Raw genomic sequence first — 55,253 nt, 5'->3', positions numbered from 1 at the left:
GACTTTAGTCATCAGTTAGCCACAAAGCACTTTGGTTTTGACCTTCTATTTTACCTGTATATCCCTTATAATAAGAATGTATGTTCGAGGAATGAGGGATGCATAAATGCCAAAGGTTGCGGATAAAAAGAAAGGCGCATCGTATAAAAAAGAGAGACCTGAAGGTGTTATCGTGCGCTATCAGGGATACCGTTTTCGTATCTACCCTACTGCCGAACAAGCAGCCCAGTTTGCCAAAACCTTTGGCTGTGCTCGCTGGGTGTACAATTTTTATTTATCCGAACGAAATGAAGTGTACAAAAATACGGGTAAAACCCTCACCTTTACCGATTTTAATAACGCCATCAACCAGCTTAAAAAACATCCGTACTTCAATTGGTTAAAAGAGGTGGACAAATTTTCACTAAGCAATGCCATCCTCAACGCGATACGGCTTTCAAAAACTTTTTTGAGGGTAACGCTCGATTTCCACGCTTCAAAAGCAAACGAAAAAGCAAACAAAACTATACAACCAACATGACGAACGCCAACATTAAAGTCGATTTTGACCGGAAAGTCATCCAACTGCCGAAGGTGGGTGAGGTTTCTTTCCGATGTGGTAAGAAAGTCAAAGCCATAAAGGGAACCATTAAAAGCGCGACCATTAGACGTCACAGCAGCGGGCTCTTTACCGTTTCGATAGTAACGGAAGAACAAATACAAAGAGAAGACGTTCAAATCTTCGATTTGTCCAAGGTAAAGACAGAAGACATCATGGCCCTGGATATGGGGTTAACCCACTTTGCGATTACGTCCACCGGACAAAAAATCGACAATCCGAGATATTATCAGGAAAACCTGGTGAAAGTCGCCTCCCTTCAACGCAAGCGAAAAGACTTCCTGCATAAGGTGTCTTTCGAACTCGTTGACAAAAACCACGTCATCGTCATCGAAGACCTGAATGTGAAGGGAATGATCCGGAATCGCAAGCTGGCAAAAAGCATTCAGGATGTGGGCTGGGGCATGTTTAAAACGTTGCTTTCTTACAAATGTGAGCGCAAAGGAAAAAGACTGGTTCTCATTGACCGTTTCTTCCCCAGCAGCACCAAGCAATGCCATGGCTGTAAAGAAAAGAATCCCCTGCTTTCCCTATCCGACCGTGTATGGGTATGCCCGTCATGCGGGTGTGAGCACGACCGGGATCTTAATGCAGCTATCAATATTTTAGAAGAGGGGATGGCCCTCTTGTACGCATAAAATCCTTCTTTACTTACCGTGGGAACCACGGGGTGTGCCTGCTCGTGTGTATGGATGCGGGATACCGGGAGAGTTTCTCTTCTGGTAGTGGAGAAAGTGCAAGCCTGAGGTCAAACTTCGCTGTTTTCGATGAAGCAGGAAACAAGCGACTCGCTTTCGTCCGTTCGAGTTTTCACGTCCGCAAGGACGCAGAATCTCGCGACTTTAGTCGTGAGTAGTTCAAATAAGATATATTTGCATCCAAGGGGGACACCGATTATGAAATATGATGTGATAATTGTAGGTGCCGGACCCGCCGGTATTTTTACGGCATATGAACTCGTCAGAAAAAGCCCTGACTTAGATGTTTTATTAATCGATAAAGGGCATGATATATTTAAACGCCACTGTCCCATTCTGGAAAAGAAAATAAAAAAATGCCCCCCTCCAGCGGGAAGAAAGGATTTCAGCGGTTGCCTGCCGGCCTGTTCAATAACAAACGGCTTCGGGGGAGCCGGGGCTTACTCGGATGGTAAATTTAATATTACAATCGAGTTTGGCGGATGGATGACCGATTACCTTGAACCGTCTAAAGTGCTGGAATTGATTCGTTATGTTGATGAGATCAATCTTGAACATGGAGCGACGCTAAGCATTACGGATCCGACAACCGAGGCGGTTCGTGAGATTGAAAGGAAGGGTGCCGGCGTTGGTTTAAAACTGCTGCGGGCCAACGTGCGCCATCTTGGCACAGAACAAAATCTCCAGATTTTACAGAGTATATATAAAGAACTGGAAACAAAAATCACGATGAAGTTTCGCACCGAAGTCGCCGACATTCTTACCGAGAAAAATGAAGAGGGGCTCGCGATCACTGGCATCGAATCAAAATCAGGTGAAATGTACCTGGCAGACAAGGTTGTCATTGTGCCCGGCCGTGACGGATCAGAATGGTTCGGAAACATATTGAAGAAACAAGGCCTGCGCCTTCTTAATAACCAGGTGGATGTCGGCGTGCGCGTCGAAACAACAAATGTTGTGATGCAAGAGATTAACAAGCATTTATATGAAGGCAAATTCATTTATAAATCTTCGACCGACCAAATTATTCGCAGCTTCTGTTCGAATCCAAGCGGACATGTTGTGGTAGAAAACCATAGTGGGGTTATGGCGGCTAACGGCCACGCTTATAAGGATGAGAAGCTTGGCAGCCCGAATACGAATTTTGCGCTGCTCGTTTCTCATGTTTTTACAGAACCTTTTGATAAGCCAAACGAGTACGCGAAAGAAGTATCGCGAAGAGCGAACGACCTGTCAAATGGTTCCGTTATTGTCCAGCGGTTCGGGGATATAAAAAAAGGACGCCGTTCAACGGAAAAACGTATAAAAGAAGGATTTATAGAACCGACCCTAAAAGAAGCGGTGCCAGGTGATTTAGGTTTGGTTTTGCCATATAACACGATGAAAAGTTTAATTGAAATGGTAGAGGCGCTTGATCACGTAACCCCCGGCATTGCAAGCGAACATACTCTGTTTTACGGGGTTGAAGCAAAGTTTTATTCCGCAAGGCCACACCTGACGGTGAACTTCGAAACGGAAATCAAAGGTTTGTACGCAGGAGGGGACGGAGCCGGCATTACGCGGGGGCTGGCTCAGGCAGGCGCCTGTGGCATTCATATTGCCAGAGACATTCTGGCAAAAGTCGCGAAACCATTAGAGCGGGTTTAAACAGTACCTTCACTTCTTCAAAATCTCTCTGTACCTGCCTATCCTGTGCTATAATGGTAAAAACAGGGGGAATGCATAATGGCGGATAAGCTGCGGGTTCTTATCGTTGATGACGATGTTGATATCTGCTTTTTGATGGCGACAGCTATTGATTCGCAGAACATAGAAGTCCTCACCGCTCATACCGGTCAGAGTGCCTTAACATTATATGAAGAACATCGGCCGGAGCTTGTGCTGCTGGATGTTCAACTGCCTGAAATGAATGGGATAGAGATCCTTGCAGCGCTCAAAGCCATTAATCCGGATTGCCAGGTTATTATGGTAACGGCCTATGCTACCATCGAAACAGCTGTTCAGGCGATGAAACTCGGCGCTCTCGATTATATATGCAAGCCGTTTAAACTCCCGCACCTTCGTGAAACGGTGCAAAACGCAATGGAGTATATAACGATGAACACTTTGGAAACGCTGCCCACTCTGGAAGAGGTAGAAAGAACGCATATTGAGAAGGTTCTCACAGAAGTAGAAGGAAACAGAAGGCTCGCGGCTGAAAAGCTGGATATTTCACTGCGCACTTTATACTATAAAATCAAACAATACGACATTCAAAACAATTAAAATCCAACGGCAAAAACGCCCTGGATTTTTTTTCTGCAATTTTTGCACTTCTGACCTATGGTAAAATAAGTTTACAATGATTCTATAGCCATATAGAGAAGGAGTACCGTAATATGAGGGTCATAATCATTGTTATTCTTGTTCTTATCGCAACTGCCTGTTCTCCTCTGTTTCAGGTTGAAAATGCAGTCAGGGTAAAAGAAGGAACATCTTTTCATGCAGCTCTTCTCGTAGAAGGCGAAATATATGACCAGGGATGGGACAGCCAGGCTTATAAAGGGTTAAAAGAAATAGAACGCACGATGAATGCTAAAGTGAAGGTTGTTCAATATGTTGATAATGACGATAAAAGAAGAAGTGAAACGGAAGCGCTGGCCAAAGAGGGATACCAGTTGATTTTCGGGAATGGAAGAAGCTTTGAGCGTGCATTTAATAGCCTGGCTAAGAAATACCCGAACACGCACTTCGTTTTTTTTAATGGACAGTCGAAGGAAACGAATGTATCGGCCATGAATTTTACGCCTGAGTCTATGGGGTATTTCTCCGGTATGGTTGCGGGGCTAATGACAAAGACGCATAAGGTTGGCCTCATTCCAGCTTATCAATCCATGAAGGAAATCGATTCTTTTGTAAAAGCAGTTAAGGAACAGAACTCTGCTAATCAAGTTTTAATAGAAGAAGTGCAAGATTGGAATGATGGGGAGAAGGCAGAGAAAATCGCCCGTGAAATGATAAAAAGCGGGGTGGACATTCTCGTGCCGATGGGTGATGGCTTTAATCTTAAAGTAATCATGGAAGCGCACCATGCAAACAGGCTCGCCATTGGGTATATCTCCAACCAATCTTTTGTATCCAAAGAAACGGTAATTACAAGCACGGTTCAGCATGTGACGAATCTATATGTGGAAATCGCCAAGAAATATCAAGAGGGCACATTGCAGGGAGGAAGTCTTTATTTTGATTTTCAGGATGGGGTTCAGGAATTAGCCCCTTTTGGCCCAATGGTCCCCCCGGAAGTTCAAAAAAAGGTGATGCTTCGCCTGGCACAGTATAAAGAAGGGAAGTTTACCCTGCCGGTTGTGGTACATAAATAGGAATGGTCTGGAGTTAAAACGATGAACATGTTTCAGAAATGGAATCATTTGTCCATCCGGATGAAGCTATTCAGTGGCTTTCTTGCCATTGTGCTTACCGGAGGAATCGGCATGCTGATTTTAAACGTTCAGCTCCTGAATGTTGTGCGTAATAGCGAAGAAGTGACGAACCAGTCCGTTCCCAAGCTGGTTACCCAGCTTCAGGTAAAAAGCATGATTATGGAACGGATTAATTTTGTCATGCTTTACGTTACGACAGGAAATGAAGACTTTGTTAGAAAGTTTGATGAGGCAAGCGGCCGGGCAGCCCAAATTGAGAAAAAGCTGCTTGACGGAGCCTCCCCCCAGGAAAAGTCTGCTGTTGAGCAATTTATCTACCATAGCGAGGACTGGGAGTTTTTGCTGCGGGATCGGGTAATACCGGTGTATCAATTGGGCAACAAGAAGGATGCCATTTCGACATTAAATACGGAAGCGCAGCCAATCGCCGTGAAGTTAATGAACGAAGTGGAAAAGCTCTCACAGCGTAAGTCGGCAGAGCTTTATGACATTTACCAGGATGCGATTGCGAATGCATGGTCCGCCGTTAAGCTTAGCTATGTTGTCATTGGCGTAATCCTTCTGCTTGCTATTTATTTCGCCCTATATCTGTCCCGAATGATGACCCATCCGGTTCTATTTTTACTGCATGGTGTAAGAAAAATGACAAAAGGGGATTTTACAGCCCGGGTTGATGTGAAAACCGGGATGAACTTGGGGAACTCGGAAATGCTTTTAATCAAATGAGCATTAGCATTTCACAGCTTGTTGCTGAGCTCCAGATGGCTAACATCCGATTAAAGGAAGAGTCAGCGCGCGCGCAGGAAGCAACCCGTCTTAAATCAGAGTTTCTTGCTAACATGTCGCATGAATTGAGAACGCCTCTAACCGGCATCATTGGATTTGCTGAATTAATTTATGAGGGGAAAGCAGTTGGAATGCCGATCCCTTCACAAAAGCAGTATGCTACAAACATCATTAATGCAGCCGAGCATCTCCTTTCTATGATAAATGATATTTTGGATTTAACAAAAATTGAGGCGGGAAAATACGAGCTTGAATTGTCACGCTTCAATTTAGCTGCACTAATAGACAGCGCGCTAACGATGCTGGCACCTCGCGCGGAAAAGAAGGGAGTCCGGCTTATAAAGAATATTCCGGATCCAATAAAACCTATTATTACTGCGGATGAAATACGCATAAAGCAAATCCTTATTAATCTATTATCCAACGCGATAAAGTTTAGTTCGGGCGGCAGTGAGGTGTCGGTATCGGTAGAGCAGGCAAATGAGTCGTTACGCATTCGGGTTATTGATCAAGGGATTGGGATCGAGGCGGACAAGCTGGATAAAATATTTGAGCAATTTTATCAGAACGATGGCAGGCTTGAGCGGAAATATGAAGGAACGGGCCTGGGGCTCGCGCTTACTAAACAGCTTGTAGAACTGCATGGCGGAACAATTACAGTCGATAGCACGATTCATGAAGGAAGTATTTTTACAGTTTGCCTGCCTGCCCTGTATCAGGCAGATAACAAAGTGGAGAAACTCTCCCAAAATGAACGGGCAGGCAACATCCTGCTGCTTTACACGGCTGAATTTGCTTCAAATCTTGCCGCGATGTCTGAACGGCTTCAAAAAAATACCATCCACCTCGATGCGTTTATGGTAAAATCGGAAGAAGAAGTAAATCTTCCGCACATTCCAGACTATGACCTGGTTATTGTCGCTGATGTCAATTATAAGACGGAGTACTTGAATATACTTGAATCGATCCGGTCCCGTTACGCAGGTATGCTTCTTGCTTATTTTACAAATACACCGCGGTTTGTCGAGCGCGGGCAAGTCATGCGCCTTGCTGATAGAGTCATTCATTCTGCTGATGAAATACTATAGGAAGCATAAGTACATGAGCCTTCCTAATATAATGGATAAGGTAAAGGGGAAACAGTGTATGAAAAAACAAATTTTACTCGTCGAAGACAATCCTTCGAACAGAGAATTATTTGTCGAGATTCTTCATTTGAATGAGGAGTACGAATTGCATTTGGCGGAGAGTGGAATGCGGGCGCTTGAGATGCTTGAAAGCTTTCGGCCGGATTTGATTCTAATGGACATTCATATGCCGGAGATGGATGGATTGGCCGTAACACGTACGATTAAGTCGATACCGGAGCTCGCTTCGATTCCGATTGTTGCGCTTTCTGCATTAGCGATGAAATCAGATATTAAATCTGCGCTGGACGCCGGGTGCAATGGTTATATTACAAAACCAATCCGTATTAGAACATTTTTGGAACAGGTTGAGACTTATATTAAGCAAGAGGTACAAACTGAGTTTTCTGTTTCACTTCTTGGCAAAGAGGAGTAGGGCTGCCGCGTGAAGAAGGAAAAAGACATATATTCACTTCAAATCTCTATTTTTCTCCTGTTAATTACCATTCTACCGCTGGTAGGATGGTTTGTTTATATGGGAATCACGATACCAAAACCATACGGAAAAGAACTATGGATTAGCGTCACGATTAACATCATTCTGCTTGGGCTCATCTGGATGGTGAGCAACAAGATGGCTGCCCAATACCGGATGCTCGAGGAGACAAACAGACAGCTGTCGGAACTTGACAGGCTGAAAACGGAGTTCCTGGCCAATGTTTCCCATGAACTCCGGACCCCCCTCACCGTTATTATGGGATACTCAGAATTGCTGACAGAACGGCTTTCCCAGAAGGAAGGAGAGGAGGCCGATTTGAAGTTTGTCCAGACAATTCACCGTAAATCGGAGGACCTGTTGAATTTAATTAATGATTTAATTGAATTGTCGCGTATTGAATCGGGAAAGGTCGAGATGAGGATGGCTTACATATCCCTTGATGAGATTATAAGGGAGACCGTAGATGAATTGAGAACAAACGCCGATAAAAAAAATCATACGCTTGAGGTCCTGACGCAGGAGTCTCCGCTGAAGCTGTATGCGGACAGTGGTAAAATCAAACAGATTGTAAGCAACCTGGTGCAGAATGCTATCAAGTATACACCTGCGGGCGGAAGGATCGTCGTACGGGCCTATATTAAGAATGGAACATGCTTTGTTGAAGTTGAGGATAACGGAATTGGAATTTCCGAAGAGAACCTCCACCGGATTTATCAGCCGTTTAAGCAAGTAGATTCATCGTATAACAAGAAATATGAAGGATTCGGCCTTGGCTTAGCCATTACAAAGAGCCTGGTCCAGTATCATAGAGGTACAATTGATACGAGAAGCGTCGTTGGAGAAGGATCGACCTTCATTGTTTCATTCCCTATAGAAGGAGGTAAATAGTTTCAAGCAAAGCAAAAGCGGGTAATAGGAGGGTAATAATACATATTTATCGTAAACGCATATCATGAAAATACGCGAATACAATAATGGAAAAGAGAAGGGATGATGTTAATGGCGAAATTATTGCAAGAACAAATTGCATTGAACCTGTCTAAAATTCCAGGCTGGTCATCGGAAGGCAGCCGTTACATCGAGCGAACGATTACTTTCGCCGATTTTCGCCAGGCGCTTGCATTTGTCAACCAGGTAGGCGAATTCGCTGAAGCGGCAAACCATCACCCTGATATTGACATACGATACAACAAGGTAACCATAAGGTTGAGTACCCACGAGGAAAACGGACTTACAGGAAAGGACTTTGCCCTTGCCCAAAAGCTGAACAGCATAACGCTTCCCCAGTCAAAGGCGATATAGAAAAAAAGCAGATCCGCGCAGGGTCTGCTTTTTTTCTTACGGTTTGTATGTCCGTTTTGGTGAATCCGCCCCGTATTCTCCTTCATACTTCTTTTTAACTTCCTGCTTGATTTCATCTGCAGATTTTCCCGCGTCCTTCATCGTAATGACATCGGTTGCCACAGCGATTGCTTTACCGCTCGTCATCCCATGAGAATTCCACGCAAGACTTCCATCGGCGTTGACCTTATAAAAAAAAGCTTCCAGAACACTATTGTATGGACTTCCGTCATAGACAGGAACTTGCTTCATTATATCCTGGTGCTCCAGGGCAAGGGCATACACGCTTTTCACGCCGCCGTCCGCAGTCGTTAGAATTTCGGGGAGATCGTGAATACTGGCAGTCGTTTCTATCGTATCGCCGTTCGGCAATGTTTCCTGTTTATTACCGGAAGAACAGGATGTGAGGACGAATAATAATAAAATAAACAGAACGAGTATCGTATTCCTGTTTTGCATTTGTGCCGCTCCTTTCACCGATAGCACATCCATTATAATTCAATTGGCTATTATGCGAACCGTGAAATTGTTACAATTTTTGGATGAATATAAAATTACATACCTGATAAGGGCATATTTTATTGTACAAGGCATACATAAAAATTATAAAAGATGTGGGCGAGCTTAAAGGAGATGAGCAATCGATGTGGCTGCGGAATATTATCTGGTTCATTCTGCTCGTAGGCATCATCATGTTCAGCATACTGCTCTTTTTGCTTGTTATGGACCCGGTACCGGATTACAATCCGCCGGCAACAAGTGAACAGACTGCGGGAACAGGTCAAGGAGTGACAGCCGAAACGAAGCAGCCGCCCTCCTCTCTAAGTCCGGGAGACACGAGCCATGCGGAAACAAAGCAGCAGGATACGACAGATAAGCAGAAGGTGGAAACTCAAACCGGGGATACAAAAAAGGAGCAGATAGAGCCTGCTCCAAAGGAACCGGCGAAGGCGGAAAATCCCGCCGGGCCGGGCCAGACACCTGTTCCCTTTTTATATCAAATGGGGCGGGTTACAGGCTATCTTACCGTCATTTTTTTTCTTTTTCCTATCGGTCTGCTTTCAATGACAGGAAAGCGTCAAACGTTTGCTATGCGGCGTTTCTCCACGGGAGCGCTCCCTTTCTTTCCTCTTTCTTCATTGCTAGCCCTATCGGCAGCCATGATCCATGGAGGAATGATGCTGCGCATGGTGGCTGATTGGAATCGTCACCTTGTATTCGGGGTTGCTTTGCTCTGTTTTGCTGTTCTTTTCCTTATTAGAGCGAGCCTGATCTTTATCAGCTCCAATACAAAGGGAGGACGGGCGTTTCCTGTATTTATCGCTCTTATCCTCTTGCTGTATGTGATCCACGTAATCGGTTAATCCGGTGTCCGTTTCAACTCTTTTTTCAGAATTTTTCCTGCCGCGTTTTTAGGCAGATGGTCAACAACTTCCACGTGGCGCGGCAGCTTATAGGAGGCGAGCTTTGGCTTCAAGAAATCAAGAATGCTTCTCCGGTCGAGGCTCTCCCCTTCCTTGGCCACTACAAACGCTTTAATGACCTCTCCTTTTACCTCATCGGGCACGCCAATAACGGCGGCTTCGAGAACGCCCGGGTGCTGGTACAGCACTTCTTCAATTTCCCGCGGGTATACGTTTAAGCCTCTTGTAATGATCATATCTTTTTTGCGATCTACAATATATACATAACCCTCATGGTCTATATATCCCATATCGCCGGTATGAAGCCATCCGTCTACAATGGTTTCCGCTGTCGCTTCAGGTAGATGTAAATATCCCAGCATGACGTTCGGGCCTTTTACAATAATTTCGCCGACTTCATTCGGTTCCAGCATTTTCCCCTTATCATCAATGATGCGCACCTCTACGCCAGCCAGGGGCAAACCGACGGAGCCGGGTTTTTTCTCCCCGTGCAGAGGATTAAAACAGACGACAGGGGAGGCTTCCGTTAGACCATACCCTTCCATAAGCGGAATGTTATAATGGTGGACGAACAAATTAAGAATCTCAACAGGCAGGGGAGAGCCGCCGGATACGGCAAGGCGCAAATCAGGAAATGCAGCTTTTCCTTCCCGCAGCGCCTGGGCAAGCACAACAAACATGGCGGGTACGCCGCAGAAAACAGTGATTTTATTCTGAACGAGAGATTGCATAATTTCTTTCGGATGAAACGCTTCATGAATGACGATTGAAGAACCTGCAAACAGCGGAAGCAGAACGGAGGTAGTGAAGCCGAACGTATGAAACATCGGCAGCACACAAACAAACACGTCCTCTGCTTTATGGTGCAAGGCTTCCATACAGGATGCGGTGTTGGCCATTAGGTTGCGATGGCTCAGCATGGCACCCTTCGGCTTTCCCGTTGTTCCGGAAGTATAGAGAAGGGTGGACACGCTCTCAGGGTCGGGGTCGGGAAAATCAGACGGTTCCAGCGAGTAAATGACTGACGTTAATTCGCTTCCAAGCGTAAAGACGTGCTCAAGCCCAAGCCCTGCTTTTAATGCTGCTGGTTCGCTCTTTAGCTTTGTGAGGATATTTTCGTGAATAAACATCGCTTTCGCGTTGGAGTCCCGGATGATGAATACGATTTCTTCCAGCGTTAGCATGAGGTTTAAGGGCACGACGACGGCTCCGAGTTGTGTGATGGCAAAATAGCTGTAAATAAACTCCGGTGTATTGTAGCAGCTGAGCGCGATAACGTCCCCTGCCTTGAGGCCCTCCTGTTGAAGGTAGGTTACATACTGTCTTATGGTGCGGTGCATTTCCTCGTATGTAATCTTCTGATCATGGTAAATGAGTGCGGGATCTTCCAGTTTGGAACGTTCCGTGTAGAAGTTTCCGAAATGAAGCTCTTCCAGCTTTTTAAATGGCAAAGTACGATTCCTCCTTTTTTACATTAGTATACAGGGGACAGGAACACGTGTAAAATTTCCCTATCATTATGGTGGAAATAAGAACGGGAAAATAGTTCTTTTTTGTTGCGGGAAAAAAAGGTAAAATAGGAGAATATGAATGAGAGTGGAAGGGGTATACAAGATGGAAGTTGCTTCGTCGCGCTGGCTGGCCGAAACGGTTGTTCTGTCTCTTGCCGAGAAAGATCCGAAGCTAAAGGAAAAGCTGGGGCAGCAGATGTTATCCGCACAATCGGAAACATTCTCAGATCTGCTCGCGGCAGCCGTAAAGGATGAGAGCGCTGCGCTTATTAATAATCCAGATCAAAACGGAAGTGGTTCTTCCTTTCTGAACGCCATGCTTACAGCATCGTATCAAATGAACCCGGCGTTTCAGATGACCGGAGACGGTACTGGCGAACAGGACGGGGAGCCGATTGTACCTGCCATTTCCACACCTGTATTGAACACAGCGCCGATTTCATATCCGGCAGCGGACAATGCACCAGCAGTTCCCGTATCCGGAACGAAGAATGAGATTGAGCGTGCCATTGCTGCGGCAGCCGCGAAGTATAGCGTTCCGCAAAATTTGCTGCGGGCAGTCATTCACCAGGAGAGCGGATTTGACCCGAATGCTCAGTCAGGTGTTGGGGCGATGGGTCTCATGCAGTTAATGCCAAACACGGCGTCGTACCTCGGTGTGAAAAATCCGTTTAGCATAGAGGAAAATATAGATGGGGGCACCCGGTATTTAAAGTCGATGCTGGATAAGTATGACGGTGATATCTCTTTATCGCTGGCCGCTTACAATGCGGGGCCGGGAAATGTAAAAAAGTACGGGGGAATCCCGCCGTTTAAAGAAACACAGAATTATGTACGCAAAATAACCGCCATGATGTCGCATATGGCATAGGTTTTATACTGAAAAGGCTCCTTCCGGCTCAAAGTTTGAGTGGAAGGAGCCTTTTTGCATTATTTTAGGCAAGAAAATACGATTATCGTAGGAGCCGTCCTCCGTCTGGAGGCGGAGGAAACGGAAAAAAATGGTTGGTAAAATAAGAGTGGAAACATATGGAATGCCATCTTATCCGTTCTACCCGGGCAAGTCGTGCTGAAAAGAAAAAAGAGAGTAGGGAGACCGTTGTGAAAAAAAGATTGATTTTACCGATTATCGCTATCCTGGCCGTCAGTTCCGGCTGCAGCCAGCCTGCAGCCTCCAAGGCGCCGGAAGAAGCAAAAAAAGCAAAGGTTGTAGAAATCATTAAGATAGCGCAGCAGCAGCAGCCCATCATGCTGACCAAATCAGGTGTCGTCCAGGCGAAACAAGAGGTGAAGCTGGCTTTCGGAACGTCAGGAAAAATTATTAGCTTACCGGTGAAGAAAGGGATGCAGGTGAAGGCAGGGCAGGTTCTGGGAGCCCTTGATACATCAGCATACCAGAGCTCCCTTGCCCTGTCTTCTGCGCAGATTCAGGAGGCGCAGATAAAACGGGCTAAAATTCTCAAGGGGGACAGTAAGGTTACTGATACATACGATAACAGCATGAAACAGACAGACGACTCACTGGCCAACACAGAGGACGCTATAAAAAAGCAGAAAATCAAAATTGAAAATGATAACCAAACGTTGAATCAGGATAAGACTGACCTTCAGAGAAACGAAGCACTATTTGCGAGTGGTGCCGTGTCCAGGGTAGAGGTAGATAACCTAAAAATAAAGGTGGATCAGGCTGAATTATCATTGCAAAGTGAGCAGGTACAGCTTACCGCGCTCGAAGGGCAGAAAAAAAGATTGCTGGAGCAAAAGCAATTAACGGCTCAACAAAGGCAGAAAGCAGTCCAGGCGGAAAAGGACAATACGGATCGTCTGGCTTCCACAGCGACCGAAGTGGCCAGTGCGAAAAATGGCATCACACAGGCAAATAAGAACATTCAGGACGCAAAAATAACCGCTCCTTTCTCCGGCACGATTGCCGAGGTAACTCCTTATGTCGGGGATATGGTTTCACCGGGGACTGCGGTCGCCACTCTCGTTGATTTATCACAGATAAAAGTAAGCGTCCAAATTGAGCCGTCTCTCATTAGCCAGTTTGCTGCAGGCAAAAAAATAACAATGAACCGGGAAGACGGAAGCAAAACGACGGGCACCGTTACGTTTATTTCCCCGCTGGCCGATTCGGCAACAGGCAAATACAACGTAGAAATAACAGCACCAAACCCTGATGGGGTATGGCGTGGGGGAATGGTTGCCAATGTAGAATTGCCCCGCACACTCTCAACAGGTTTCATTCTTCCGCTCCAGTGTTTAGGCGTAGGAGACAAAGGGCGATATGTGCTTGTTGCAGAGAATGGAACAGTCAAGAAGCGAATGATTGAAGCCGGACAAATTATCGGCGACAAGATTGAAATTCTCTCAGGCATTAACCCAGGGGACCAGGTCATCGCTTCCGGCATCTCTTTCCTCCTGGAAGGTGAAAAAGTGGAGCCGAAGGGGGAATAAAGGATGGGAAAATTTATTGAGTTCTGTCTAAAGCATAAACTTATTATTTACTTGCTGACTTTTTTTATTTTATTTGCGGGGACCGCTTCTGTTTTTACGTTTAAACGGGAATTGATGCCAGAAAGAAATTATCCATGGATTAGCGTTACGGTTTCCGGCACGCCAATACCTGCGGAAGAAATAGAAAATAAAGTGACGGACCCGGTAGAAAAAGAAATCAAATCAATAGCGGACGTTAAAAATTACCGTTCGACAACAACGGCAGGGGCGGCTTCTTTCAATATTGAAGCAGAGGATGGGAAAGGTGCCAAGGTAAAGCAGGATGTAGAAGCAGCTGTAAACCGGCTGCGGGGTTCTTTCCCAAAGAGCATTAAGGATGTCATCGTTACACAGGAAGGGAATCAGGCGACTGAAATTCTGATGGGCGTCGCTCTGTCCGGTAAGGATGTCCCCGTCCTTTATAACCTGGCCAAAACAAAGTTTAAAAGTGAGTTTGAAGCTGTGGACGGCGTCAAAAAAGTTGAAGTTTCGGACACAAACATCGCAAACAAGATTCAAATTACATTTAGGCCTGACCAACTGCAGGCACACAACATCGCGCCGGGGGATGTGGCCGGACAGCTCCAGGCGATGAATCTTAAACAGGCAATCGGCACGCTAAAAAACCCAAGCTTCAATACCGTCGTCGAAATTGACAACTCACTAAAAACGGTGGAGCAGATGAATGGGCTTCTCATTAAAACGTCGCTGGGCGATGTCCCTCTTTCCAACCTGGCTGCTGTTGAAGATTTACGCGGCAAAAAGAAAGATGCGATTAACAGATACAATGGACAGGAATATGTCGACCTGTTTTTGACGAAAACAACGGGCAGCGACATCATTGGTACGTCGGATAAAGTAAAACAAGTAATTGATAGAATCAATAAGGAAGCCAATGGACAGTACAGGATGACTGTTTACGTCGATTTCGCTTCTTTTATCAAGCCGGCAATTAGTAACTTAAGCCGGGATTTAGTCATTGGCGGCGCGCTGGCCATTATCATTCTCTTTGTCTTTCTAAGAAACTGGCGGGTAACGCTCATTATTTCTACTACGCTTCCGCTGTCTATCATGATGACATTCATCGGGATGAAATTCGGCGGTTACAACATTGACCTCGTTACCTTAATTTCACTAAGTCTGTCAACAGGATTAATCGTAGATGCCGCTATCGTCGTCCTCGAAAGCATTTACCATTTCAGGGAGAAAGGAAAAGAACTGCAGGAGTCCATTAAACTGGGCGTGAAGGAGGTATTAACCCCGGTTCTCACCTCCCAGCTTACGCTCATTGTTGTATTCATTCCGCTTGTCGTTTCGGGCATCGGGGGAGCCGGGTTTAAACCGATTATGATAACCCTGGCGTTTACCATCACGGCAGCGATTGTCGCGTCCACGATTTCGGCGCTGCTCTTTGTCCCGGTTTTTTCTAACGGCTTTCTTAAGAATGACAGGAAAGCACAAAGTGAAGGTGAACAAACGAGGTCTCGCCTGACCCGCTTCTTCACCGGCCTTGCGGCACTCGCCCTGCGCCGTCGGCTTGTAACGGTTGCTCTTGCTGCTCTTTTGCTTGTTGGGGCGCTTTTGCTCACTCCTTTTGTAAAAAATGAATCGGTGGGAGATGTGGATGAGAACCATGTAAGTGCCGGCGTCGTGCTGCAGAAGGGAGAAACAGTAGAAAGTGCGCTCCCGAAGGCGCTGCAAATCGAAAAGAGCTTCAAATCCATTCCGGAAATAAAGGATTTATACGTGCGCACGAATGAGAGCGCCATTGATTTGGACATTAACCTTGTCAGTATGGAGGAACGAAAACGCCCGAAGGAGCAAATTCTTCTCGACGTTAGCAATAAGCTGAATGCGATTAAAGGAATCGACAGAGCCCACGTTAACTTTGGAAACAGCGGCCAGACTCAGCCCGGGGTCGAGCTTGAAGTAAAAGGAAAGGATACAGAAAAAATCCGCCAGCTCTCAGATAAAGCAGTGGAGATGCTCGCTGCGATACCGGGTGTAAAAAACGCCCATAGTGACTTCAGCGCAGGAGAGGAGAAGCTCACCCTCACGCCGAAACAGGACGTTATGAATCAATTCGGCATCACACAGCAAAGCCTGATGAGCCAGATTGGCGGCCTTATTAACGAGCAGGCTGTAACGAAATTTACGGTGGAGGATTTAGATTTGGACGTTGTGGCCAGGTATCCCGAGAATTTAATGAAGCATCCTGAGCAGCTGCGCCAGGTGACCATTGCGACACCGAACGGCCTGAATATTCCGCTGGCTGACCTGGTGGATTGGAAATACAGCAAAGCCTTAAAAAGCATTGCCCATAAAGACGGAGATCGGATTTCGAACGTGAGCGCTGAAATTATCGGCTCCGATGCGGGAACCGTCAGCCGGGAAGTGGCAAAGAAGCTCGCTTCGATGTCTCTGCCGGAAGGATACAGTATTCAGATGGCCGGAACGTTAAAACAGCAGGGGGAAAATGCCCAGAGTGCCCTGCTTGCTTTCCTGGCGGTCATCGGCATGATTTACCTTATCATGGTCGCGCAGTTTAACCGGCTCAGCCATCCGTTTATTATTTTGCTGTCGCTTCCGATGGCGGTTGTCGGCGTTGTTGTCGGCCTAGTCGTGACGCAGCGCCCGCTCACGGAACTCGGCTATGTCGGGATTATTATGCTGGTCGGCATCGTCGTATCCAACGCGATTTTGTTAATTGATCGGATTAACCTGCTCCGTACGCGCGACAAGATGGAGCTTGAGCCTGCCATTCTGGAGGCGGTGCGAAACCGGGTGCGCCCAATTTTAATGACAAAGCTAACCGCCATCCTTGGCATGCTGCCGCTTGCGCTCGCTATGGCGGAAGGCAGTTCGCTTGAAGCTCCTATCGCTACGATTGTTATCTTCGGCTTGATTTTCCATACGCTAATCACGCTTGTTCTGGTGCCGGTGTTGTATTCGTTGTTTGAGGGCCTGCGGATGCGGATAGATAAACTGAGAAGCGGGAGAAAGCGGGGAAGAAACAAGGTGGATGAAATTCCAGAAATAACCCACGCTTCGTAACGCAAAAAGCCATCCCCTCTGCCTGTTTGGCAGGGGGGATGGCTTTTTTCTTGCTATTCATCAGGCGTATTAACCATGTGGTGGGCGACCTGAATCAGCCGGTTATACATGTATTCACGGGGCGGGCCTTCCATTCCAATGTCATCCATCGCTTCTTTCATGAGCTGCAGCCAGCGTTCCGCCCGTTTAGGGGTGACAGGGAAAGGCATATGCCGGGCGCGCATCATCGGGTGTTCATACTCGTCACTGTACAGTGTCGGCCCTCCAAGAAACTGGGACAAAAACATAAACTGTTTTTCTTCTGTTAATGTTAAATCTTTAGGAAATATAGGGCTAAGCAAGGGATCCCTGGCTACTTTCGGATAGAAGGCGGCCACTAATTTTTTTATCGTTTCAGCACCGCCGATTGCATCGTACGGGCTTTCTTGTGGTGAATAAAAAGTCATGAAAAAGTTACCTCCAGTTTTATACTTCTCGCATCTTTCTCTATAGTAAGTATACCTCATAATAGCATACATAGAGCGCGTAACAAGGTGACAAGGATCACACGGCAAATAAAAAAAGCCCTCGGAAAGCTGAGGGCTCTGGTGAAATCCAGGCAAAAGACGTACGAACAGTTAGCCGACCGCAACCAGTTTCTTTTGTTCCTGTCCGCACAGTATGCTTGCGTCGGCTTCTTCACCGGCTAGCCGGTAGGCAGGAAATGAAGGATACCCAAAATCAATAATATCTCCACAATGAAGGCAAATGCCTGGTATGGCTCCCTCTTTACTGATGTTTCCGCGGTATGACATAATGGACATTCTACTCTCATGATAACCTCCGTATAAATAAAAATTTAACAACAGAACAACAATCATTATTATGCCACGACAGTGAAGTGAATTTTGTCAAACGATAGTAGTCTATTCCTTCTATGCTTCTTCTATTTTTGTCGAATTTGTCGAAAATGTGAACAAAACAGACCGATTGTTTTTTGATATGATACAGTAAAGAGAGCAGCATTGTATATTCCGGCCAAGGGAGATGAGCATAATGGAAAAGCAAGCCTTTGTGAACAGCATGGCCTCATTGCCTGATCCGGCACTGCGCCTGGTGGTGGCAATGATGGGAAAAGCGAATGTCATTGAACTCCTCTCAGGAAAACTGGCAGCAACCTTTGAAAGAGAAGCGGCTGCACTCACCAGCCGCTCCAGAAATGATTTAATTCTTGCGCTGCTCCTGAAGTTCAATCGAATGATACATAATGAGAAAGTAATGTATACCACGAAAGAAGATTTGGTTCACAATACGCTCACCATTGTTAATAAAGCCATTCAGGAGCTTGAGAAGGCCGAGAAGGAGTTCCAAGGTGATACTCTCTTTGATTTGTTTGTTTATGAGGGTGAAAAGGTAGAACAAGTCCGCCATGAAGAAAAAGAAATCGAGCTGCAGGCAAATCCGGAATTGCTGGCCATCTATTTACAGAGGCTTTATGAACCTGATTTAGGCATGCTTCCTGTGATTTCAAATCAGCGGTTGCGGGAGCGCATTCTTCCTTTTGCTCTATATTGTATTTTTCTATGGGGAAAAACAGGCGATGTGGACAAAACGGAAGAAGCCGTTCAGGAATTCTTAAACTTCTGGCAGGAGAAAAAAGGGATTTACGATCATATGAAGCAGAAGATGGATGAGCATACATACTCTATAGAATTGGAAGAGAGATTGCTTGAGCAAAAACAGGGAAATATCAAAGTATTGCAAAAGCAGCTGGATCAAATCGCGGATGAGCGTGAGCAGGCAAAGCTGGCTTTAGGACGGAGACTGCCACAGGATATAAATAAATTCCAGGGTGTTTTTGAAGGGAAGGCAAAGCTGCTGCTTACGAGGCTGGGAAAGCTGGAGGAGAAGAAACAAACAGGAGAGGGCGAGGCGGAAGAAGGGCTGCTGCGAATGCTCTGGCACAGAATTGATAGTACGATAACAGACGCACAGGCTGAAAAGGAGAGCAAGCGTCTTGCTCTCAAGCTTGTTGACGAAATGATCGCAATGAAAAGAGAGATTACAACGCTCCCTCTATATTATATGGACCGAATCAAGACGATCCATGATTTCGACAGTAAAATTCAAGAGATTAGAAGATGGCGTTACCAGCTGGACCAGGAAGTACAGGCCCATAAAGATACGATTGCCCATCACAAAACACATCGGGGCACACTGGAACAGCAGTTAAAAAATTGGGAAAAAGAATATTTTCTATCCTAGAGCTGTCCGCATGCGGGCGGCTTTTTCTATTCTGTGCTTGCGGGAAGGGAAAGTTGACAGGCAATAGGCATAATCAGGGGAGGGACAAGAATAAAATGTAGAAACGTAAAAGATGGAAGGGTGGGGACCCGTTTGAAGGGAAAAATAGGAAAGTACATCTTAGTATATGGGTTTATATTAATGAGCCTGTATCTTGGATTTACTAAATACCAGGCTTATCAGTCTGAGCAATACGTATCCGCATTCAGAACCTTAAAAGGGGAGGAGACAGTCGACCAGCTTGCCGGCCTGTATAAAGAAATTATTGAATACCAGGCGACGTACAAATTAACACCACAGGCAGGAGCACAGCTTGTACAGAAGCTGCTGCTTACAGGCAAGCGTCTGAAAGATGTCGACCAGAAGCTGAAAGAGAAATATTCGGCCCAGCATGTCGACTTCTCCTATGTATACCAGGATTTATTTCTTGTAACGAAGCAAATTCAGGACAAGGCAAATGACGCTAAGCTCAGTGTTATGGTCGTTCATGCGGTGGAGGGGCTCGGCAATGTGAAAATACAAATCTATAGATGCGACAGATGAAAAAGAGGAGTACAGCAAGGGACGTCCCCTGTGTACTCCTCTGTTGCTATCGGATGAAGAGAGCGATTAGTTTGTAAATGAGACCGGCCAGGAGGGCGGATATCGGCAGCGTAATAATCCACGTAATCACAATCCGGCGGGCAACGCCCCATTTTACTCCTTTTACCCGCTTTGCAGCTCCGACGCCCATAATAGCGGAAGAAATAACATGGGTTGTACTGACCGGCAATCTAAGTGCTGTAAAACTGAAAATAATAAGAGCTGATGATAAGTCTGCCGCTGCCCCATTAACAGGCTGCAGCTTCATGATTTTTCCGCCGACGGTTTTAATAATTTTCCAGCCGCCGATGGAAGTCCCAATCCCCATGGAGACAGCTGCGCCTGCACGGACCCACATTGGAATATCTGTGGATGTTTGATAATGTCCCGCAATAAGGGCCAGGGTGATAATTCCCATGGCTTTTTGGGCGTCATTCGTCCCGTGAGTGTAGGACTGAAGGGCAGCTGTGAAAATTTGAAACAAACGAAACCCACGGTTTGTTTTTCCTAGGCTGAAGTTTTTAAAGATGGCATGGAAAAGGCTCATCATAAGAAAGCCGACAGCCAGTGCAATAAAGGGAGAAATCACGAGTGCTTCCAGTATTTTAATAAAGCCTGTATAGTTAATCGCGCCCGTACCGGCCGAAGCGATGGCAGCTCCGGCAATTGAACCGATGAGTGCGTGCGATGAACTGCTTGGAATACCGTAATACCACGTAATAAGGTTCCAGGCGATGGCGGAAAGCAGCGCGGCAAGGACAACAATCGAACCGTTCTGCAGTGTAAAAGGATCGACAATATCTTTACTTACGGTTTTCGCGACACCCGTAAACGTCAGCGCACCAATAAAGTTCATGGAGGCGGCAAGCAGGATGGCCGCCCGCGGGCTTAGTGCGCGCGTGGACACAGAGGTCGCGATGGCGTTGGCTGTATCGTGAAATCCGTTAATAAAGTCGAATGCCAGCGCCAGAATAACAATACAAATAATGAGCAGCAGTGTAGTATCCATAAAAAAAGAGCCTCTCCTTACGCGTTTCGCATGATGATGGTCTCAAGGGTATCGGCCACATCTTCACAGCTGTCTGAAATACTCTCAAGAAGTTCATATAACTCTTTGTACTGGATAATTTTGATCGGATCTTTTTCTTTACTGAATAACTCTTTAATACTAATACGGAGCAATTCGTCGCACTCTGATTCAAGAGCATTGATTTTAATCGCATGCGGACGGATGTCCATTAATTTTTTCTTCGTCAGAAGCTTTGCCGACTTCGCTACTTCTTCTGTGCTGAGAAGAATTTTATCAACAAATTGCACCATGTAGTTATCTGCCCGGGTAATGTTGTACATTTCAAAGCGGGAAGCACACTGCTCCATTCCATCGAGGATATCATCCATCGTATTCGCCAGCTCCAGGATATCTTCCCGTTCCAGCGGTGTAATGAATGTTTTGTTGAGGGCTACGATAATTTCATGAATGTATGTATCCCCCTTTGTTTCAAACTCTTTCATTCGCTTTGCGAATTCTTTCAAATCCGCTTCATTCTTAATTTTAAAATCGACAAAGTATTGAGCTGACTCTCTAACGTTTTCAGCTATGTTTGAGAGCATGTCCAGAAAAACATCTCTTTTCGCCGAAAAAATCATGCGACAAAACCTCCGGAATTTTTTTTCATACAATCTTATTTTATCAAATCGTGTCGAATATTGAAATCTTAATTAAAAATTAACCCAATTACAATGCGAACATCACAAATTTTACACAAACCTAATAATTAATCCGCGGTTTAGCAGGCGGAAATCGGAGAATCTGCTTTATAAAAAATTTCCCTACTTTCTCTTCCTTATTCATGTGAGCTGTTTAAGTGGTATACTGTTTGGAAAAAGACGGAGAGAGGGGAATGCAGAAGTGGCAACGATCGGATTTATTGGCTCAGGGCGCCTGGGAACAGCGTTTGGGCTCTACCTGGCGGAAAATGGGCAGCAAGTTTCAGGTTACTATAATCGAACGCCCGCCAAAGCGCGGCAAGCGGCTGGCCTGTTTCCTTACCACTGCGAGGCTTTCAGTTCAATGGAACAGCTCGCGGTGCAAAGCGACTGGATTGGCATCACAACGGCGGATGATGCCATTCCTGCGGTCGTTTCCCGGCTCGGGGAAGCGGGAGCAGTGCTGGAAGGGAAGCTTATTTTCCACATGAGCGGAGCGCTCTCATCCGGCGTTCTTCATCCTTTACAGCTTCAGGGAGCGAGGATCGCTTCCCTTCACCCGCTGCAATCCTTTGCGGACGCCAGATCGGGAGCTGCCGCTCTCAAACATACAGTGTTCAGCGTTGAGGGTTCTCAGGCGGCGGCGGAACAGCTTTCCGCTATGCTGACGAACTTACGTAACGAGTACTTTGTCATTACGGCAGAACAGAAGCCGCTCTATCACGCAGCGGCGGCGATCGCATCGAACGGGATGACGGCCGTGATTGATTATGCCCTTTCTTTAATGGGTGCAGCAGGAATACAAGAGGAACAAGCGCTTTCATCGCTGCTTCCTCTCATCGAGGGGAGTTTGCGGAATGTAAAGGAGAAGGGAACGGCCAGAGGGCTTACAGGGCCTGTTGTCCGCGGGGATGCCGGAACGGTTCAGGAGCATATAAAAGCGATGGCTAAGCTTGCTCCCGAACTCATCCCTTCCTATATGGAGCTTGGCCGCCTGACGCTGCGGACAGCCCTCCGCGAACAGCTGACTGATTCAGGCCGTATTCAGCAAATGCGAGAGCTATTTGAAGGAAAAGGAAGTTTGGAATAAAAGGATGCGCGGTATGTAGCTATATGACTGTTTATTATATAGCTGTCTGGAAGAGGGTGAACCAGCATGTATCCGCGCTTTTTTCTCGTACTACTGATAGCAGCCGTTATATCGATAGAAATCGGTTTTAATAGCTTGTTTATCATTCTTCTCCTGCTCCCTCTAACTGTTGATAGACGGGCTAAAGAGAGAATTCTTTATACGGGTAGGGAAGACTGGTATACGAATGCAGGGCTGCTGCTTATCATAGGTTTTATGGGAGTGCTCTCGACTTCTATTTTTAAAACAAATGATGCGCTGCACAGGTGGGCAGAGAAGCAGCCGTTTTATACTGATTTGAACCACTGGATGGCTTCCATCCCCTATAATGATGGTTCTTTTCTCTGGTTTCGGGGACTTACCGTAACGGACCCGTTTTACAACATTTATACAATTGGATTTATCGGCATCTATTTAATTTATGCTGTATACGCATTCGCGACGGCGAACCGGCAGATGCTCGTCCGGCTGCTATTTGTTAACTGGTTTGTTCACGGGGTAATCGCGCTTCCTTTTTACCTGTTCTTGAATGTCCATGAAGTTTGGTCGACTATGGGTTACAACTGGGGGCATGTCCCTTATTCCGTAAAAAACTGTTTTCCAAGCCTTCATACATCCGTCGCTTTTTCCTGCATGCTTCTTGCGAGGCGGGAAAGCCGGAGCTTCGCAGCCATATGGGGAATATATGGTGCGCTTATTATATTTACTACATTATATTTGCGCATTCACTGGGTTATCGATGTCCTGGGTGGACTCGTTCTTGGATGGGCATTGTATACGCTTGCCAATAAACTGGCTCCGTATATGCTTGTGCGCCTGGAACGGAGGAGAAAGAGGGCGCCCCGGACCACGGCGCCCGTATTGCGGACTTCAATATCAATCTTGCAAAACCGGAAGTAGAAGGGGGGCTTTGCCCCTCTTTTATTATGCGCTGGCAGGCGGATCGTCATATCATTCAACAGCTTCGTAAGATACATCTGCTCATATTCCTCAAAACAGAATTTCACCCCATATTCATACAGCTCTTTTTCCTGCTTGTTTCTTCTCACAAGATAGCCAGGCAGCGTGATTGTCTCATCCATAATCCTGGTTTCAAATTCCAGCACGATATACGGGTTAACGGGAAGCTTAAGGAGTATGAACGTTCTCATAAAGTATTACTTAACATAAATAGCGTAAAAAACGGCTCAATAAGAGCCGTTTTTGTCTATTCCTTCTTGTCCAGTTGGGTTATAGATTCCAACTTTTGATTACTTTTGTTGGACCGTAATTTTCATCAAAACCATATGCGTCAATATGGACTTTACCGCTTTGATATACTTTGACAGTAACCCATGAGTACATGCGGTCGGATGCTTTGCCTGTTGCATGATCGGATTCAAATGGTGATCCTCCGGAACCTACCAACACTTGATATGCTTTACCGCCGAACGGTTGGCTCACATTGAAAATATGTTCATGACCACTGAAATAAGTAGCTTTGTATTTTTCGATAACATTCCAGAACGCTTTAGCTTCTTCCGGGTACGCATCTAAACCGCCGGCTGCTGATGCTGTGTTATCATATAAATATGTAGAGGCCATTTTATGTCCGAATACGAAAACGTGTTTCACTCCGCGTTTTTGAGCAGCCGCCAAATCTTGTTCTAACCAGGCTGTTGGTGCATGGGAATCATTTCCTGAAGGATCCGTATTAATAACCGCAAAATGAGTACCTTTGTAATCAAACGAATAGTCTAGCTGTTTTTGATCGCTAGTGACTTTGTCTGAAGTTCCCAACTGTGGGACATTATTTGGATCGAAAGCACTAACATCTTGACCGTTGATCTGTTTAAACCGTTCTTGATCGATGATAATGTCGCCCATGTTGTCTCTCCAAGTATTTTCGTTGGCAACAGTCGCCTTTTTCACAGTTTTACCTTTCTCATCCGTATATTTATCCTGTACTTCATGATTGCCTGGAACAGGAAACACATAAGTGCCGTTTTCAAACATGTACGACATCATGCCACGCCAGAAAGCATATTGCCTATTCAATACATCAGTATTGGAATTAGGTGTGTATCCCATGATCATATCACCGTTAAAGAAAAGCATATTGGTTTTTTGTTGGTGCATTTCCCTCATCATTCGCTGAGTCGCCTTACTGTTAACCAACCATTTGTAATCCTGTTTAGACAAACCAGGCAATTTGGAAGGATCATCTGCTCTATCATCCCCTACAGATGAAAATGTAAACAATAGCTCGTCCTGCTTTTCAGACTTTTTATCTTGATTTTGAGACTCTTTAGAATGTTGTGGCGTTGTTGCGGAAACATATCCAATGGCAGAAACCATCAAACTGCAAGTGACGACCACAGCAATAGCGATCTTACTCTTTTTCACACTAATTCCCCCTAATAAAAAATAAATTAATTTACTTATTATTCTATAGCTGAATTGTTAAGTTTATTGGCGTCTTAAATAAATAATATGTTAAAATTCGGGAATTTTCAGTGCCGCCGTAACATTTCTCCCTCCATCTACGAGTTGTCATTAGTGCAGGTTCTTTTATTATCTTCAAAGTATTGGTGTGGTGAAAAGAGCCAATATGGATTTGAAATAATCGTTCATTTTATTTATCGATTGATAAGGTGTAACATAGGGGAGGATTTCAAAACAAGGAGTGGAGCAGCATGTCAAATCTTTCACTTTTCGATAATGTTAGGTTAGTGAAACATGGTATTGAGCTAACGAGAATCGATAGTTAAATTAACCGCTCTTATCACGGGTGGTTTTTCTTTTGGTCAAAAATCAACTTTTAAACAATTAATTGTATAAGGCTTCTTTTAAATTCGTTAAAGTTACTTTTATCCTAAATATTTCCGAAAAAAATAAAATTATTGAAAAAGAACAAGGTTGTCCCGCCGCTGGAAACTTACACGGAATAATAGAGTAGAACGGCTCAATGAAGCCGTTTAAACAGGAAGGGAGGGGAGAAGATGGCAGTAGTTAGCGTAGCGAAGTCAAACCAGATGGCGCTTGTGTTACAGGATGGAACAGACGAGAAAGGAAAACCGAAGCTGAAGCGAAAAACGTACGGAAATGTTAAAAAAAGATGCGGTACAGCAAGATATTTACGACATTGCAGCTGCATTATCCGGGCTTCAGTCCTTGCCGTTCGCCGGGGTCGAACAGACGGTCCAAACAGAAATTGGTCTTGCGTAATGATGCATACCAGAGAGGGAAAGGGGGAGCATAGATGAAAACGTTAGAGCTTGTCTTTACAACAGCAGGAGGTGGTTCAGCTCGGCTGAGCGTTCCGGAGCCTGTACTGCCGGTGAACCAGACGGAGATTAACAGCGTAATGGATTTGATTATCGCCCGGAATGTATTTGAGACAAACACAGGGGCATTCACTGCTAAAAAAGCGGTGCGTGTAGTTGACCATGCAGTGACGGACATTCCTCTGAGCTAAAGGCGAAAGGAGGAAGGCAGATGAACGAGTGGATTACGCTGATTTCCAATGTTGGATTTCCCGTAGCTGTCACTCTGTATCTATTAATCCGCATTGAGTCCCGCCTTGAACAATTGACCGGCTCCATTGCCCAATTGTCACAAAGCATTCATTTAATGAAGGAATAGAGTGAGAAAGGGGGCTTCCCGGTGGGAAGCCCCCTTTCTGCGTTCCATGTAAGGGAAAAGGTTACGAATTAGACACCAATTTAACATTGAAAACGTGCTATAATAAAATAAAAGCGTTTTCAATAAAGGAGGACCTTCTTTGATGAATGAAATGGTGGATGCGGCGGAGCATCCAAAACTGTATGAGATCCGCCTTCTTATATGCGTTGCGCAGGCCGACGGATATCTGGATGAATCAGAGAAGGAGAGAATTTTTCACCAGGTAAACCTTGATATCTTCACTGTGCGCGAACGCCAAATTTTCCACGATGATATAGAAAATCCGAAGAAACCGGCAGATCTGGCAGAAGAGGTAAGCCCTTATTTGTCGCGGGAAGATAAGCTTATGCTCATTAGAAAGATGTTTAAGCTTGCAGCACTCGACAAAGACATCACGGAAGAAGAAACCGGGACGGTTTATTTAATCGCACAATCGCTCGGAATTGAAGCCGAGAAAGTAAAAGCGGTGGAACACTGGGTTAAGGAAGGTGTTTCCTGGGCCGCGAAATGGAAAGTCATCATCTCTTAGATATAGAGCTTTTTAACCATATATAGAAGGATCGCAGAACAGAAGAGGAGGGAACTTATGGATACGACGCAAACAAATGTAGAAAATAAAATTTCGCTTACAAGAGAAGGACATCTGGCTCTCGTGACGTTAAACCGCCCTGATGATTTAAACTGCTTCGATATGGATATGCTCGCACAGCTTGAACGAGCGCTTGAACAGATTCGGTTTGATAAAGAGGTGCGGGTCGTTATTTTTACAGGGGCCGGTGACCGATCATTCAGCACCGGTGCGGACCTGAAAGAAAGACGAACAATGACTGAGGCGCAGGTGCGCAGCTTCATCCATAAAATCCGCTCGGTATTCGATCAGGTAGAAGAGCTTCCACAGCCGACAATCGCCGCAATCAATGGTTTTTGTTTTGGCGGCGGATTTGAACTGGCGCTTGCCTGTGATTTCCGCTATGCGGCTGATACAGCGAAGCTTGGCATGACCGAGGTAAGCTGGGCCATCATTCCGGGAGCGGGAGGAACGCAGCGCTTGCCGCGCCTCATTGGAAAGGGAAAAGCGAAAGAGCTTATTTTAACCGCCCGAAAAATCGATGCGGCCACAGCGGAAACACTGGAAATTTTAAACGGCGTAGCGACAAAAGAAAACCTGCTTGCCAAATGCACCGAACTGGCCGAGGAGATTATGCAAAACGGACCGCTCGCAGTTATTCAGGCCAAGTATGCGATTAATTACGGTTGTGAGGTCGATTTGAAAACAGGCCTGAAAATCGAGTCCAAAGCATATGAAGTCATTATTCCGACAACCGATCGCATCGAGGCGCTGAACGCGTTTAGTGAGAAGAGAAAGCCTGAATTCAAAGGGGAATAAAGAAAGAAGCGGGGAAGTTTACATGAACGATCCCCGCTTCTTTTTTATTAAAACGTGACAAGACCCATATTTTTGCGCGCTTTATCCATCGTTACGGTCGCAAGCGCGGAAGCGCGCTCAGCGCCCTTTTTCAGAATGTCGGAAAGCTCCGGGCTTTCCATCCAGCGTGTATACTCCTGCTGGATCGGCGCAAGGGTAGTAACGACAACTTCAGCCAAATCTTTCTTGAAGTCCCCGTAGCCGCGCCCTTCATAGCGGTTTACAATGGTTTCGATTGATTCGCTGCTGCACGCGGCATAGATAGTAAGCAGATTGCTGACAGCCGGTTTGTTTTCTTTATCATAACGAACCGCTCCTTCCGAATCAGTGACGGCGCGTTTTATTTTTTTCTCGATTGTTTTCGCATCGTCGAGCAGTGCGATATAGCTTCCGGCATTCGGATTGCTTTTGCTCATTTTCTTTGTTGGGTCATCAAGCGACATGATGCGTCCGCCGAATTGCTGAATCATGGGCTCCGGAATGACGAAAGTCTCCCCGTATTTGCGGTTAAACCGCTCGGCTACATCACGGGTGAATTCGAGATGCTGTTTCTGATCCTCACCAACCGGGACATGGGTTGTGTTATAAAGCAGAATATCGGCCGCCATTAAAGCAGGGTATGTAAGCAGGCCCCCGGTTACGACGTCTTTTCCTTCTGACTTATCTTTATACTGGGTCATCCGCTCCAGCTCGCCGATGTATCCGGTACATTGCATTAACCATCCTAATTCAGCGTGCTCAGGAACCTGGGACTGGATAAAGAGAATCGCTTTCTCAGGATCAATCCCAATGCTGAGATACATGGCTGCCAGCTGCATTGTATATTCCCGAAGCAGAGCCGGATCCTTCGGGACGGTTAATGAATGCAGATTGACGATACAATAGATGCAGTTTCCCTCTGTTTGTAGATCGACGAACCGTTTCATGGCTCCGATATAGTTTCCAAGGGTAAAGCTTCCGCTTGGCTGTACGCCTGAAAAAATTTGTTTCATGTCTTATACCACTCCTTTAGATAAATAGAAAAAGCCCTCCATCCGCAAGGGACGAAGGACCGTGGTGCCACCCTAATTAACCGGTTATGCCGGTTCACTCCATTCCTGATAACGGCAGGAAATCCGCCAGCGCCTACTTTATTGTTCAGCGTGGAGCTTAGAAGCCCATTCAGCCGGGAAGCACGTACCGGATTCGCAGCTCCTCCGGCTCTCTGTAACGTCTTGTCCGCTTACTATTCTTCCTCATTGCTGATATTACGTATAATTGACATTATCATATCTGAAATAACAGCGTTTTTCAAGAGCGGCTACATCACATTGTTTTTATGAAGCTCCTCATAAATCCGCGGGACTAGTTCCCGGGCAAACAGTTTTTTCTCAGACAGTGGGGACGTTGGATCACAGTTTTGCACATAGCCGTAAATAAAGCCTTCGAGTTGTTCGTATGACGGCTGCCAGGAGGGAAACCAGCGCTTGACCTGCTGCATAATATCAGATTGCAAGGAACCTACCGTCTTATTATACATAATACACCTCTTTTCCATATTTGCCTTACCTTTTATATACCCAAAAATAAAGCACCTCCCCAGCGCAGGAAGGTGCTTATTCGTTCTCATATTGTTTTCTTTGCTCGCTTACGCGGGATAGTTGTTCTTAGCCTCACACTCATCACAGCTTGTTTTGTAAGATTCTGCTTGCTCAGACATAACCGCACCGCAGTGAGCACAGCTTTTCCTGGGAAGGTTGTTGTAGAATTCAGAAACTGGTTGCATAGCTGACGCCTCCTTTTTTTTCATTGTAATATAACAGTGAATATTAATCAAAAACCTGTTATACAATATAAACGTTGTTTTTTACCCTTAATCCTCATTTTTCGCTGGAATGCTCCATTATTCAGATTATTTTGTTGTTTTTCATTTGCCCTTCTTATGTTTTGTTTCCTCTCCTGGCTGTATACATTAATATGAGAAAAGAAAAAGACTCCCTGCTCGAGAACAGGGAGTCTTTTTCAGCCTATTTCGTTGTACGGAGGGGTGTCTTTTTACGCAGCTTATCAATCCCCTGGTAAATGCTAAAACCTGCTGCGGTCCACTCACTCATCTTATCTGTCCACTTCATATCTTTCTTCAATACTTTATCCTGCAGGCTTTCTGATGCAAGGGTAACCCCCCTTCCGATGGAGTCAACCGCCTCAAAGCTGCTGTCCAGCTTATCCATTTTTTCAGCGATGTCACCTGAAATCCGGTTGATTTCGCTGAGGGAAATATCTACGCTGGCCATCAGGCGATTAAGATTGCCCTGGACCTGCTGCACCGTGTCATCCGCGTGCTTCACCAAAGGAATCAAATTCTTAAAAAAGATAACCATATAAACGGTAAGCACAGCCATGGCGATGGCGATGATGGATACCCCAATTGTCATTGCTGTTTGCATTCCATTACCTCCTCAGCAAGCTGTATGTAGTGTTTTTACCCCTGGCCGGCAGCCAATAAACAACCCCGCCGTAAATGTACAGGGGGGTGAAATGATCGGTCATTTTTTGATGGTGATTACTTTATTATAATGGCCGGGTTGTGAATAATTCGGTTCACATAAAATAATCACCTGATTTTCTTCTTCGTACATGGAACTTACTTCCATTGTTCCGATACTTTGTGTGTTAATGTCCAGGCAAAAATGAAGGCACTGGTGTTTTGTTCCCATAATTTCCGCAGAGACCTTTTTTAAGATACCCGTGAACTCTCTCTTTTCATTATTTGTTTCTACGGTTACCGTTACTTTCTTTCCTGTGAGTGCAGCGAGGAATTTCTTTGCTTCTCCCTGTAACACTTGAAGTGTCTTTGGTCTGTTGTCTCTCCTGGTTAATACACTCCTAAAAAAACTAACCATAATTCCTCCCTTAGTTATTTTGCCTGCGAGGTTAGCTGACGGGTTCGGACAAAAGGTATGGCCCTACACCAGTGGTGATTCACCCCAATTACATGGTTCCCCCGCTCCATATGGATTCGGCGATTGAATCATGATTGGAATATCATACTGCAACATATAAAAAGTTGTCAATTGGATTTTTAAAGGATCGGATACCGTGCTTTGGATGCTTTTCCAAATGGAGTTTTACAAGTAAAATAGAAGAGGAAAATACCTTGCAGGTGGACAATGTAAAGGTAAGGATATGCAACAGGGGGAATGGATCAATGGTAAAACAATTCTTGCGTCGGGTATTTTCTCCCAGAAAAGTTGAAGAGGATACGGAGGAGCTTCTTCCGTCCCGGCAAGAGAGTGAGGAAACCCTCTCTATACCGAAAGATACGGGGCGGGTATTGGAAGAAATACGGGCAGAGCTGCTGCAAGAGGAAAAAGAAGAGCAGCCATTCACATTGCTTATAACGAGGGAAAAAATCGATCACCATAATTATAAGGAAGCGGTTGGCCTTGTTAGTGAAATTATGGAGGAAATACAGGAAGGGACCCGCAGATTCGCCCGAATCCAATTGAAAATCGATCAGGAGCTTTCTGTGCTGCAGGACGAATTTCTTGGCAGGCGCATCGGGAAGTATATCGATGCAATCGAAAGAGAAACGTATGATGCAACGGCATTGCTTGACTGGCATCATGAAGAGACAGTGAGCATTTACCAAACTTTCGTTATGCCCGCGCAAATTCAAAAACAGGATGCTTTTATTCAAAGCCGGGTGCTGATGCTGCACGATACATGTGCCGACATGGGCTGGGATTACCGGGAGTTATCAAAGCGGTTCGCATCGTCCCTTGGATTTATTCTCGCTGACGACTATTTTGATTCCTTTGAAGAATGGCTTGATAAGATGGAACGAATGCCTGAGGCGGCTGCAGAGGATGCTCTCGCTCCTGAGAAGGAAGAAAGCTCTCAGGATATTACTTCCTTTCTTATTTCCCGTGAGGAAGTTGAACAGGAAGATATCGGGCAAATCGCCTCTTTCCTGGACGGGCTCATCGCGGATAAGCAAAACATAGCCGCACGTAAGGGAAGTGTCGTTTTTTCTTTTTACGGTTTTTCAGGGGAGGTAGAAGATTTAATGATGAACCCTGCCGTTACGGCCTGGGCCAGCTACCTCGTTGAACGGTATCCGTACCTTTTTTATTTTCTGAACGATAGCCACGTCCCGATGACACGGTTTGTAACATCTATGGTTGTTTCGGCACAGATGCACGGGGATCAAATTCTTTTTGACCAGGAAGAACTGCAGGAGTTTCTCGGCTATATTCAGGGAGCGCTGGAGAACTTTTCCGAATGGGTCCATGAGGATGCGGAAATACTGAAGGCGGAATTTGCAGCCAAGCTCTCGACGTAAGTTAGGCGGATTTGCTGTAAGAAGAAGATGCATTTTGAGAGGCACCTGAGTAGGATAATAAAGAAAACTTGGCTAGCGCCAAGCCGTAGTAGGCGCTGGCGATGGCCTTAGTTGTCCTTATGTAGATAAGAAAGTTATACTTTCTTATCTACGAAAAAAATGGAGGTGCCTCTCCTTGAAAATCATATCATTTCCCCGCGACAAGGCTTTTCGCCGCTTTGCCGAGCAGATTCAAAACAAAAAAGAATTCGCCGGTGTTCGAGTGTTTAAGAATGTGCAATGCCTCTGCATCCCAGACAGCCAGTATGAATCTCACGCGAATTTGTTCCGCTCATCGGCGCTGCGGGTAGAGAACAACATCAAAGTCCGTCTCCATAGCTCAGATGAAATCCCGTGGGGGGTTAAGAAAATAGGAGCTCCAACTATATGGGAACGCTCGATGGGAGAAGAAATTAAAGTAGCGGTCATCGACACGGGAATATCGAGAAAGCATCCGGATCTTCGCGGCCAGGTGAAGGGGGGAGCTGACTTCGTGCCAAGAAGGAAAAAAAACGGAGACACAAGTTCGAGCGGGCACGGAACTCACGTGGCGGGAACGATTGCAGCAGCACTGAATCAACGCGGGATTGTAGGAGTGGCCCCACGGGCTGCTCTCTATGATGTGCGCGCCTTCCATCCGGATGGCTCCGCTGAAGTATCGAGCATTATTGCCGGGCTCGATTGGGCTGTGGAAAATAAAATCGACGTCATAAACATGAGCTTTGGAATGCCCGAAAATAGTAGGGCATTGCACCAGGCCATTAAAAGAGCGGCCGCTGCGGGTATCTATATGGTAGCGTCTGCCGGAAACAACGGCAAAGAGCTGGAGTATCCTGCCAGGTATCCCGAAGTCATCGCCGTCGGAGCGATTGACGAGAAGGGGAACCTCGCCTCGTTTAGCTCCCGGGGAAGAGGAATGAATGTAGCGCCCGGAGTAAACATTTTTTCAACGTGGTTAAAGGGCGGCTATAAGACGCTGGATGGGACTTCGATGGCTGCCGCCCACATATCGGGGGCAGCCGCTCTGCAGATCGCGCAAAGCAAAAGAAGGCAATCCGTCAGGAAAGTGAGGAGGAAGCTTCTCACCGTTTCTGTGTCTGGATAATACGAAAATATATCATGATATGAATAGGGACGGTACAATATGGAACGTGACAAACAAACGGAATTTGAAAACGAAATACGCCAAAAAGCAGCAGAAATGATTCGTACGTCCCTGACCGATGCCTGGAGAGTGGAAAGCCTGGCAGATCGTCGTGACGCACTGAAAATCTATCGTGCGGAAAACCCGGAAAGCAGTCTGCTTATCCAGCTCGGCACTTTATTTGAAAAAGTAGAGAAAAATGAATCGGAGCAAGAAAACATCCTATCCGCCTTTGCCGCCAATGTGAAAAAAACACTGGCACAGACAGGAAAAGAACATAAGATTAGAGGAAATGAAGGGCGCATTTATCCTGTGATTCGCCATGCATCTTTTCCCACGGCTTCCGACAGGAATGCCGCGTTCGTATTCCGCGAGCATACAGCCGAGACGGTTGTCGCTTATGCGCTCGATTTAGGGGAAAGCTATATCCTGATAACACGGGAGATGCTGCAAAAAGCGGGCATGACAGAAGAGGAACTACACCAGGCGGCGCTCAGCAACGTAAAAAAGCTGGAGAATTCGCCTTCAACCGATCGGATTGGAGATAATGTTTTTTATTTTCTTACGGGAAAGGATAGCTACAGCGCAAGCCGGGTGCTTGACACTGAACTGCTGGATACAATGGCAGGCCGCATGAAGGGGAAAATGGGAGTGGCGATACCGCACCAGGACGTACTCATTTTTGCTGATCTGGCGGATGCCAAAGGGGCCTATATGCTTTCCCAGATTGCCGTTGACTTCTCCATGCGCGGTACGATCCCGATTACTCCGATCCCGTTCATGTATGAAGAAAGCGTACTGGAGCCTTACATGGTTATGCGCAACCCTTCTTCCCGCCATAAATACCCAAGTATGGGCGGGAAGAAGAAACGTCCTTCAGATTCTTAAGAAAAGGGAAGTGCACAGTTTGTGCGCTTCCCTTTTTACATCTATATGAAATAGGTCTAAAATGATAAAACTTTTTATTTATTTCAAAAATACTGTACAAATTAAAAAATGATATGGTAGAATGCAAGAAATGGTATACAATATACTCTTTCGTTTTATTAAACCTATTGGCACTGTGAAAAGATTTCGAGGATCGTTAAGCATCTCAAAAGGATGTTTAATAGGAAGGAGGATGGCGAAAAAGACAAAAAAATAAAGAAAGCGCTTACCACAAATTGAGGGAATTGAGAAGGAGGACGTGAAATGAGCTGGGATGCAGCACATATTATTTATGCTCTGGGTGCCGTTACTGTCGTGTTAGCTATGCTTTTCCGTAAAGGCGTAATTATTCCTTCTCTCGTTACAACCTTCCTGCTGGGATGGGCGTATAAAGGCGGCCTGGCAGATGGAGCCATCGCCGGGCTGGCTGCGATTTACAATGCCAACATCATGGCTGCAAAAGAACTGTTCAGCATCATCCTGCTCATCGCTTTTATGGTAGGCATGCTGAACGCGCTGAAAGAACTGGGAGCCGATCAGAAAATGATTGTACCCATTCAAAGATTGATTATAAACGGCCATGTAGCGTACTGGGTGCTTGTCATTGCAACGGCATTGCTTTCCACTGCCTTCTGGCCAACACCGGCCATTCCTCTCGTGGCGGCTGTTTTGATTCCCGCAGCCATGCGGGCCGGGTTACCCCCGATGGGCATTGCCATTGCGATTACCCTGGCAGGCCAGGGGATGGCTCTGGCAGCCGATGCGCTTATGCAGGTAGCTCCTGCCCTGTCAGCGAAAGCGGCCGGTGCACCTCAAATCGTGGGAGCGATTTGGACAAAATCGATCGTTCTAACTCTTATTGTCGGCGGGGTGTCCACGCTCGTTTCATACGTACTGATTGCGAAAACGATTGTAAAGCCGGCTGGAAAGTCTGCAGATGCGGGTGACACGGAACCATTGATTTTCGCAGAAGGTGAAGCGGAAGCTGCAGCTGTCCTTGAATTCATGCCAGTTAAACAGTCCCAGCCATACGCTGTGTTTTTTGCCCTATTTACCGTTTGCATGTTTGTCCTCGATGTCATCGCCATGATTGTGTTTGATATTAAAGGCGGCGATGCGGGGGCGCTCATCGGTGGTACGGCAGCGATGATTATGCTTATTGCCACGTTTGTAAAGCACAAGGGCGATGCTTTTGAAGAGGTGGGAGAACGCCTTACGGAAGGTTTTGGTTTTGCGATAAAAATTATGGGTTCGATTATTCCGATTGCTGCGTTTTTCTTCATGGGCGACCACGAGCATTCCGCTATGGTGCTTGGCCAGGGTGCCCCCGGGTTCCTGTTCGATATCGTAGACAGTGTACAAGCTTATATTCCGCACAATGAATTTATCGCTGCTTTCGGTGTCATGCTGGTAGGAGTGCTTTGCGGGATTGACGGCTCCGGCTTTGCGGGCCTGCCCATTACCGGCGCTCTTGCGGGGGCTCTCTCTCACGGTACCGGAATGGATACGTCGATGTTAGCGGCCGTGGGTCAGATGGGCTCCATCTGGTCAGGAGGCGGGACCTTTATCGCGTGGTCTTCCCTGGTAGCCGTTGCGGCATTTGCAGGTGTGTCACCGATTGAACTGGCACGGCGAAATTTCCTGCCGGTTATAGCCGGCCTTATTATCGCAACATTCATCGCAGTACTCGTCTGGTAGCAGCAGCAAAAAAAGCCGTTAACACGGGTTAGGTTCCATTCCGTCAACGGCTTTTTTTTGCCAGCTATTTCTCAAGGCGGAGGCACCGACTAAGGCGGAGGCGATAACCTTGGCCATGCCGCGGACCGCTTTTTCATTCGCTGTCTGAAGCATCATATAATTGTAGGGGCCGATGCTGTTTACGATGGCTTTCATATGAATATCTCCAACCGGAGGAAGCTGTTTTTTAAGGCTGCTGCCTGGCAGCAGGGGACCTTCCAAAAGCTGAATATAGCCTATATGGTGCAGGTGGCCTAAGGAAGCGTCAATGGCAACAATATAGGGCTGCTCATAAATCGTATGAATGAGCAGCATTGTCTCCTCCAGATTCAATGCATGAACAGGCTGCTTAATCGTTCCGTGGATGAAGATGCTGCTATCTAAGGACAGGTCCTCGAGCAGCGTACCTATCATCGGCCCGAGGGCATCGCCAATTGCCTTAATCGTTCCAATGCAAACAATAACGACAGGCCGTTCACCAATAGAACGGAACAAAAGGCCGAGGCTTCTGCTGAGGGAAAGGGCAGCGTCACTTTCCTTATAATGCGTTTGTGTAATCACGTCCATCTCTCCAATACGTTAATAGAAACAAGTATAACATAGTACATCATTACACCGTTCAACCGCGTGCTCAAACGAATAGAGTTTCCGTATAAGCTAACTTATGGTATACAATATACATTAAAAATAGGATGAAATCAACCAATATTTGGAGGTGTAAACATGCAAGCTTATCACTTACAGCAAATGACCTGGCCAGAAGTAAAGAAGGCGCTATGTACTGTAAAACTAGCGATTATTCCAATTGGTGCACACGAGCAGCACGGTCCCCATATGACGGAAAGCTGCGATGCGGTGCTGGCGGAAAGAATGGCGGTAAAGCTGGCGGAACGCCTGCATCCGCTCGCCCTTGTTACCCCGACAATCTCCATGGGGGTTTCACCACACCATTTAAATTTTCCGGGAACGATTTCACTGCAGCCTGAAACGCTCATTCATGTGCTCCGCGATATGCTCGTCTCGCTTAAGCACCATGGGATTACAACTTTCTTATGGTTAAATTCCCACGGAGGCAACCAGTCTACTCTCTCCATCGCCTGCCAGAAGCTAACCCTGGAGCTTGGTGTAACGATTTACTATGCAAAAACAACAGCCTCGGCGTCTGATGTGTTTAAGGAGCACATTACATCAAAGCCATACGGGCACAGCTGTGAACGTGAACTATCGGAAGCTTACTATTTGGCTCCTGAACTTATAAGGGAAGAAGAGGTGCAGCGAGGGCAGCTCACAGAAAACCCGCGCTGGCGCCACCTTCGTCCCGGCCAGCCCCTGCAGGGTTTTTACCGGTATGAGGAGATGACGGCAAATGGCTGTATAGGCGATGGAACACAGGCAAGCTATGAGCTTGGGGAAAAAATAGTAGAAACGGCGCTTACCCGGTTAGCGGAAGAAATACAGTACCTGCTTTCGCTCGAAGAAAGTGATCAAAGCGAGAAACAATACAGTAAAAAGCGAAATTATTAAATTTTTCTGTTAAATGTGTTGACATGGTGCTTATATATGATAGTATAGGGAATAAGAAAAAGCTTCACCCACTTTTGGTATACAATATACTTTATAGATAAGAGCTTTCCTTTTACCGGTAAGTATAGCCGATATAACGGACAAGTTCTTATTAAAAAACATTTTTGGTATACAATATACGAGGAGGAATGAAAAATGGCAGAATTAATGGACAAAGAGGTATTCCGCGAAAAGCTAGAGGCAGCAGTACGAGGCAACAGCAGTGAAGCAGCTCCTTTTACAACAGCATGGGCTGAAGGAAGACTCTCCCGTGAGCAGTTTGCAAAGTGGGTTGAGCAGCACTACCACTACGTTGGACCGTTTGCAGATTATCTGGCCTATATGTATGCAAACTGCCCGCATGAGGATGCAAAGGATTTCCTCCTCCAGAATATGTGGGAAGAAGAACTGGGCGGAGATCGCCATACTGACCTGCTCATCCGCTTCGGGGAAGTTTGCGGCACAACAAGAGAACAGGTAGAGAGCACAGAAAACCTGCTTGCGACGACAGTCGGCTTGCAAAGCTGGTGCTACACGATGGCAATGCGGGAAAACTTTATCGTTGCTACAGCAGCTTTGATTATCGGGTTAGAATCACAGGTGCCTGGCATCTACCGCAAACAAACGCCGGTTCTTCGTGAAAAGTACGGATTTAACGACCATGAGATTGAATTCTTCGACCTTCACATCGTTTCAGATGAAATCCACGGTGAACGCGGTTATCAAATCGTATTAAAATACGCCAACACACCGGAATTGCAGGAAAAATGCCTAAAGGCAGTTGAAACGGCTACAAATATGCGCCGCATGTACGTTGATGGAATCTATCGTTCTTTCGTAGAGGAAAAACAGTTAGCGTAATGGCACGCACATAAAAAAATACTTAACTTTCGACAGCTCTCCATATGCGAGGGCTGTCCCTGTATAGGAGGGGCATTGTATGGCGATAACGACGGGAACAAAAACATACAAAAATCTAATCAACGGTGAATGGACAGTTCCTTTCAGCGAACAATATTTTGAAAGCTCTAATCCGGCCAACAAAGAAGAAAGCCTCGGGCAATTCCCTGCTTCTAATATCGAAGATGCAGAAAGAGCGATTGTTTCCGCACGGCAGGCACAGAAGAGCTGGGCGGCGTACTCACCTTCAAAAAAAGCGGCAATTTTGTATAAGGCAGCTGACTTGCTGGAGGATAGGGCAGAAGAGTACGGCAGGGAATTGACAAGGGAAGAGGGAAAGATTCTTTCCCAGGCCATTATGGAAGTGAAACGTTCAGCACAGACGCTTCGCTACTATGCTTCCGAGGGGTTAAATGTTACCGGGGCTACCATCCCCTCCGATGATGGCAGTTTCGTCTATACGAAGATGGAGCCGCTTGGCGTCGTGTCGGTCATCACACCGTGGAATTTCCCAATATCCATCCCGGCCCGTAAAATTGCTCCCGCTCTCGTCACCGGCAATACCGTCATATTCAAACCAGCTTCAGAAACTCCATTAAGTGCTCTGCGGCTTGTAGAGTGCCTGCATGAAGCGGGTCTTCCGGCGGGGGTTCTCAATTTTATCACCGGATCGGCATCCAAAATCGGAAATATCCTCGTATCCCATCCTGAAATTAATGCTGTAACGTTTACCGGTTCCACTTATGCGGGAGAGCAAATCCATAAGGCCGCCTCCTTTAAGACAAGGCTCCAGCTTGAACTGGGTGGCAAGAATCCTCTTATCGTTATGGACGATGCGAACATCGACGAAGCGGTTTCGACGACGATTGCCGGCGGTTTTAGCCTTACAGGGCAGGCATGCACAGGAACGAGCCGCGTGCTTGTCATGGAATCCGTATACGACAGCTATGTACAAAAGCTTGTGGAAGCAACAGAAAAGCTGACCGTTGGGGACGGAATGGAGGAAGGGGTTAAGCTGGGTCCGCTTGCCAACGCGAAACAGCTGGAGACCGTTCTTGAATACGTTGAGATTGGAAAAGCAGAGGGAGCGACACTGTTAACAGGCGGACAGCAGCTTACGGACGGTAAGCTTGGCAATGGATATTACGTATCCCCGGCGATTTTCGTTGATGTCACACCAGGGATGAGAATGGTCCGTGAAGAAATATTCGGCCCTGTCATAGCGGTAATGAAGGTTTCTTCATTAAATGAAGGAATCCAGCTGGCAAACGATACGGAATACGGATTGGCTGCAGCGATCTGCACATCCAATGAACAGGCCATCTCGCGTTTTATCCAGGAAATTGAAGCGGGTATGGTAAAAGTAAACAAGCCCACGACCGGTGTGGCATACAACGTGCCATTTGGCGGCGTGAAAAATTCAAGCACAGCGACCTATCGTGAAAGCGGCAGAGACGCGCTTGCCTTCTATGTTCAATCTAAAACGGTATATCGCTAGAAATAAGAAAATAAGATTAGAGGAGGAATAGACGATGAAACAAATTTTACGACTTGAACTGGAAGAAGCCAAAGTCATGATCGAAGCGGCCAGAAAGAAAGCGGAAGAAATCGGCGTTCTGGAAACGATTTGTATTGTTGACGAAGGCGGATATACGATTGCGCTGGAGCGTATGAACGGTTCCCGTATTACCGGGGTCGAAATTGCGATGGCCAAAGCATTCACGGCATCGGGCCATAAACGCTCGACTCACCTGTTCAATAAGGAAGGCGGACCGGCCGCGGTTGGTGGCGAAGCGTTCGGCATCCAGCAGATGATTCCCGGCAAATTCGCCATTTTTGTGGGAGGATTCCCGATTGTTATTAATGGAGAGGTCGTAGGCGGTGTAGGCGTCAGCGGCGGAAACGGGGAACAGGATACTGCTGTAGGCGTTGCCGCTCTTGAGGCTCTCCAGAATTATGTTGGACACGAATACGACGTTGTAGTGGAAGCGGATATCAAAAAATAGCAGACGCGGCTCAGGTCCTCCGTGAATAGGGGAAGTTTACAATGGCGCAACGGACTGGCTCTTGACAAAAGACCCGGAAAAAGCAAACAATTTAATAGAAGGATTACAGGTCGCATTTCGGATTTCTCTTCTGTTTTGTTTAACGGGTATCTTTTTTCTGCTTATCGCCATGCGCAGTAAATTAATCAAGAAGTGGGGGAGAGCATCATGAGCTATAAGGAGTTATTTATCGGCTTTTTTCGTGCCGGGATCCTCGGTTATGGTGGCGGGCCTTCGATGCTTCCTCTCATCCATGCTGAAGCGGTCAAGAAATACAACTGGGTGGATGACGAGGAATTTTCCGATATTGTAGCTCTTGGAAATGCGCTGCCAGGGCCCATTGCGACGAAAATAGCCGCCTATATCGGGTACAAAGTCAAGGGTGCGCCGGGTGCGCTTGTGACGATTTTTGCCGTTTCCATCCCGGTTCTTATTCTCATGATTGGACTGCTCGGCTTCCTGTTTCAATTCAGGCATTCACCGATTGTCAAAGGAATGACAGCAGGAATCCAGCCGGTTATTGGGGTGATGATGGGAGTAATGGCGTATGAATTTTTCACGAAGGCGTGGCAGCAGGGCGAGAAGGGAAAAAAAGGCGGTATTATTGTTTTAACCGCAGCCTCCGCTATCTTGCTGACTGTATTTGCTCTTTCCCCCGCGATCATTATCGGGGTTGTGCTTGCCGGGGCGTTCCTCTGGTCCACAAAGAAGCAAAAGAACAAGCGTGTTACCGAAATAAAGGCAGTTCACCCGAACAAGGAATCCAAGATTGAACGGAGCGTGTAAACGATGGTGCTGTGGCAGCTGTTCTGGGCCTTCTTTGTGGCAAATATTTTAGGATACGGGGGCGGCCCCCCCAGCATTCCTCTCATCCAAAATGAAGTAGTTAACCATTATGGATGGATGACGAACCAGGAATTCGGAGAAGCGTTTGCTTTTGGAAACGCACTCCCGAGCCCGATTGCAACAAAGCTTGGCGGGTATATCGGCTATCAGGTAGCGGGAGTGCCGGGCGCGCTTGCAGCTTTGCTGGGAACGATTGCTCCTTCCGCTGTTGCGATGGTTGTACTTCTCCGATTTTTAACCCTGTTTAAAACAGCGCCGCAGGTAAAGGCAATGACGCAGGCAATACGTCCCATTGTCGCTGTTTTAATGGGCATCCTCGCGTATCAATTCTTCAGCAGTGCTATTATGGGGAACGCAGGCATATTGCATACAATCTTACTTGCCGGATTAAGCTATCTGTTTATGGAGCGAATCAAAGTCCACCCTGCGATTATTATCGGTTCTTCCTTGCTCTATGGCGCTGTATTCCTCTCTTAGCTTGTTAATTCAGCCTGCTTCCATTAAGCTAAGAATACAAGAAAAAGCGAGGAGGTATATTGTATGCAAACGGAAACGTGGATAAAGGAAGAACTCAGCCCTATCAGGGATAAAGTGTATCGATATATTAAAGATTTAATTCTTAATGGAGAGCTCCAGGCGGGTGAGCGGATTGTAGAGAGGGAGCTGGCGGATAAGCTAAATATTAGCCGGACCCCGATTCGGGAAGCGTTATTTCGCTTAGAGTCCCAGGGATTTGTGAAAACGCTGCCGCGCAAAGGGGTCGTTGTATCGCGGATGTCTACCGAGGAGATTATCGAAATCTTTACGATATTATCTTCCTTAAAAAGCCTTGCCGTAAAGCTAGCTGCTTCTAAAATTAGCGAAAGCGAGAAACACCAGCTGGCCATCCATATTGACACGATTGAAAGCCTGCTGACACAGGAGACCATTGATACGAAGAATGTAGCCGAGCTTCTTCACCTTGAAATCAACGAGACGATTTATAAGGCGGCCAAGAGCCCGCGCCTCTACAAAATGCTGCACAGTCTGCTGGATTATATTCAGGCGTTCGCAACAGTAGGACAAGAAATTCCCGGCCGGGTACGCAAGTCCATGGAGGAACACCGCGACATCGCAATGGCCGTTCGAAATGGAGAGAGTGATTTGGCGGAACAATTGGCCAAGATTCACATTGCCAATTCAAAAACAGCTTATCTCGAAGCACTGCAAACGTAACTTTTTCTACACTGGGGAGGCTATAAGATGAGTAATAAAATCAAAGTAGAATTCTGCCAAACGAATCTTACCCGACACGCACAGTCGCGCGAAGCCTTTGAATATGTGAAGGAAAAAGATTTGGAACATGCTGTAGACCTGGTAGAAATGAAGTGCGGCGGCATTTGTGTCGCCTGTAAGATGAGTCCTTACGCGCTGATCGACAAGAAGTATATTACAACGATGGATGCAGCGGAGTTTATGCAGCGTTTTAAGAAGGAATTAGACAAACAGACAGCCGAGGTTAAAGTAACAGGGCAGGCGATGTGAGTATGCGGGTAGAACACAATCTTGCTCTCCTTGGTGCAGAACTGCGGGACTCTCCCCACGTTACCAAAACGTACGTGACCTCTCTTCTGGATAAATATCATATTTATGTAAGCGGGATTCACGTGCAGTGCCCCAGCCACTTATTTTATGAAGGGAATATCATCGGAAAGCAGATGTCTGTGGACGAACTTCAAGCATGTGCATGGGACAGTCTCGTCAACCAGTTAAGCGTGCTAAAAAAAATGGTGGAAGACCTTGATTACGTGGATCGGATTATGAAAGTTGTTTACTATATTAACGGCGTTGGAAGTAAGGAGCAATGGAAGGAGGCAACACGGGACACCTCCTCTCTGCTTAAGGAAGCATTCGGGAAATCCGGCGAACATGAGAGCTGTGTGATCGCGCCGGTGCCTTTGCCGCCGGCCCAGCCTGTTCAGGTGGATATTCTTGTGTCCGTGCCGGCTGCTATGATAGAGGTGCCCTTCTTCAAACAGGAGTATATGGAAGGAAGCGCGTAAAAGATGGAGTCGAACCAATGGCATACAATAAACAAGAGAGGACGGTGGTGAAAAAAACCGTCCTCTCTATTTGTTATACCTGAAGTATAGCGTTCGTCTTTCTCAGATTCCAATGACGAAGGGCTCTACCTGCTGGAGAAGCACTTTTATGACACTCATGGCGACAATGTAGCCTGTTTTCGGATTGTCCTGCGAAGGTGTATTCTGAATCGTGATCTCTGTTTTTCCGGCGAATCCTTCCGCGATAATTTGGTGTGTGTTCCGTGAGATGGCCGGATCGACGTACACTTTCACCTGCGTGTTGGCGAAGCCGATGCCTGCAAGGCTAAGGGCCGCAGATACGTTTACGCTTTCAGGGAACAGCAGAGCCGATTCAGTAGCCGGCCCGCTAAAAAGCAAGGTCGGTTCCTTAACGGAAGCAAGGTCCACCTTATCCTCTGCAATCGTACCATACCAGGCGGCGGGAGGCTTGCGGGTGATAAGCTCAACGGATTGCAGTTCCTCTAAGCGGCTGGCGGCAATCCGATCGAGTCCGCCGATAGCTCCGGAAGGAACGATAATTTGTCTGCCGTTATGTAAAGCCGCATCTTTTAATTCCTCGAGCAGATTACTTTCCGCCAATGCCCCGATGCTCACCACGATAAAAGACGAAGATTGCAGTGCTCTTTTGCCGTATTTGCCCACCGCCTGGTGGCCGGCCGCTTCGATAACAAAATCCATATCGCGATCAAAAAACAAATCTTCATCTGCAGTAATGAAGCAGTTTCCCGGCAGATGATAATCCCTGCTTTCGTCCCGTACGAGAATGGCTTCAATTTTAATCTGAGAGGCGTAACGTTCAAGAGCGTACGCTGCCACGGAGCGGCCGATCGTTCCGAGTCCGATAATTCCTATTTTTATAGAGTGCATAAGTTTCCTCCTGTTTATTGTATACCATAAGTATACTTCATCAGGATTAGTGATGCTAGAATAAAGTGCAAACTATCAAAAAATAAAATAAATTTAGTATATTGTATACCATTCAATAATAGAATATGGTATAGTGAAAGAAATCGTTAGGAGGGATAAGGCATGCAGAATATATCCTTTAAAACAAGCGGGAAAGAACTTCAGGTGAATAAAGAATCTAACTTATTACGTATGTCTATTCGCTATGAGGGAGAAATCCCCTATAAGTGCGGCGGAGGGATTTGTGGGACATGTGTCGTAAAAGTAGAGCGCGGTGCAGGTGTGTTAACGGATCCGAGCAGGAAGGAAATCCAGAAACTGGGCGAAGAACTATTAAGCCAGGGATATAGATTAGCCTGCCAAACCTTCGTTAACGGTGATATTGCGATTAACTGGGATGAAAATCCGCTCTTGAAGAAAAAGAAAGCGGTTGCGAAATAAATTGCAAACAAGAAATTCCCCCTTCACAGAAAGATTTAAAAAGGTGACAATAGAGAAATAGAACAATCTGTGGAGGGGAAATAGAAACGATGGGAAAAAGTTCGGATTTCTTTCATTGGAGTAAGTATTTTCTCATTTTCATCGGTGTTATCCTCGTTATACGCATCTTTCTTTTTGCTCCTTACGTAGTTGAAGGTATTTCCATGTATCCTACGTTAAAAGATAAGGAACGCATTCTCGTTAATAAAATGATTTACCATGTTTCCGATCCTTCGTACGGGGACATTATTGTTTTACACGCGAATGAGGAAGAAGATTATATTAAGCGAGTCATCGGCATGCCTGGGGATGTGCTCGAGCTGAAGAACGGTACTTTATACCGGAACAATAAGGTGGTGGAAGAACCTTATATTAGTGAAACAACGCTGACCGGCTTCAGCAAGCTCACGGTTCCGCCCGGCTCGTATTTCGTCATGGGAGATAACCGGAATAAAAGCATGGACAGCCGTGAAATCGGGTTTATCTTGCGGAAAAATGTGGTCGGTAAAGCTGAATTCATTTTCTATCCCCTGGAAAACGCAGAAATGCTTCGCTAGTCAACTACCCACCACTTAGAGCCAAACGGCTCTTGAAGTGGGGGCTTGTGTGAACGCATAGGCTGGGTTGATTAGACCACAAACCCGGACGGTTCCCTTTGCGATCCGGCAGGTGCGCCGGAATCATCGGAGTTTGGAGAAATTCTACGATGCCAAGTACATCGATATTCGCACCGGAGCCAAAGCCAGCGGACAGGATCTTTTCTGTGGCCGGCGCACACGAAACCGGGAGATTTCAGGGGAAAATCTGCGGCAGTACCGAGGTGAGAAGCTCTCCAAGGGCAGAACAAAGGAGCGTATGTGAAACTGGAGGGCCTTGCCAAACCGGTGAAGGTCGAACAGGTGACAAGGGTGAAGTACGGCAAAGGGTTTCACATAACCGCACCGATTCATCCCCTCCCTACCCCTATTGGGGCTTGAGGAAGGGGTCTTCTCGGCAGTAATGATAAAAATGACGTACAGACCGGTAATGGTTTGTACGTCATTTTTTGGTAGATTAAGTATAATTAAATCCGAACACAAGAGCTTTCGCCGCAAATCCTTGAACTTTTTCAAATACAAAAAAATGGCTCCAAAGCCAATGTTTATTGCTGTCTTCAAAAATGAATGAACTCTAATTGGATTAAGTATCTGGTTGATGATTCGCAGGCTTCTAGCTGATAAGGAATAACAACGGAATAAAAAGGGGAAAATTCACTAGTGAAAATATTTGCTTCGAAAATGGGTCTTTGGAATATATTACATATTTTGGAATCCCTCTTGGTATGGCATTGCTTAATTGCTAGGAGTTAAATTAGGACAACCTTTCATTTGTCGTATTAAGGGAGGGATAAGGATGACACAGCACCTTTTAAGCTTCTTTAATGGATTGGGAATGGCAGGTTTATTAGTGGTAATGGTCATTGAAGGGTTATCCATCCCGTTTCCGAGTATTCTTGTTGTTCCAACTTACGGATATTTTTCACACCCCACTTTGCCTGAAATAATGTTAATGTCTTTCTGGATGAGTATTACCTGCACGGTTTTTAGTTTTATTCCTTATATGGTTAGCAATAAACTGGAAGTGAAAATCAAAAAACGATTTTCCAAGAAGTTACAAAAAGGGCAACGCTGGTTTCATAAGTACGGGGAATGGAGCATTCTATTTTCCCGCCTGTTAGGAGCAGGTTATATTTCTTATGTTGCTGGCATGAGCAAAATAAGCCGGTGGAAATACGGACTTCTTACTTTTATTGGAGTATATCCATGGGCGTTCATCCTGTTATTCCTTGGCCGGTTATATAAAGGTAATGCAGAAGAAATCAGTCGATTAATGGGACAATACCGATGGTGCATTTTGATTGGTTTATTCATCCTTGCTGTAGGGTACGGCCTTTTTTATACTCGACGCAAATCTGAATGTTTGAAATAGTGATAAGGAGGTGTGTGAATTGATTTTAATGAATAAACTAAAGCCCTTTTTTCATTCTCCACTTAAAAAGTTTGGGGCCCACTTATTGTGGGGAATTATAGCTGCTGCCCTCTTCCTGGGTTTATTTGCAAAGCTGGTGGATATAGTTTCCCCAGCGGGCATGCAATGATATCCGCTTCGTTTTATGGAATGCTGGGATACCTGTTATGGCTGAATCTTCGGGAACGATCGAAACCTTCCTGGTACATTATTGTAGTAACCCTTCTTCTTATATTGGCAATTGGAATGAGCCGCATTTATCTTGGTGTTCATTTTCCAAGCGATGTTGTCGCCGGATTTGCGGCGGGAGGTGCATGGGTGGCAGCTTGTATTATTGCTCTACATGCCATTCGATATTACAAGGGGAACAAAAACACCAGCCTAAGTGGGGAGTGAGAAAGGCAAATGAATAACATCAAAATCCTGGCATTGGTTAGTTTTTTCACTGATTTAGGCACCTACATGGTATACCCGCTTGTCCCCCCTGTTTCTTGCTTCTGTTGGTGCCACTCCCTTTATTATTGGTGTTATTGAGGGGATTGCGGAAAGTCTGGCAAGCCTGTTGAAATTTGTAACAGGCTACATTTCTGACCGAACGAAACAGAGAAAAAAGTTAGCCATTTATGGATATGGATTATCAGCTGTAGGAAGAATCTTATTGATTTTTGCTCATTCCTGGCTGGGCGCATTTTTATGGCGCGTTGCCGATCGGTTTGGGAAAGGAATCCGAACGGCTCCCCGTGAGGCGCTCATTATGGAATCCGGGGAAAAGGAAAGCATGGACGTTCATTTGGAATCCAGCAGATGATGGATATGCTGGGTTCTGCTCTTGGGGTCATCATTGCCTACCTCATGATCTGCGGAAGTGGATACAGCTATTCAGCTGTTTTTATCTACTCTATTGTTCCTGTACTCCTCGGAGTTGGTTTGATTTTCTTGATTAGAGAGCCAAAAGAGGGAGTTAACCTCAAGAAGAAAACGATAGAACTCAGCTGGGAGCGATTAGATGGAAGCTTAAAGCAACTTCTAGTTATTTTTTACCTTGTTGGTTCTATCCTTTCGTATCCGGCAGGGAAGTTTTCAGATAAGTGGGGAAGAAAAAATGTACTGGTGGCGGGATATCTTCTATATGGGGGAGTGTATTTTGGTTTTGCTGTGATACCTTCCCCCTGGTGGATTTGGCTTCTGTTTGGACTGTATGGTGTGTACAGGGATAACTAAAGGGGTGGAAAAGGCGCTTGTCGCCGATGTTGCTCCACAGGATTTAAAGGGTACCATGATGGGAATGTACTCGATGGTCACAGGAGTAGGGCTACTGCCAGCTTCTCTGATTACCGGGTTTGTCTGGGAACGATTCGGAGCTGCGGCGTCTTTCTATATGAACGGTGCACTAGCCATTGCAGCAGCCCTTCTTCTCTCTTTCTTTTTGAGGAAACAGGTGGAGCAATAAAACGTTATTTATAGGTTATCAAAATTTAATTAACAATTGTCTTGTTTTCTTCAAAATACAATTTCTGTTTTTTGTCGGATTGCACACTTTTATTACCAAACTCGACATCATTAGAGAGTATAGCTGTAACAATTGTCGCACGATTCGTACTTAACAGCAGTCTTCTTTAGTCGTTATACTAAAAATAGGGATTTACTTTTTATGAAAAAGGAATTTTACAGGTCATTAAATTTTGTGAATATTTTAAAACAAAATAGCAACTATGAGTACGAGTTACCTTCAAAAAGCAGGCTTCTTTATCACAGCAACACTCACTTGTCTATAAATAGAATCCCTGGTTTCTACGTATTCACTCGGTTTTATAGCTAGCTGTATCATTCACCTCCTTCCAGTGACGAACACGGAATAAATAAAATGGATTCCTTTATAAGTGAATCTCCTAGAGGAGTGGTTGATTATGAAAATAGCGGATTGGGTGCATATCGATTATAAAACGAATAGAGCGACTGGATTTATCACCGAGATCACAGAGGAAAAGGTAGGCATCTTTGTCACAATTCCAAAACATTACGGTGAAGTTAAAGTGGATAAAAATCAACCAATGTTAGCCATATCCTTACTCGGGCCGGACGATCTTCCTTCCCTTATTGATTTAGCCTTAGAAAGTAAAGATCCGGAATGGTTTCAAGCGTTATCTTACGAATTGAATTTGTGGAGACCAGGTAGTGGGCTTATAAAACGAAGCAAATAGTAGAAGAAATTCGAGCTATAAAGTCATTCAAAAAACGTATAAAACCCCATCGATAGAATCTTTATCTTTGATCAGATATGGTAGCCCCGTTATTATTGGCGCTTAAAGCAGATCATACGGCGGTCCAAAAGCAGTTCCGGCCAACAGGACAATGTCAAATTCATTCGGTGGCGTTCCCCATGCATTACCTGAAATTGTAAACGTGGACCGATCCACCAGAATTCCACCTTTTGTATTGTAGATTATATTATTAAGGACTTGACCCGTTGAGTTTGGATTAAGGTACGTCCCCGTACGTAACGAATAGAACGTATTCCCTTGTATCAAGACATTAGTTGCTCCTACTGCCCGATTCACCACCCAGTTTGACATAGGCAGCGGCTGCGGTGGCCCAAATATCGTATTATTGATGATGCTGTTATTATTACCCCCTACCTGTATAAATTCCCTTGCGTATGATCGCTGCTGTACCGGATGTCGCGAGCCGGTTAATCACCACTTGCGCTTGTTATCGACGTTGGTCCGCTGATTTCTCTTGTTAGCGAAAGATCTGTCACACGAAGAGTTAATTCAGATTGTCAAGAGACAAGCAGAGACGATCGCGGCACGGACAGCCCGTGTGGCGGAATTGGAAAAACAACGCAACAAAAACAGCTCCAATCGTCACCGCTCTCCTTCCTCAGACGGCGGTGTAAAAAAAGTGCACCGGACAAAAAGTGAACGACCCTCCACAACGAGAAAAACAGGCGGACAGCCAGGACACAAGGGAAGCCATCTTCCTTTTTCCTTACATCCGGACATGGAGGAAATCCATTCTCTTTCGGATTGTTCTTCTTGTGGATGTTCACCCGTCATCCATGTCGATGAAACCGGGATGGATATCCTGCCGAAGAGACAGTGGGTTCATGTCTACAACACAGCAGAAGAAACCTATTATTCAATTCATCCAAAGCGTGGACGTGAAGCCATAGAGGCCATCGGCCTCCTTCTCATCGAAATGAAAAAGCAGAAAGAAAGATATCAAAATATGGGCCTTCCTCCACCTCGGGAAGAAATGGAGCGACTGTCTGCAGCGTATGACGAGCTCGTTTCGGAGGGATGCGAGAAAAACCCTATGTTTTATGCAGAGGGAACGCTCAAAAAGAAAGGAAGTAAGAAGCAGTCTCCTGCCCGCAATATGTTGGACCGCCTCCTGTTGCATCGGGATAAGCTTCTTCTTTTTCTGCACAGACTTGAGGTTCCGTTCGATAACAATCAGGCCGAACGGGATTTGCGCATGATGCGAGTCAAAGAGAACATCTCAGGTGTATTCCGAAGTAGTGAAGGTGCACAAGCTTTCTGTCAGACACGCTCATTTATCTCGACCGTTCGAAAGAAAGGGCTCCGTGTTCTCTCGTCCCTTCAACAGGCGGTAGAAGGGACGTTTGTTTTCTCATAAAAAATGAAGAGGGGATTGACAGGTTTACTATATTAGGAGGTGTTTTGGTTCTCGCGGGTATTAGTATGATTGTTTTATTATAACCTGAACAACAACTTGTACAAAAAGAAGTAGAAGTTGTTGTTCGCAGCCTGAATCACCTTTGATTTATAGGAAGGAAAATACTTCTCGTTCATTCGCTGAATTGGACCAGCAAGGCTGACTGCAGCAATGACTTCACCACTGCTTTTGAGATTGGCTGTGTCGTTTATCATGATATTGAACTGTGCCAAGTGGCTTTTCCTCTACTGAACAAACTGATAAATACTGTTCGCGGTGTCATCCAACTTGTTATGTATGACCATGAGAGCGTCATTTATTTGCTTAAACTGCCCGAAGACCGAGAAACACAAATTTTTAATCGAATGGGCAAGCGTGTTCCTGCCTATGCCACGGCTTCTGGTAAAGTCTTATTAGCCTTTCAGGATCAAAAAGAAAGGGAACGCGTATGTTCGGGGAAACTTCAATCGCTTACTTCCAATACCATCACCAACCAGAAAGAACTTGAAGACGAATTAAATCTAATCCAAGAAAAGGGCTATGCCCTATCCAAAGAAGAATTTAGATTCGGTATGTACTCAATAGCCGTACCTATTTTTGATGAAATGACCAAACAAATTATTGCTGCAATTAGTATCACAGGACCCAGAAACTTGTTCTCCCATTCACAAATGCAGGCCAATGTAAAAGAGATGAAATATTATAGTCGCTTAATTTCTGAACAGCTTAGCCCACGTGAAGGAGGAAGATCCTCCGTAAATTCGCTTTAACCTAAGCCGATGGTTAGTTTCAATACATAAATACGTTCTTAATCCTTACAGAAAACAGAATCCCCTCGTGAACGGGAAAACAAAGAACTGACAAAGAAAATCCGACAGATTCACCTGGACAGCAAGGAACGGTACGGAGCTCCCAAAATTCATCTGTCGTTAGTCAATGGTGGTTTTCAAGCTAGCCTAAAACGTGTGCAGCGTTTAATGAAGAAGGCAGACATCCGTTCCATTACGAAGAAGAAATACGGGTCCTATCCTTCAAAAGAAAATGAATTTATGAACTTTGTTCATTCTCTTGGTATGGTACAGTCCTTTAGCCAAAAGGGCTGCCCGTATGATAATGCTTGTATCGAGTCCTTTCATGCCATTTTAAAGAAAGAAGAAGTGAACCATACCCAATACGTAGATTACACATCTGCCAAACGAGCGATGTTTCAATTCATTGAAAGCTGGTACAACCGAAAAAGAATCCATAGCAGTTTAGGGTACCAGGCACCACAAATGATAGAGAATCAAATCAAACAATCAGCTTAAAACTTAACTTTTTTGTGCCCAAGATATTGACCCAAGTCCAGTACGAAGCTAGGTGGTTTTTTGCTTTTGTTTTTTGAAATGGAGTTGAGAGAATGATAAAACATGGATAATTATGGTTAGAGGAATGGCGGGCAGTTCATTAATTGAGACTACTAGGAAAAGAAGGGCGCACCATTGAGGATAACCTTGTTTCATTTAGTCGTCACGTAGAGTATCTTCAAGAAAAAGACAAGTCATCAGGAATAATAAAATTAATGGGCAATACGTTCTATATACAAGAACACAGGAATTTTCTCAATGCCTAACTGTTTTAATATAGATATAACGATTTCAAAGATTACATAATGGAAGAGGAGGAATACAATGTCAAAGCTTAATCTTACTTTTGCTTGCTGGGATTATGATAGGATTCAACCATTAACAAATGGGACAGTACAACCCAAAGGAATTAACTTGAATTGGTTGAATATGCCGGTGGAAGAGACGTTTTTTCGGATGATGCGTCATCAGGAATTTGATGTCTCCGAATTATCCTTATCGTCTTACCTGATTGCCAAGGACCGGGGGTTTCCCAACTTCACGGCTATTCCCGTCTTCGTTTCAAGGTTTTTCCGCCACTCCGGAATTTACATCCATGCCCATTCTGGGATTGAAAAACCAGAAGATTTACGTGGAAAACGAGTAGGGATTCCGGAATATCAGTTAACGGCCTGCCTATGGATCCGCGGCATCCTGCAAAGCGAATACGGGGTGGCGGCTTCCGATATGAACTGGTATATGGGAGGGGAAGAAACTCCGGGAAGAGTGGAAAAAGTAGCTTTGAATCTTCCACCGGAGATTAAAATCCAATCGATTGGAGCGGAACAAACGTTAAACGAAATGTTAGAATCCGGTGAAATTGATGCGATGATTGCCCCGCGGGCCCCCTCATCCTTCTTGGATGGTTCACCCAATGTAAAGCGGCTGTTTCCTGATTATGTTTCAGTAGAAAAGGAGTACTACAAAAAAACAGGCATCTTCCCGATTATGCATGTGGTCGCCATTAAAGATGAAATCTTGGAACGCCATCCTTGGGTAGCATACAATCTTTACCAGGCTTTTGTAGAAGCTAAAAAGGTAACTTATCAGGGCCTATATCAGACGGCAGCCGCAAAAGCAACCTTGCCCTGGCTGATTGCAGAAGTGGAGAGAACGAGAGAACTGATGGGTGATGACTTTTGGCCTTATGGTTTGGAGAAAAACCGTAAAACACTGGAGGCTGCGATTCAGTATTCGTATGAGCAGGGCATGATTAATAAACAATTAGAAGTAGAGAATCTTTTTGCTGGATCCACCTTAGAAGAATATACAGTGTAATAAGAATAAAAAATTTCCATATAATCCATGTTGGAACTTTTCTGATTTTCTGGTTTAAAAGATTTGGAAGAAAAGCGGTTGGTTTTGACTCTTTATTACTTCTTAATCATCCAAACCCCTTAATTGATCCATTTTTATTGATAGTGGAGGAGTTCTTCTCTTAGGGCCCTGCTTTACTCGTATACATTGGCCTGAGAAGGAACAACAAATCATACAGAGTAAGAAGAATAGTGGGACAGAGAATGTAACCCTATCTTCAAAAAAGACTAAGAATAGAACAATAAACCATTTAAATTTACAATTACCTACTACTTGTTGATGGTTGATTCTCCATATATATGTACTATCTAAGCTGACATTAACGAAATTGATGAGGATCTTTACCAATCACAACACTTATGGAATTGGCTGCAATTAAACTGGACTCGATTCCTCAAATGGGAATGGGACAAATGGATTTTCGTTCTGCTTTATAAAGAAGGAAAGGGGTGTTTGTGGTGCCGAACATTCAACGGATCAATATATCAAAACAAGAGAAGCTTTATAGTGATGGAGTTATTTTTGGAAATGTACTTTGGATTTCCGGCATGCTTCCAATTGACTCCAAGGGGGATATCGTGGGAAAAGGCGACGCTGCCTTACAAGGAGAACAAGTTTTTCAAAATATTCATGCTGTATTAGAACAGGCCCACTTAGATTTTAAAGATGTGGTTAAGTTATTTATTTACCTTAAAAATATTGATGATCGCGCAAGAATCGCGCTTGTTCGTAAAAACTGTTTTGGAGATAACTTGCCAGCCAGTACTCTAGTTGAAGTCAGTTCTTTAGCTCATCCCGACGCTCTTTTGGAAATTGAGGCTGTGGCTTACAGAGGGTAAATTAGACATGCATAAATGGAATCCATAGAAATTTATGGTGCCTGTTCTGAATAAAAGAACAGATTTCTTCCTACCAATGCTAATAAAATATATTCTTGGATTAACTTACATATTGGCCCTGGTATCTTGAAATAAACTGCACATGAGGGGAGTGAATGATATGTCCGGAAAAGTATTAGCTGCAGTAGCTGTGGATATAAAAACAACCCAGTTGTGGTCCTTTGATAGACCGGAAATTCCACCGGACGGCGGATTGCTCCGAGTGGAAATCGTTGGTGTTTGTGGAAGTGATGTTTCCTATTATAAACAGATTAAAGAACCTAAAATATTGGGGCATCATGTTGTAGGATATATTGAAGAAATTGGGGGAATTGCTGCTCAGCGTTGGGGAGTAAAAGTAGGAGATAGGATCGCAATGGAAGAATATATTCCTTGCGGCCAGTGTGAAGCTTGCCGAACGGGATTATATCGTTCCTGTGCTGTGACGGATCCGAGAGCGAATGGGATTCGTTATGGAGCAACCTCAGTCCATCTTACGCCATCATTATGGGGTGGATTTAGTCAGTACATGTATTTACACCCGAATGCTGTCGTACATAAAATGCCCGAACATGTCCCTGCGGTAGAAGCAGCTTTAACGTTACCGTTGGCCAACGGGTTTGAATGGATGAGCATCAAAGGAGGCGTGGGGCCGGGGAAAGTGGTTGTGATTCAGGGTCCCGGCCAGCAAGGACTAGCATGTGCTTTAGCGGCTAAGGCTACTGGTGCAGAATGTGTTATTGTCACTGGTCGAAGTACAAGCGCTAGGCGTTTGGAATTGGCCCAGCAGCTTGGTGCCGATTATACAGTTAATATTCAGACAGAAGACCTGAATACCCGTGTTCATGAGATTACCGGTGGAAAGATGGCCGATGTCGTCATTGATCTGACTTCCGGTGGAAGTGAACCTATAGTTTCCTCTGTTCAAGTGGCAAAAAAAGGCGGGATCGTTATTTTAGGTGCGTACAAATACCAAAAGATAAGTGAATTCGATAGTGATGTCATTATTGCTAAAACGTTGACGGTCATGGGAGTACGCGGTCATAGTTATACCTCCGTAAAAATGGCAATAGACTTTATTGCGTCTGGTAAATTTCCTCTTCATATGATGAACTCCCATAATTATAGTTTAGATAATGTGGGACTCGCATTAGATACGGCAGGGGGAGAGGGCGAACCATCACCACTCTTAGTAACTGTTTCTCCATGGCAATAATATAAGCTTACGATACAAAAGGCAGCCCTAATAA

The 55,253-nt window shown here is 45.5% G+C and carries 66 protein-coding genes, 2 pseudogenes, 1 riboswitch and 1 other annotated feature; of the genes and pseudogenes, 52 read left to right on the top strand and 16 right to left on the bottom strand.

All coding sequences use genetic code 11. From position 1 onward, the window contains the following. Positions 1-106 precede the first annotated feature (106 nt). From MBEAL2_RS29570 to MBEAL2_RS21185, 10 genes are all read left to right on the top strand, one after another. Positions 107-520: a helix-turn-helix domain-containing protein gene (locus tag MBEAL2_RS29570; protein WP_052947890.1), complete on the top strand. Its 414-nt coding sequence runs from the start codon at positions 107-109 to the stop codon at positions 518-520. Beyond that, positions 517-1,236, top strand: a complete 720-nt coding sequence (locus MBEAL2_RS31255) for an RNA-guided endonuclease TnpB family protein (RefSeq protein WP_052947889.1) — start codon at positions 517-519, stop codon at positions 1,234-1,236. Before MBEAL2_RS29570 ends, MBEAL2_RS31255 begins: the two co-directional genes overlap by 4 nt. A gap of 258 nt (positions 1,237-1,494) precedes the next feature. Next, complete coding sequence (locus MBEAL2_RS21220) at positions 1,495-2,943, top strand: NAD(P)/FAD-dependent oxidoreductase (protein WP_047154244.1); 1,449 nt, start codon at positions 1,495-1,497, stop codon at positions 2,941-2,943. 78 nt (positions 2,944-3,021) lie between these two features. Next, positions 3,022-3,561 (top strand): sigma-54-dependent transcriptional regulator, encoded by a 540-nt coding sequence (locus MBEAL2_RS21215; protein ID WP_047154243.1) that lies wholly within the window; start codon positions 3,022-3,024, stop codon positions 3,559-3,561. 113 nt (positions 3,562-3,674) lie between these two features. Further along, positions 3,675-4,655, top strand: coding sequence for a BMP family ABC transporter substrate-binding protein (locus MBEAL2_RS21210; RefSeq protein ID WP_052947888.1), 981 nt, complete (start codon positions 3,675-3,677; stop codon positions 4,653-4,655). Between the two features lie 21 nt (positions 4,656-4,676). Further along, on the top strand, positions 4,677-5,441 hold the full coding sequence (locus MBEAL2_RS21205) for a CHASE3 domain-containing protein (RefSeq protein WP_047154242.1): 765 nt from the start codon (positions 4,677-4,679) through the stop codon (positions 5,439-5,441). Further along, positions 5,438-6,589: a sensor histidine kinase gene (locus tag MBEAL2_RS21200; RefSeq protein WP_052947887.1), complete on the top strand. Its 1,152-nt coding sequence runs from the start codon at positions 5,438-5,440 to the stop codon at positions 6,587-6,589. The genes MBEAL2_RS21205 and MBEAL2_RS21200 overlap by 4 nt, the downstream gene beginning before the upstream one ends. Before the next feature lie 58 nt (positions 6,590-6,647). Beyond that, complete coding sequence (locus MBEAL2_RS21195) at positions 6,648-7,064, top strand: response regulator (protein WP_047154252.1); 417 nt, start codon at positions 6,648-6,650, stop codon at positions 7,062-7,064. A 9-nt stretch (positions 7,065-7,073) separates the two neighbouring features. Then, positions 7,074-8,015, top strand: coding sequence for a sensor histidine kinase (locus MBEAL2_RS21190; protein WP_052947886.1), 942 nt, complete (start codon positions 7,074-7,076; stop codon positions 8,013-8,015). A gap of 111 nt (positions 8,016-8,126) precedes the next feature. Then, entirely contained in the window at positions 8,127-8,429 is a 303-nt protein-coding gene (locus MBEAL2_RS21185) for a 4a-hydroxytetrahydrobiopterin dehydratase (RefSeq protein WP_047154241.1), read from the top strand. Between the two features lie 36 nt (positions 8,430-8,465). Here the strand turns inward: MBEAL2_RS21185 and MBEAL2_RS29565 are convergent, their stop codons facing one another. Then, positions 8,466-8,927 carry a PCYCGC motif-containing (lipo)protein gene (locus tag MBEAL2_RS29565; protein WP_052947885.1) on the bottom strand — a complete coding sequence of 154 codons (462 nt, stop codon included), beginning with the start codon at positions 8,925-8,927 and terminating at the stop codon, positions 8,466-8,468. Positions 8,928-9,049: 122 nt separating this feature from the next. On the opposite strand from MBEAL2_RS29565, the gene MBEAL2_RS21175 reads away from it, so the two are divergent. Beyond that, positions 9,050-9,832: a hypothetical protein gene (locus tag MBEAL2_RS21175; RefSeq protein ID WP_152667881.1), complete on the top strand. Its 783-nt coding sequence runs from the start codon at positions 9,050-9,052 to the stop codon at positions 9,830-9,832. On the opposite strand, the gene MBEAL2_RS21170 is transcribed toward MBEAL2_RS21175, so the two are convergent. Next, on the bottom strand, positions 9,829-11,343 hold the full coding sequence (locus MBEAL2_RS21170) for a long-chain-fatty-acid--CoA ligase (RefSeq protein WP_047154239.1): 1,515 nt from the start codon (positions 11,341-11,343) through the stop codon (positions 9,829-9,831). The genes MBEAL2_RS21175 and MBEAL2_RS21170 overlap by 4 nt on opposite strands. Positions 11,344-11,599: 256 nt before the next feature. On the opposite strand from MBEAL2_RS21170, the gene MBEAL2_RS21165 reads away from it, so the two are divergent. The 3 genes from MBEAL2_RS21165 (at position 11,600) to MBEAL2_RS21155 (ending at position 16,953) form a co-directional block, all read left to right on the top strand. Beyond that, positions 11,600-12,274: a lytic transglycosylase domain-containing protein gene (locus MBEAL2_RS21165; protein ID WP_047154249.1), complete on the top strand. Its 675-nt coding sequence runs from the start codon at positions 11,600-11,602 to the stop codon at positions 12,272-12,274. A gap of 230 nt (positions 12,275-12,504) precedes the next feature. Next, positions 12,505-13,860: an efflux RND transporter periplasmic adaptor subunit gene (locus MBEAL2_RS21160; RefSeq protein ID WP_161798264.1), complete on the top strand. Its 1,356-nt coding sequence runs from the start codon at positions 12,505-12,507 to the stop codon at positions 13,858-13,860. 3 nt (positions 13,861-13,863) lie between these two features. Continuing rightward, positions 13,864-16,953 (top strand): efflux RND transporter permease subunit, encoded by a 3,090-nt coding sequence (locus MBEAL2_RS21155; RefSeq protein ID WP_047154237.1) that lies wholly within the window; start codon positions 13,864-13,866, stop codon positions 16,951-16,953. A 53-nt stretch (positions 16,954-17,006) separates the two neighbouring features. On the opposite strand, the gene MBEAL2_RS21150 is transcribed toward MBEAL2_RS21155, so the two are convergent. Together MBEAL2_RS21150 and MBEAL2_RS21145 are read right to left on the bottom strand one after the other, a co-directional pair. After that, a complete protein-coding gene (locus MBEAL2_RS21150) occupies positions 17,007-17,399 on the bottom strand; it encodes a globin domain-containing protein (protein WP_047154236.1) in 393 nt (130 codons plus the stop codon). A 171-nt stretch (positions 17,400-17,570) separates the two neighbouring features. Next, positions 17,571-17,756, bottom strand: coding sequence for a hypothetical protein (locus MBEAL2_RS21145; RefSeq protein WP_047154235.1), 186 nt, complete (start codon positions 17,754-17,756; stop codon positions 17,571-17,573). A 232-nt stretch (positions 17,757-17,988) separates the two neighbouring features. On the opposite strand from MBEAL2_RS21145, the gene MBEAL2_RS21140 reads away from it, so the two are divergent. Both MBEAL2_RS21140 and MBEAL2_RS21135 read left to right on the top strand, forming a co-directional pair. Further along, positions 17,989-19,197 carry a hypothetical protein gene (locus MBEAL2_RS21140; protein ID WP_047154234.1) on the top strand — a complete coding sequence of 403 codons (1,209 nt, stop codon included), beginning with the start codon at positions 17,989-17,991 and terminating at the stop codon, positions 19,195-19,197. Between the two features lie 132 nt (positions 19,198-19,329). Next, positions 19,330-19,779 (top strand): hypothetical protein, encoded by a 450-nt coding sequence (locus MBEAL2_RS21135; protein ID WP_047154233.1) that lies wholly within the window; start codon positions 19,330-19,332, stop codon positions 19,777-19,779. A gap of 46 nt (positions 19,780-19,825) precedes the next feature. Here MBEAL2_RS21135 and MBEAL2_RS21130 read toward each other — a convergent pair whose 3' ends face one another. Beyond that, positions 19,826-20,827: an inorganic phosphate transporter gene (locus tag MBEAL2_RS21130; RefSeq protein WP_047154232.1), complete on the bottom strand. Its 1,002-nt coding sequence runs from the start codon at positions 20,825-20,827 to the stop codon at positions 19,826-19,828. 17 nt (positions 20,828-20,844) lie between these two features. After that, on the bottom strand, positions 20,845-21,465 hold the full coding sequence (locus MBEAL2_RS21125; protein WP_047154231.1) for a DUF47 domain-containing protein: 621 nt from the start codon (positions 21,463-21,465) through the stop codon (positions 20,845-20,847). Positions 21,466-21,727: 262 nt separating this feature from the next. Between MBEAL2_RS21125 and MBEAL2_RS21120 the strand changes: the two genes are divergently transcribed. Together MBEAL2_RS21120 and MBEAL2_RS29560 are read left to right on the top strand one after the other, a co-directional pair. Further along, a complete protein-coding gene (locus tag MBEAL2_RS21120; RefSeq protein ID WP_047154230.1) occupies positions 21,728-22,615 on the top strand; it encodes a Rossmann-like and DUF2520 domain-containing protein in 888 nt (295 codons plus the stop codon). A 66-nt stretch (positions 22,616-22,681) separates the two neighbouring features. Further along, positions 22,682-23,554 carry a phosphatase PAP2 family protein gene (locus MBEAL2_RS29560; protein ID WP_052947883.1) on the top strand — a complete coding sequence of 291 codons (873 nt, stop codon included), beginning with the start codon at positions 22,682-22,684 and terminating at the stop codon, positions 23,552-23,554. Between the two features lie 330 nt (positions 23,555-23,884). On the opposite strand, the gene MBEAL2_RS21105 is transcribed toward MBEAL2_RS29560, so the two are convergent. Then, on the bottom strand, positions 23,885-25,039 hold the full coding sequence (locus MBEAL2_RS21105) for a metallophosphoesterase family protein (RefSeq protein WP_047154228.1): 1,155 nt from the start codon (positions 25,037-25,039) through the stop codon (positions 23,885-23,887). A gap of 596 nt (positions 25,040-25,635) precedes the next feature. Here MBEAL2_RS21105 and MBEAL2_RS21100 point away from each other — a divergent pair. From MBEAL2_RS21100 to MBEAL2_RS21085, 5 genes are all read left to right on the top strand, one after another. Beyond that, complete coding sequence (locus tag MBEAL2_RS21100; protein WP_047154227.1) at positions 25,636-25,899, top strand: DUF1659 domain-containing protein; 264 nt, start codon at positions 25,636-25,638, stop codon at positions 25,897-25,899. Further along, the gene (locus MBEAL2_RS21095) at positions 25,896-26,111 is read left to right on the top strand and encodes a DUF2922 domain-containing protein (RefSeq protein WP_047154226.1); all 216 of its coding nucleotides are present in this window, start codon (positions 25,896-25,898) and stop codon (positions 26,109-26,111) included. The genes MBEAL2_RS21100 and MBEAL2_RS21095 overlap by 4 nt, the downstream gene beginning before the upstream one ends. Before the next feature lie 20 nt (positions 26,112-26,131). Beyond that, on the top strand, positions 26,132-26,278 hold the full coding sequence (locus MBEAL2_RS30515) for a YvrJ family protein (RefSeq protein ID WP_082130078.1): 147 nt from the start codon (positions 26,132-26,134) through the stop codon (positions 26,276-26,278). A gap of 142 nt (positions 26,279-26,420) precedes the next feature. Continuing rightward, positions 26,421-26,846, top strand: a complete 426-nt coding sequence (locus MBEAL2_RS21090) for a DUF533 domain-containing protein (protein WP_047154225.1) — start codon at positions 26,421-26,423, stop codon at positions 26,844-26,846. Positions 26,847-26,903: 57 nt separating this feature from the next. Further along, positions 26,904-27,704 (top strand): enoyl-CoA hydratase-related protein, encoded by an 801-nt coding sequence (locus tag MBEAL2_RS21085; protein ID WP_047154224.1) that lies wholly within the window; start codon positions 26,904-26,906, stop codon positions 27,702-27,704. Positions 27,705-27,751: 47 nt separating this feature from the next. Here MBEAL2_RS21085 and trpS read toward each other — a convergent pair whose 3' ends face one another. From trpS to MBEAL2_RS21065, 5 genes are all read right to left on the bottom strand, one after another. Further along, the gene (gene trpS / locus MBEAL2_RS21080) at positions 27,752-28,735 is read right to left on the bottom strand and encodes a tryptophan--tRNA ligase (protein ID WP_047154223.1); all 984 of its coding nucleotides are present in this window, start codon (positions 28,733-28,735) and stop codon (positions 27,752-27,754) included. 44 nt (positions 28,736-28,779) lie between these two features. Continuing rightward, positions 28,780-28,991: a binding site (T-box leader), on the bottom strand. Between the two features lie 52 nt (positions 28,992-29,043). Continuing rightward, entirely contained in the window at positions 29,044-29,262 is a 219-nt protein-coding gene (locus MBEAL2_RS21075; RefSeq protein ID WP_047154222.1) for a hypothetical protein, read from the bottom strand. A 108-nt stretch (positions 29,263-29,370) separates the two neighbouring features. Then, a complete protein-coding gene (yhfH, locus tag MBEAL2_RS30510) occupies positions 29,371-29,508 on the bottom strand; it encodes a protein YhfH (protein ID WP_152667880.1) in 138 nt (45 codons plus the stop codon). Positions 29,509-29,749: 241 nt separating this feature from the next. Next, the gene (locus tag MBEAL2_RS21070) at positions 29,750-30,169 is read right to left on the bottom strand and encodes a DUF948 domain-containing protein (protein WP_047154221.1); all 420 of its coding nucleotides are present in this window, start codon (positions 30,167-30,169) and stop codon (positions 29,750-29,752) included. Between the two features lie 99 nt (positions 30,170-30,268). Beyond that, positions 30,269-30,625 carry a hypothetical protein gene (locus MBEAL2_RS21065; protein WP_152667879.1) on the bottom strand — a complete coding sequence of 119 codons (357 nt, stop codon included), beginning with the start codon at positions 30,623-30,625 and terminating at the stop codon, positions 30,269-30,271. Positions 30,626-30,630: 5 nt separating this feature from the next. Then, positions 30,631-30,757, bottom strand: a riboswitch (cyclic di-AMP (ydaO/yuaA leader). 173 nt (positions 30,758-30,930) lie between these two features. Between MBEAL2_RS21065 and MBEAL2_RS21060 the strand changes: the two genes are divergently transcribed. From MBEAL2_RS21060 to MBEAL2_RS21045, 4 genes are all read left to right on the top strand, one after another. Next, positions 30,931-32,067 (top strand): hypothetical protein, encoded by a 1,137-nt coding sequence (locus tag MBEAL2_RS21060; protein WP_047154219.1) that lies wholly within the window; start codon positions 30,931-30,933, stop codon positions 32,065-32,067. A 175-nt stretch (positions 32,068-32,242) separates the two neighbouring features. Then, positions 32,243-33,211 (top strand): S8 family peptidase, encoded by a 969-nt coding sequence (locus MBEAL2_RS21055; RefSeq protein WP_047154218.1) that lies wholly within the window; start codon positions 32,243-32,245, stop codon positions 33,209-33,211. Positions 33,212-33,250: 39 nt separating this feature from the next. Then, on the top strand, positions 33,251-34,138 hold the full coding sequence (locus tag MBEAL2_RS21050; RefSeq protein WP_052947882.1) for a DUF1444 family protein: 888 nt from the start codon (positions 33,251-33,253) through the stop codon (positions 34,136-34,138). A gap of 303 nt (positions 34,139-34,441) precedes the next feature. Then, on the top strand, positions 34,442-35,875 hold the full coding sequence (locus MBEAL2_RS21045; protein WP_047154217.1) for a hypothetical protein: 1,434 nt from the start codon (positions 34,442-34,444) through the stop codon (positions 35,873-35,875). Positions 35,876-35,893: 18 nt separating this feature from the next. Here the strand turns inward: MBEAL2_RS21045 and yyaC are convergent, their stop codons facing one another. Continuing rightward, positions 35,894-36,475 (bottom strand): spore protease YyaC, encoded by a 582-nt coding sequence (gene yyaC, locus MBEAL2_RS21040; RefSeq protein WP_052947881.1) that lies wholly within the window; start codon positions 36,473-36,475, stop codon positions 35,894-35,896. 162 nt (positions 36,476-36,637) lie between these two features. Between yyaC and MBEAL2_RS21035 the strand changes: the two genes are divergently transcribed. The 9 genes from MBEAL2_RS21035 (at position 36,638) to MBEAL2_RS20995 (ending at position 43,310) form a co-directional block, all read left to right on the top strand. Continuing rightward, positions 36,638-37,438: a creatininase family protein gene (locus MBEAL2_RS21035; protein ID WP_047154215.1), complete on the top strand. Its 801-nt coding sequence runs from the start codon at positions 36,638-36,640 to the stop codon at positions 37,436-37,438. Positions 37,439-37,633: 195 nt separating this feature from the next. Beyond that, complete coding sequence (locus tag MBEAL2_RS21030; RefSeq protein ID WP_047154214.1) at positions 37,634-38,338, top strand: iron-containing redox enzyme family protein; 705 nt, start codon at positions 37,634-37,636, stop codon at positions 38,336-38,338. 79 nt (positions 38,339-38,417) lie between these two features. Continuing rightward, on the top strand, positions 38,418-39,875 hold the full coding sequence (locus tag MBEAL2_RS21025; RefSeq protein ID WP_047154213.1) for an aldehyde dehydrogenase family protein: 1,458 nt from the start codon (positions 38,418-38,420) through the stop codon (positions 39,873-39,875). A 34-nt stretch (positions 39,876-39,909) separates the two neighbouring features. Continuing rightward, positions 39,910-40,383: a GlcG/HbpS family heme-binding protein gene (locus MBEAL2_RS21020; protein ID WP_047154212.1), complete on the top strand. Its 474-nt coding sequence runs from the start codon at positions 39,910-39,912 to the stop codon at positions 40,381-40,383. Positions 40,384-40,590: 207 nt separating this feature from the next. Beyond that, entirely contained in the window at positions 40,591-41,208 is a 618-nt protein-coding gene (locus MBEAL2_RS21015; RefSeq protein ID WP_047154211.1) for a chromate transporter, read from the top strand. A 3-nt stretch (positions 41,209-41,211) separates the two neighbouring features. After that, on the top strand, positions 41,212-41,745 hold the full coding sequence (locus MBEAL2_RS21010) for a chromate transporter (protein WP_047154210.1): 534 nt from the start codon (positions 41,212-41,214) through the stop codon (positions 41,743-41,745). Positions 41,746-41,808: 63 nt separating this feature from the next. Beyond that, positions 41,809-42,483, top strand: a complete 675-nt coding sequence (locus MBEAL2_RS21005; protein ID WP_047154209.1) for a GntR family transcriptional regulator — start codon at positions 41,809-41,811, stop codon at positions 42,481-42,483. A gap of 27 nt (positions 42,484-42,510) precedes the next feature. Continuing rightward, positions 42,511-42,792, top strand: a complete 282-nt coding sequence (locus tag MBEAL2_RS21000) for a DUF1450 domain-containing protein (RefSeq protein ID WP_047154208.1) — start codon at positions 42,511-42,513, stop codon at positions 42,790-42,792. Between the two features lie 2 nt (positions 42,793-42,794). Continuing rightward, on the top strand, positions 42,795-43,310 hold the full coding sequence (locus MBEAL2_RS20995) for a RidA family protein (RefSeq protein WP_047154207.1): 516 nt from the start codon (positions 42,795-42,797) through the stop codon (positions 43,308-43,310). 102 nt (positions 43,311-43,412) lie between these two features. Here MBEAL2_RS20995 and MBEAL2_RS20990 read toward each other — a convergent pair whose 3' ends face one another. After that, positions 43,413-44,219 carry an aspartate dehydrogenase gene (locus MBEAL2_RS20990; protein WP_047154206.1) on the bottom strand — a complete coding sequence of 269 codons (807 nt, stop codon included), beginning with the start codon at positions 44,217-44,219 and terminating at the stop codon, positions 43,413-43,415. A 162-nt stretch (positions 44,220-44,381) separates the two neighbouring features. Here MBEAL2_RS20990 and MBEAL2_RS20985 point away from each other — a divergent pair, with 162 nt between their 5' ends. From MBEAL2_RS20985 to MBEAL2_RS20955, 10 genes are all read left to right on the top strand, one after another. Then, complete coding sequence (locus tag MBEAL2_RS20985) at positions 44,382-44,699, top strand: 2Fe-2S iron-sulfur cluster-binding protein (protein ID WP_047154205.1); 318 nt, start codon at positions 44,382-44,384, stop codon at positions 44,697-44,699. Positions 44,700-44,788: 89 nt separating this feature from the next. Beyond that, positions 44,789-45,295, top strand: coding sequence for a signal peptidase I (lepB, locus tag MBEAL2_RS20980; RefSeq protein WP_047154204.1), 507 nt, complete (start codon positions 44,789-44,791; stop codon positions 45,293-45,295). Between the two features lie 67 nt (positions 45,296-45,362). Further along, positions 45,363-45,599, top strand: a complete 237-nt coding sequence (locus tag MBEAL2_RS20975) for a hypothetical protein (protein ID WP_047154203.1) — start codon at positions 45,363-45,365, stop codon at positions 45,597-45,599. A gap of 531 nt (positions 45,600-46,130) precedes the next feature. Beyond that, on the top strand, positions 46,131-46,706 hold the full coding sequence (locus tag MBEAL2_RS20970) for a DedA family protein (protein ID WP_047154202.1): 576 nt from the start codon (positions 46,131-46,133) through the stop codon (positions 46,704-46,706). A 19-nt stretch (positions 46,707-46,725) separates the two neighbouring features. Continuing rightward, on the top strand, positions 46,726-46,875 hold the full coding sequence (locus tag MBEAL2_RS31970; RefSeq protein ID WP_161798263.1) for a hypothetical protein: 150 nt from the start codon (positions 46,726-46,728) through the stop codon (positions 46,873-46,875). Continuing rightward, the gene (locus MBEAL2_RS20965) at positions 46,872-47,141 is read left to right on the top strand and encodes a phosphatase PAP2 family protein (protein WP_052947880.1); all 270 of its coding nucleotides are present in this window, start codon (positions 46,872-46,874) and stop codon (positions 47,139-47,141) included. Before MBEAL2_RS31970 ends, MBEAL2_RS20965 begins: the two co-directional genes overlap by 4 nt. Before the next feature lie 79 nt (positions 47,142-47,220). Continuing rightward, positions 47,221-47,553, top strand: a complete 333-nt coding sequence (locus tag MBEAL2_RS33115; protein ID WP_236692969.1) for an MFS transporter — start codon at positions 47,221-47,223, stop codon at positions 47,551-47,553. Then, positions 47,550-47,966 (top strand): MFS transporter, encoded by a 417-nt coding sequence (locus tag MBEAL2_RS33110; RefSeq protein WP_236692968.1) that lies wholly within the window; start codon positions 47,550-47,552, stop codon positions 47,964-47,966. Before MBEAL2_RS33115 ends, MBEAL2_RS33110 begins: the two co-directional genes overlap by 4 nt. Before the next feature lie 4 nt (positions 47,967-47,970). Further along, positions 47,971-48,195 carry an MFS transporter gene (locus MBEAL2_RS33105; protein WP_236692967.1) on the top strand — a complete coding sequence of 75 codons (225 nt, stop codon included), beginning with the start codon at positions 47,971-47,973 and terminating at the stop codon, positions 48,193-48,195. Positions 48,196-48,652: 457 nt separating this feature from the next. Then, positions 48,653-48,946: an IDEAL domain-containing protein gene (locus MBEAL2_RS20955; protein ID WP_047154201.1), complete on the top strand. Its 294-nt coding sequence runs from the start codon at positions 48,653-48,655 to the stop codon at positions 48,944-48,946. A gap of 243 nt (positions 48,947-49,189) precedes the next feature. Here MBEAL2_RS20955 and MBEAL2_RS33100 read toward each other — a convergent pair. Beyond that, positions 49,190-49,318, bottom strand: a pseudogene (locus MBEAL2_RS33100) (hypothetical protein); the annotation flags it as partial. 163 nt (positions 49,319-49,481) lie between these two features. Here MBEAL2_RS33100 and MBEAL2_RS34400 point away from each other — a divergent pair. Next, a complete protein-coding gene (locus MBEAL2_RS34400) occupies positions 49,482-50,384 on the top strand; it encodes an IS66 family transposase (protein WP_047154200.1) in 903 nt (300 codons plus the stop codon). 77 nt (positions 50,385-50,461) lie between these two features. Here the strand turns inward: MBEAL2_RS34400 and MBEAL2_RS20940 are convergent, their stop codons facing one another. Continuing rightward, positions 50,462-50,656, bottom strand: coding sequence for an IclR family transcriptional regulator domain-containing protein (locus tag MBEAL2_RS20940; RefSeq protein WP_047154199.1), 195 nt, complete (start codon positions 50,654-50,656; stop codon positions 50,462-50,464). On the opposite strand from MBEAL2_RS20940, the gene MBEAL2_RS20935 reads away from it, so the two are divergent. From MBEAL2_RS20935 to MBEAL2_RS20915, 5 genes and pseudogenes are all read left to right on the top strand, one after another. Further along, positions 50,657-51,193, top strand: coding sequence for an IclR family transcriptional regulator (locus MBEAL2_RS20935; protein WP_439644896.1), 537 nt, complete (start codon positions 50,657-50,659; stop codon positions 51,191-51,193). Positions 51,194-51,235: 42 nt separating this feature from the next. Further along, positions 51,236-51,730 (top strand): annotated as a pseudogene (locus MBEAL2_RS20930) (IS3 family transposase); the annotation flags it as partial. Positions 51,731-52,093: 363 nt separating this feature from the next. Beyond that, positions 52,094-53,086, top strand: coding sequence for an ABC transporter substrate-binding protein (locus MBEAL2_RS20925; RefSeq protein WP_047154196.1), 993 nt, complete (start codon positions 52,094-52,096; stop codon positions 53,084-53,086). Between the two features lie 497 nt (positions 53,087-53,583). Then, a complete protein-coding gene (locus tag MBEAL2_RS20920) occupies positions 53,584-53,964 on the top strand; it encodes a RidA family protein (RefSeq protein WP_161798262.1) in 381 nt (126 codons plus the stop codon). Between the two features lie 160 nt (positions 53,965-54,124). Beyond that, on the top strand, positions 54,125-55,219 hold the full coding sequence (locus MBEAL2_RS20915; protein ID WP_047154195.1) for a zinc-dependent alcohol dehydrogenase: 1,095 nt from the start codon (positions 54,125-54,127) through the stop codon (positions 55,217-55,219). Positions 55,220-55,253 lie beyond the last annotated feature (34 nt).

This window comes from Aneurinibacillus tyrosinisolvens (genome assembly GCF_001015055.1).
Lineage (GTDB): Bacteria > Bacillota > Bacilli > Aneurinibacillales > Aneurinibacillaceae > Aneurinibacillus_A > Aneurinibacillus_A tyrosinisolvens.
The sequence above is the reverse complement of the archived record's forward strand: the minus strand, read 5'-3'. Positions and strand labels throughout refer to the sequence as shown.

Bases quoted from the DNA above. Each gene is read 5' to 3' on its own strand.
- MBEAL2_RS29570 (WP_052947890.1), top strand. From the start codon at position 107: ATGCCAAAGGTTGCGGATAAAAAGAAAGGCGCATCGTATAAAAAAGAG.
- MBEAL2_RS31255 (WP_052947889.1), top strand. From the start codon at position 517: ATGACGAACGCCAACATTAAAGTCGATTTTGACCGGAAAGTCATCCAA.
- MBEAL2_RS21220 (WP_047154244.1), top strand. From the start codon at position 1,495: ATGAAATATGATGTGATAATTGTAGGTGCCGGACCCGCCGGTATTTTT.
- MBEAL2_RS21215 (WP_047154243.1), top strand. From the start codon at position 3,022: ATGGCGGATAAGCTGCGGGTTCTTATCGTTGATGACGATGTTGATATC.
- MBEAL2_RS21210 (WP_052947888.1), top strand. From the start codon at position 3,675: ATGAGGGTCATAATCATTGTTATTCTTGTTCTTATCGCAACTGCCTGT.
- MBEAL2_RS21205 (WP_047154242.1), top strand. From the start codon at position 4,677: ATGAACATGTTTCAGAAATGGAATCATTTGTCCATCCGGATGAAGCTA.
- MBEAL2_RS21200 (WP_052947887.1), top strand. From the start codon at position 5,438: ATGAGCATTAGCATTTCACAGCTTGTTGCTGAGCTCCAGATGGCTAAC.
- MBEAL2_RS21195 (WP_047154252.1), top strand. From the start codon at position 6,648: ATGAAAAAACAAATTTTACTCGTCGAAGACAATCCTTCGAACAGAGAA.
- MBEAL2_RS21185 (WP_047154241.1), top strand. From the start codon at position 8,127: ATGGCGAAATTATTGCAAGAACAAATTGCATTGAACCTGTCTAAAATT.
- MBEAL2_RS29565 (WP_052947885.1), bottom strand. From the start codon at position 8,927: ATGCAAAACAGGAATACGATACTCGTTCTGTTTATTTTATTATTATTC.
- MBEAL2_RS21165 (WP_047154249.1), top strand. From the start codon at position 11,600: ATGTTATCCGCACAATCGGAAACATTCTCAGATCTGCTCGCGGCAGCC.
- MBEAL2_RS21155 (WP_047154237.1), top strand. From the start codon at position 13,864: ATGGGAAAATTTATTGAGTTCTGTCTAAAGCATAAACTTATTATTTAC.
- MBEAL2_RS21150 (WP_047154236.1), bottom strand. From the start codon at position 17,399: ATGACTTTTTATTCACCACAAGAAAGCCCGTACGATGCAATCGGCGGT.
- MBEAL2_RS21145 (WP_047154235.1), bottom strand. From the start codon at position 17,756: ATGTCCATTATGTCATACCGCGGAAACATCAGTAAAGAGGGAGCCATA.
- MBEAL2_RS21140 (WP_047154234.1), top strand. From the start codon at position 17,989: ATGGAAAAGCAAGCCTTTGTGAACAGCATGGCCTCATTGCCTGATCCG.
- MBEAL2_RS21130 (WP_047154232.1), bottom strand. From the start codon at position 20,827: ATGGATACTACACTGCTGCTCATTATTTGTATTGTTATTCTGGCGCTG.
- MBEAL2_RS21125 (WP_047154231.1), bottom strand. From the start codon at position 21,465: ATGATTTTTTCGGCGAAAAGAGATGTTTTTCTGGACATGCTCTCAAAC.
- MBEAL2_RS29560 (WP_052947883.1), top strand. From the start codon at position 22,682: ATGTATCCGCGCTTTTTTCTCGTACTACTGATAGCAGCCGTTATATCG.
- MBEAL2_RS21100 (WP_047154227.1), top strand. From the start codon at position 25,636: ATGGCAGTAGTTAGCGTAGCGAAGTCAAACCAGATGGCGCTTGTGTTA.
- MBEAL2_RS21095 (WP_047154226.1), top strand. From the start codon at position 25,896: ATGAAAACGTTAGAGCTTGTCTTTACAACAGCAGGAGGTGGTTCAGCT.
- MBEAL2_RS30515 (WP_082130078.1), top strand. From the start codon at position 26,132: ATGAACGAGTGGATTACGCTGATTTCCAATGTTGGATTTCCCGTAGCT.
- MBEAL2_RS21090 (WP_047154225.1), top strand. From the start codon at position 26,421: ATGAATGAAATGGTGGATGCGGCGGAGCATCCAAAACTGTATGAGATC.
- MBEAL2_RS21085 (WP_047154224.1), top strand. From the start codon at position 26,904: ATGGATACGACGCAAACAAATGTAGAAAATAAAATTTCGCTTACAAGA.
- trpS (WP_047154223.1), bottom strand. From the start codon at position 28,735: ATGAAACAAATTTTTTCAGGCGTACAGCCAAGCGGAAGCTTTACCCTT.
- MBEAL2_RS21075 (WP_047154222.1), bottom strand. From the start codon at position 29,262: ATGTATAATAAGACGGTAGGTTCCTTGCAATCTGATATTATGCAGCAG.
- yhfH (WP_152667880.1), bottom strand. From the start codon at position 29,508: ATGCAACCAGTTTCTGAATTCTACAACAACCTTCCCAGGAAAAGCTGT.
- MBEAL2_RS21070 (WP_047154221.1), bottom strand. From the start codon at position 30,169: ATGCAAACAGCAATGACAATTGGGGTATCCATCATCGCCATCGCCATG.
- MBEAL2_RS21065 (WP_152667879.1), bottom strand. From the start codon at position 30,625: ATGGTTAGTTTTTTTAGGAGTGTATTAACCAGGAGAGACAACAGACCA.
- MBEAL2_RS21060 (WP_047154219.1), top strand. From the start codon at position 30,931: ATGGTAAAACAATTCTTGCGTCGGGTATTTTCTCCCAGAAAAGTTGAA.
- MBEAL2_RS21050 (WP_052947882.1), top strand. From the start codon at position 33,251: ATGGAACGTGACAAACAAACGGAATTTGAAAACGAAATACGCCAAAAA.
- MBEAL2_RS21045 (WP_047154217.1), top strand. From the start codon at position 34,442: ATGAGCTGGGATGCAGCACATATTATTTATGCTCTGGGTGCCGTTACT.
- MBEAL2_RS21035 (WP_047154215.1), top strand. From the start codon at position 36,638: ATGCAAGCTTATCACTTACAGCAAATGACCTGGCCAGAAGTAAAGAAG.
- MBEAL2_RS21030 (WP_047154214.1), top strand. From the start codon at position 37,634: ATGGCAGAATTAATGGACAAAGAGGTATTCCGCGAAAAGCTAGAGGCA.
- MBEAL2_RS21025 (WP_047154213.1), top strand. From the start codon at position 38,418: ATGGCGATAACGACGGGAACAAAAACATACAAAAATCTAATCAACGGT.
- MBEAL2_RS21020 (WP_047154212.1), top strand. From the start codon at position 39,910: ATGAAACAAATTTTACGACTTGAACTGGAAGAAGCCAAAGTCATGATC.
- MBEAL2_RS21015 (WP_047154211.1), top strand. From the start codon at position 40,591: ATGAGCTATAAGGAGTTATTTATCGGCTTTTTTCGTGCCGGGATCCTC.
- MBEAL2_RS21010 (WP_047154210.1), top strand. From the start codon at position 41,212: ATGGTGCTGTGGCAGCTGTTCTGGGCCTTCTTTGTGGCAAATATTTTA.
- MBEAL2_RS21005 (WP_047154209.1), top strand. From the start codon at position 41,809: ATGCAAACGGAAACGTGGATAAAGGAAGAACTCAGCCCTATCAGGGAT.
- MBEAL2_RS21000 (WP_047154208.1), top strand. From the start codon at position 42,511: ATGAGTAATAAAATCAAAGTAGAATTCTGCCAAACGAATCTTACCCGA.
- MBEAL2_RS20995 (WP_047154207.1), top strand. From the start codon at position 42,795: ATGCGGGTAGAACACAATCTTGCTCTCCTTGGTGCAGAACTGCGGGAC.
- MBEAL2_RS20990 (WP_047154206.1), bottom strand. From the start codon at position 44,219: ATGCACTCTATAAAAATAGGAATTATCGGACTCGGAACGATCGGCCGC.
- MBEAL2_RS20985 (WP_047154205.1), top strand. From the start codon at position 44,382: ATGCAGAATATATCCTTTAAAACAAGCGGGAAAGAACTTCAGGTGAAT.
- lepB (WP_047154204.1), top strand. From the start codon at position 44,789: ATGGGAAAAAGTTCGGATTTCTTTCATTGGAGTAAGTATTTTCTCATT.
- MBEAL2_RS20970 (WP_047154202.1), top strand. From the start codon at position 46,131: ATGACACAGCACCTTTTAAGCTTCTTTAATGGATTGGGAATGGCAGGT.
- MBEAL2_RS20965 (WP_052947880.1), top strand. From the start codon at position 46,872: ATGATATCCGCTTCGTTTTATGGAATGCTGGGATACCTGTTATGGCTG.
- MBEAL2_RS33110 (WP_236692968.1), top strand. From the start codon at position 47,550: ATGATGGATATGCTGGGTTCTGCTCTTGGGGTCATCATTGCCTACCTC.
- MBEAL2_RS20955 (WP_047154201.1), top strand. From the start codon at position 48,653: ATGAAAATAGCGGATTGGGTGCATATCGATTATAAAACGAATAGAGCG.
- MBEAL2_RS20925 (WP_047154196.1), top strand. From the start codon at position 52,094: ATGTCAAAGCTTAATCTTACTTTTGCTTGCTGGGATTATGATAGGATT.
- MBEAL2_RS20915 (WP_047154195.1), top strand. From the start codon at position 54,125: ATGTCCGGAAAAGTATTAGCTGCAGTAGCTGTGGATATAAAAACAACC.